This window comes from Paenibacillus sp. JJ-223 (genome assembly GCF_927798175.1).
In the GTDB taxonomy this organism is placed as follows: Bacteria; Bacillota; Bacilli; order Paenibacillales; family Paenibacillaceae; genus Paenibacillus; species Paenibacillus hubeiensis.
Genome location: NZ_CAKMMP010000017.1, coordinates 115,343 through 173,013 on the forward strand (window position 1 = coordinate 115,343; position 57,671 = coordinate 173,013).

Sequence of the window (57,671 nt, forward strand, 5' to 3'; positions counted from 1 at the left end):
GTTGACAACGACAACCGAAGTGGAGAACTTCCCGGGCTTCCCTGAAGGCATCATGGGACCTGAACTGATGGACAACATGCGTAAACAAGCAGAGCGCTTCGGTGCGGAATTCCGCACAGGCTGGGTAAACAGCATCGACCTGAGCGAGCGTCCATTCAAACTGACCGTTGAAGGCATGGGCGAACTGGTATCCGAAACAGTCGTGTTGTCCACAGGCGCTTCCGCGAAATATCTCGGCATTCCTGGCGAGGAAAACAACGTGGGCCGCGGCGTCAGCACATGTGCCACTTGCGATGGATTCTTCTTCCGCAACAAAGAAATCATCGTTGTCGGCGGCGGGGACTCTGCGCTGGAGGAAGCGAACTTCCTGACACGTTTTGCGTCCAAAGTAACGTTGGTACACCGTCGTGACGAACTGCGCGCTTCCAAAATCATGCAGGATCGTGCACGCAGCAACGAAAAAGTGGACTGGGCATTGAACCGCACGCCACTGGAGGTCATTGCCGGAGACGCGGGTGTGACCGGATTGAAAGTCCGCAACAACGAAACAGGCGAAGAGGAAATCATTACGGCGAGCGGCGTGTTCGTGGCTATCGGCCATACGCCTAACACCGGTTTCCTTAATGGACAAGTAACTACGGATGATCATGGATACATCCTGACGACTCCAGGCACTTCCGAAACGAACATTCCGGGTGTATTCGCTTGCGGAGACGTGCAGGATACTCGTTACAAACAAGCGATCACCGCAGCAGGCAGCGGATGTATGGCAGCCATGGACGTGGAGAAATTTATTGAAAGTCTGGAGCACGCTGCAGTAACCAAATAATGATAAAACCCCTCGGAGGCCGGTAACACCGGTCTCCAATGGGATACACATTGAAAACCCAAAAAACAATATGAGGTGACGAGAACATGGAAAACGTAATTGTATATACATCGACCAACTGCCCGAACTGCAAATCGGTTAAAACGTTTTTGGCTGAGAAAGGCATCTCTTACGAAGAGCGCAACATCGAAACAAACGATGAATTCGCGCAACAAGTATGGGATATGGGCGTGCGTGCAGTACCTCTGACAGTGATCGGCGAGCACCGCATCCTGGGCATGAACAAAACGCAATTCGCAAAAGTGCTGGACGCTTAATCCTCCCCATAACGGGATTGGATCGACAAGCGAACCATGAAACTTTCCGGCCCGCGCGAGCCGTTTGTATATGGAAGAACCGTACCATCGATGGTACGGTTCTTTGTGTATATTACGGGATGTTCACTTGCAAAGGCTAAAATACAACGCTCATAAAGGTCTGAAACACAACGTATACCGCTACGCCTGACAGCATGTACATGAAACCAGCCTTCTTTTTGCTCTGGAACAGGCGCAGGATGCCAAGGCTGAACAGAGGCGCGATGACGATCAGGAACAGGAGTACGGTGACAAACATTTGCGCCGAGATATCTGATGTATCCACGTAGGTCACAGGTGTTCAACTCCGTTTCGTTAGGGGTATAACACAGCAACGATGATGTTGCCATGACAAAAATCACATATTCCCATTATACTCGTCTAATTCTCTGGCAAAAAGGGAGAAAATGGGGCGAAATGTTGTCAATTTTCATCCTGTATTACACAGACACTTTTATTTTTCCTAAAAATTGGGATATCGCCGAATACGCGGCTCCGATCCGGGTCGAACGGCTGCCAAGCCCGGCCCATTCGATTTGCAGGCTGCGGCGGTGGTACGGCAGCGTGCGCTCCTCCACCACCTGTTTCAAGGAAGATTCGATCCAGGGACCGGCTTCGGACAACGGGCCGCCGATGATGATCCGTTCCGGGTTGAAACTGTTGACGATGTTGGTAATGCCGACGCCAAGCTTGCGTCCGATTCCTTCATAGAGAGCCAGCACGGAGCTGTTCCCCAGTTTGGCGTACTCGATCAGTTCTCGCGTCGTATGGGCAGGCAGGTTAAGTTTCTGCTCGGGGTGATCGTAGGCTTTTTCCGAAGCATATAGCTCCCAGCAACCGCGATTTCCGCAAGAGCAGGCACGGCCTTCCGCTTCGATGGACATGTGGCCGGTTTCGCCAGCATATCCCCAAGCGCCTTTGTATAGTTCGCCATCGACCATAATGCCTGACCCGATCCCGATGCCTGCGCTGATATAGATCAGGTGGCGCACACCGACGCCCGCTCCGAAATTCAGTTCGCCATGAGCGCCGGCATTGGCTTCGTTGTCGATCGTGACCGGCACGTTGAACGCTTCTTCCAGCATGGAACGGAGCGGAACGCCTTCCCAACCAAGGTTGGGCGCGAACAGAACGGTGCCGTCCTCGTCGACCATACCCGGCACGCCGATTCCGATCCCGATGACGCCGTGGGGCGAGGCGGGAGCAGCTTGAATCAGCTCCGATGCAGCCAGCTTCAGCTGACCGAAGACGGCAGGCACATCATGGGCTTCCAGCTTCGCCGTAGATTCGGCGACGACGTTTCCTTCCAGATCGGTAAGCACACCCTTCAAATGCGAGACGCTCAATTCTAGGCCCACGGCATATCCGGCGGTAGCCCGAAATAACAGCATTAATGGTTTGCGGCCTCCGCTGGACTCGCCGGGACCGATTTCCTGCACCAGTTCATCCTGAATCAGTTCAGCGACGAGGTTGGATACCGTTGCTTTGTTAAGGCCTGTCACTTCGGATACCCGGGCGCGGGAGAGAGGGGCATTGCGCCGAATCGTGTCCAGCACGATGGACTTGTTTATTTTTTTGACCAGCATCTGGTCTCCGGTAATTTTCATATGTAAAGGCACTCCTATTCTTTGGATAAAGGGGTTAACATAACATCCGAGCGCAAGCTATTCGACTATTATAGCGCAAACTTCCAACGAAAAAACATTTTTATTTTTACTTTGTTTAACCAATAGACAAAGTGAATACGATGTGGTAGGATATCGGTGTAAACGATTTCTTTAAAACTACCGAGGAGGCATTTTACATGGCCTATTTTGAATCCGTTAATAAAATTGCATTTGAAGGCAAAGATTCCACGAACCCGTTTGCGTTTAAACACTATAACCCTCAAGAAGTTGTAGCCGGCAAAACGATGGAAGAGCATTTCCGTTTCGGCATGGCATATTGGCATACATTGACTGCAGGCGGCAGCGACCCGTTCGGCGCAGAAACAGCTGTACGTTCCTGGGATAGCTATTCCGGTCTGGACAAAGCGAAAGTTCGCGTAGAAGCGGCTTTCGAATTCATGGAAAAAATGAACCTGCCTTACTACTGCTTCCATGATGTGGATATCGCTCCGGAAGGCGCAACGCTGCGCGAATTCTACAGCAACATCGACACCATCGTTGATTTGCTCGAAGAGCACATGAAGTCCAGCGGCAAGAAACTGCTCTGGAACACGGCGAACATGTTCTCCAACCCACGTTTCATGTTCGGCGCGGCTTCCACATGCAACGCTGACGTGTACGCTCACGCGGCGGCACAAATCAAAAAAGGCCTTGAAGTCGGTAAACGCCTTGGCGCGGAAAACTACGTATTCTGGGGCGGTCGTGAAGGATACGACACATTGCTCAATACAGACATGCAGCTGGAGCAAGACAACATCGCCCGCATGTTCCACATGGCTGTAGATTACGCGAAGGAAATCGGCTTTGACGCCCAATTCCTGATCGAGCCTAAACCAAAAGAGCCAACGAAACACCAATACGACTTTGATGCGGCAACATCCATTGCGTTCCTGCAAAAATACGGTTTGGACAAACATTTCAAACTGAACCTTGAAGCGAACCATGCTACACTGGCAGGCCATACGTTCGATCATGAAATCCGCGTTGCACGCATCAACGGCATGCTCGGTTCCCTGGACGCGAACCAAGGCGACCTGTTGATCGGTTGGGATACAGACGAGTTCCCGGTTGATATGTACGATGCTACACTGACCATGTATGAAGTGCTGAAAAACGGCGGTCTTGGCCGTGGCGGCGTCAACTTCGATGCAAAAGTTCGCCGTGGTTCCTTCGAGCCTGAAGATCTGTTCCTGGCACATATCGCTGGTATGGACACGTATGCCAAAGGTCTGAAAGTCGCTGCAAAATTGATCGAGGATCGTGTATTCGACGACTTCATCGAGCAGCGTTACAGCAGCTTCAAAGAAGGCATCGGTGCTGACGTTGTCGCAGGTAAAGCTACGCTTGCTTCCCTGGCTGAATATGCATTGAACAACGAAAGCCCACGCAAAAACCAATCCGGACGTCAAGAATTGCTGAGAGCAAAACTGAACCAGTACATCTTGGCTGACTAATTACAGGACATTCGGACCGTCCCCGACTTTCCCCTGGGAAGGCGGGGACGGTTTTTGGATTAGAGAGGAGCATATCGTAATGAGTTATGTAATTGGTGTCGATCTGGGGACAAGTGCAGTCAAAACCGTGCTGGTCAACCGCGAAGGAAAAGTGGCGTTTGAAGCTTCCGAGGCTTATCCGCTGTACCAGCCAAAAGCCGGATACAGTGAGCAAAATCCGGAGGATTGGGTAGAGCAAACCATTGTGTCCCTGCGTAAGCTGCTTGAAGTCTCCGGTGTTCACCCATCCGAAATCGAAGGACTGAGCTTTTCCGGACAGATGCATGGCCTCGTCTTGGTGGATCGCGAAGGCAAACCGCTGCGCAATGCCATCCTGTGGAACGATACGCGCACGACGGCGCAATGCCGCCGCATCGAAAAGGTGCTGGGCGGACAATTGTTAAGCATTGCACGCAACCGTGCCTTGGAAGGTTTTACGCTGCCGAAAATTTTGTGGGTGCAAGAGAATGAGCCGGAGCTGCTGAAGCAGGCAGCGCTGTTCCTGCTGCCAAAGGATTACGTTCGTTATCGCCTCACCGGCGATTACGCCATGGATTACTCGGATGCAGCAGGTACGCTTTTGCTGGACGTTGCGGGCAAACAGTGGAGCAAAGAGATTGCGGACGCTTTTGATTTGCCGTTCTCGCTCTGTCCGCGACTGGTTGAGTCGTTCGAGGAAGTGGGCACATTGCTGCCGGAAATCGCCGACCAGACGGGTCTGCAAGCGAGCACGAAAGTGTTCGGCGGCGGCGCGGACAACGCATGCGGTGCCATTGGCGCAGGCATTCTGAGCGAAGGACAGACCATGTGCAGCATCGGTACGTCCGGGGTAGTGCTTTCCTACGAGGAGCGCAAGGATCTCGATTTCGAGGGCAAAGTCCACTTTTTCAATCACGGCGAGAAAGATGCCTTCTATATTATGGGCGTGACGCTGGCTGCAGGTTACAGCCTTTCTTGGTTTAAAGATACATTTGCTGCGGATAAGTCCTTTGATCTGTTGCTGCAGGGCATTGATGCCATTCCGGCCGGAAGCAACGGGCTGTTGTTCACGCCGTACATTGTCGGAGAGCGCACGCCGCATCCGGATGCCAACATTCGCGGCAGCTTCATCGGCATGGACGCAGGACACAAGCTGGAGCATTTCGGACGCGCGGTGCTGGAGGGCATTACGTTCTCGCTGCGCGAGTCGATCGACATTTTGCGTGGCGCAGGCAAAGACGTCAAAGAAGTCATCTCCATCGGCGGCGGCGCGAAGAACGAAGCTTGGCTGCAAATGCAGGCTGACGTATTCAACGCCAAAGTGGTGAAGCTGGAAAGCGAGCAGGGCCCGGCAATGGGTGCAGCGATGCTTGCGGCTTACGGCTGCGGCTGGTTCCCATCGTTGCAGGAATGCGCGGCAGCATTTATCCGTCCTGCGAAGTCGTATGAGCCGAATCCGGAGACGGTTGCGGTATACGATGAATTGTTTGCGCTGTATCAGGAAGTATACGGCCAAACCCGCAGTCTGAATGATCGTTTGGCGCAATATCGTTGATTCGTGGCTTCGCTATTATACTAAATGAAGAGATTCATGCAGCAGGCTTCCGCCTTGGCGGATGCCTTTTTGCATTTTGCCAATGCCGCGGTTTGACGAAAAATTTCCAATAGGGCAAGCAGATGCTTTACAATGAATCTATACAAGCCGTAATGAACAAATACATGTTAACGGAGAGGCAGAACCAATCTGAAGAAGCGAAGTGTTCGCTAAAAGCTTTTCTGAAAGAAAGCGGCGTCGGAAGCAATAACTTATCACCGGATTTTCGAAGCATGCATGAATTCTGGTGCCAAATTTACATACTAAGGGGTAGATATGATGAATTTATCAGAGGTATTGATTGAATCCAGGCTTGTAGCGATCGTGCGCGGCATCAGCCGTGAAGAAGCGGTAACCGCTGGAAAAGGAATGGCCGATGGCGGAATCCGCTTGATGGAGGTTACCTTGAACACGCCAGGTGCGCAGCACATCATTGCCGACTGGCGAGCACGCCATGAAGGACAGGCTTACATCGGCGCCGGCACGGTGCTTAATGTGCAGATGGCCAAAGAGGCAGTGGCGGCGGGAGCGCAATTTCTGGTGTCTCCCAATGTCGATCTCTCCGTCATTGAATATGCTGTAGAACAAGGGATAGACATTTGGCCTGGCGCCATGACGCCCACCGAAATCGTCGCGGCGCACGAAGCAGGAGCCCGGGTCGTGAAACTGTTTCCGATGGCCAGTTTGGGGCTCTCTTACCTGAAAGAGGTCAAAGCTCCTTTGAATCATATTCCACTGTTAGCGACAGGCGGAGCCAATCTGGACAATATCGCCCAGTATTATGAAGCAGGTGCGGCCGCGGTTGGACTTGGCAGTGCATTGCTTCCCAAGCAGGCTTTGACCGCCGGGAACAGCGAGCAGATCGCGAAACAGGCCAAAGTCTTTGTTCGGGCAGCGGCGGGCGATCGAGAGGATTGACATAAAATGATGCTTTGCTTTAAAGAGCGATGATGATACTTTCGTATGCTGAACGTAAGCAATAGCCGGAGAGGAGTGTGCCCATGAAGGCCAAAACGATGATTGGCGGAATGATCGCGGTTGCTGCGGTCACTGCCGGAGGGTTATGGAGAGCAGCGGTGAAAAGCCAGACGCCGAAGAAAATACCCATTACGCTGAAACCACCCATGCCGTTCGAAGACGTCACCTTTAAGAGCGGCGACGGCAACGTGCATGGATGGTTTATACCGGCAGATGCTTCGGTGCCTCGACCTTGGCCATTGGTTATTATTGCTCATGGCTGGGGTTCCAACAGATCGCGGGTGCTGCGCTACGCCCGGCCGATTTGGGAAGCGGGGTATGCGCTGCTCATGTACGATGTGAGAAGCCATGGTGCAAGCGATCCGGTCAAGGCCGCGTCGGCTTATTTGTTCAGGGATGATCTGCTGGCTGCAGTGCGGTATGCCTGCGCCAGAACGGAAATTGATCCCCAAGCCATCGGAGTGCTGGGACATTCGCTCGGAGGCCTTGGAACGATCATGGCCCTCACGGAAGGAATTCCGGTGGCGGCAGTCATTACGGATTCCATGCCTGCCCAGTTCGAGGTCATCGTCAGCTCAGAGCTGCGCAGGCGGAGGTTGCCCCAGTTTCCGCTCGCTCAGGTGATTCCCCGAATCTGGTTTTGGCGGCTCGGCGAATCTCTCAAAACCTACCGTCAGCACGATCCGATTTTGTTGCTGAACGAACGGCGCAGAATGATGCAGCTGCCGATCCTTATGGTGCATTCCAAGGGGGACCGTTTTATTCCGCCAAGCGAGCTGGAATACTTTCTTTCCAAGGCCGATCCACCCGTCGAGCATCTCTGGGTTAACAGTGACGGGCACAGTTGCTCTGAAGAAGATCCCGCATTTTGGGCAGCGGTAATACCGTTTATTCAAAGCCATGTCCGGGTTCAAAAGGAGTCTGCTTCAGATCCAGTTAACCCACAGGAGATGGAATGTGGGGCTTCGGAACGGCCTGCATTTACATAGTATGAGGCCGAGCGATAGACGCCAACCTGGCTGGTTGGCGTTTTTTTTGTTGTGCAGAGCGTTCTCAGAAAATGAACATTTGTAAACTTTTTGGGAAAACGACCTTCTAAAAGGAAGCTTATGGTATCATAGAGTAGACTGTCAATATTCGTGCGAGTTTTTAGGGAGGCATGTCCTGTACTTGCCTGAAATTGAAGGGAGAGGTCCAGCATTGTTTTTGAACGACCGTTTGAGAAGGGGGACGGCCAAAGCAGCTGCCGCAACGATGGCGGCATGGCTATTGGCGACGCAAGCTCCGGGATTTGCCGGCAGCGTGTCTGCAGCTAAAGCGGAACCAGTTACAGACGTTGCCGTACAGGCGACGGTAGGTTCCGATTCAACGAGCAATGAAGTGCCTGAAGGAGCCAAGATTTCCTCGGAACAGGCCAGAAACCATATACTTGAGCTATTCCCTGTGTTGAAAAGGGCAACCATTGCATCCGTGCAATTCGGTTCAAGCCACGTATACCCCCAGCCGGAGTACAAGACATGGGAAATCGGCTTTTCGGTTACGGAGGGTAATCATACGCTGGGCTTCAGTGCTACCGTGCACGCCGTGACAGGCGAAGTACTCAGCGCCCATCTGCCTTCGGAGCTGTTAAGCAGACAGCATGGCGAACCGGGGAACGACCTGACTTCGGACGAGGCGGACAAGTTGGCTGAACAGTTTCTGTACAAAGCCATTCCAGGGCTGAAAGAAACAGATTACGTCCCCGTTCAGGAGAGCTACGTTTCTGTCTCGCCGCAAGCGCTGTTCGGTAGAACCGAATATCATTACAGTTACCAGTTGAAACGCGACGGTTTGCTGTCCGATGCCGAGACGGCCAACGTCAGCGTGGACAGTCGGGGCAGCGTTACCGGATTTTCCAGATCAACGCTCGGCAAGGAATACCCGTCTTCGAAACCGGGAGCAACCGCCGAAGAAGCGAGACGGCAGTTTGAGAAACAATTTGACGTACAGCTTGCATACATTCCGAAAGAACGGTATTCTTCCCGCGCAGGGCAAAAATACGTTCTGGGCTATGTTCCCGCAGGGATGACCCTTACTCCGATGGATGCGAGTACGCTCGAGCACATCAATGCTATGACAGGCAAGGCATCGACCAAGGAATCGACCCGTAAAGACCGGCCTTTGAAAGGCAGCGCCAATGCTTTTGCCGCCCACAGCGGGGAAAAATTGACTGCCAAGCAGGCGGAGGAACGGGTTAGAGAACATTTTGATATTCCTGAAAACTACCAGCTGGAGTACAGCCAACTAAATAAAAGCCAATATATGAATCCAAACGGTCAGGTGTGGAGCTTGAGCTGGAGCAATCGTAATGCGAGTGCGTCTTATATGTTCATGCGGGACATTTCTGCACAGGTGGATGCTGCAACGGGACAGATTTATAGCTACAACGTATACCAGCGTAACATGACGGGCATCAAGGAAGAACAGCAGGCAGAGGAAGCGGCGGGCAAGACGATGGATCAGGAGGCAGCCGAGCAGCTGGCGATGAATAAGGTCATCGAGCTTGTTCCGAATGCCGCAAAAGAATTCAAGTTGTCCCAGGTGCTTGAACTGGAGGGAGCGACAATCTTCGTTTTCCAGCGCTACGTAGGAGACATTGTCGTGCAGGATGATATGGTCCAATTGCAGGTTCTGGAGGATGGGACGATCAGTGAATTCTACACCAGAGCGCTGGCTGCTCCGGAGCAATTGCCGACAGACACGAAGCCGGCCATTTCTTATGAAAAGGCCAAGGCAAGCTACCTTGAGCAACTCCATTTAGTTCTGGCTTTCTCCCGATATGGAGGATACTCTTTGGGAGGAGCAGAGTCCGTACCTTTCGGGGTCAAACTTGCTTATGTTCCTTCCAGCAGTGAAACATCCATCTCCCCTCTGATGGATGTTTTGGATGCCAATACGGGTGAGTGGAAGAAACAGTACGGCAGCGATGCTTCCACAGGGAAGGCAGAAGCGAGTGATATCGAGGGACACGCGGCAGAGGCTTCGATCCGGAATATGCTGCAGCATGGAGTGATCATTCCGGATGATCAGGGCCGGGTGATGCCGGACCGTGTGATTACGCGCGGGGAATGGTTCACGGTTTTGGCGCGAGCGCTTCAGCCGAATCTCGATATTTATCATAGCGGAGATGGAAGCAATCTATTTGCGGATGTCACGCCGGAAAGTCCATATTATCAAGCCATACGTGTACTGATCGACCAACGCTGGATTGCGGGTTCAGATCCGGAAATCAGCTTGAAACCCGACGAGGAGCTGACGCGGGAGGAACTGGCTGTTCTGCTCGTACGCATTTTGCGCTATGAGAAGCTGGCCGGATTTTATACCTTGCCGTCAGACCTTCCGAACATTGCCGATGCGGGATCCATTACCAATAAGGGGGCAGCGTCCCTCAGTCTGAAATTAGGGCTGTTGCCTTCCATCGAGGGCCGTTTCATGCCTGCTCGCAAGGTTACGGTGGCCGAAGCTGCTCAGGTGCTGGAGCGGTTGGCCAAGCTTCAAGGTAAGACGGATACGTTTATGGACGGCAGCCGCCTGTACTGAATTTTGCTGTAATCTTAAATATGGTTATGGGACCTTCCGGGGGAGGTCCCTTTCCTGTTTTTCGACAAAACTAGAACCCGGCAATGGACGGCTTTTATGATACAATGAGTCAATAGATATTGGCGAAGAGAGGTGGTACCTTTCATGGGCAAAAATGGAGGACGCATCATTACCATTCTGCTGGCAGGCTGCCTGATTGCCGTAGCCCTTCCGCGCACGGTTGATTTAAACCAGTTGGTTGCCGCATCGGAAACGTCAATCACGACCACGAATTCGAATTTGCAGCAGACGTTGCTTGACGCGATGGCTGAGCGAACGGAAGAGCTTGATTTTACGTACCGGGGCAATGTGAAGGACCTCAAACAGCAGTTGCAGATCTCCATCGATGCAGCCATGAAAAGCGATCCCTACATCCAATATACCGTCAAAAGCTATGCATTTAACTACAAAGGCTCAAACATCACAGCAAACGTTCATGTCAAACTGACGTATCGGGAGACGAAGGAGCAAACCGAATACGTTAACAGGAAAGCGACCGAGGTGCTGGATCGGATCATTGAACCGGGCATGACGGACCATGAGAAAGTAAAGGCCATTCACGACTGGATCGTGCTCCACCTTTCGTACGATACAACGCTGCAAAAATATACGGCATATGACGGACTCGTTACCGGCAGTACGGTATGTCAGGGATATACGCTGTTGGCTTATCGGATGCTTGAACAAGCGGGCATTGAAAATCGGATCGTGGAAGGCACGGCCGGTGAGCAGCTTCATGCCTGGAATCTGGTGAATTTGGACGGGAAGTGGTACCATCTGGACACGACTTGGGACGATCCCACGCCGGATCGCAAAGGGAAGGTGAGCCATCGATACTATTTGCTTAGCGATGATGAGATGGCGCGGGATCATATTTGGACGAACAACAACAATTACCCGGCTGCGCCCGAACCCTATCGCCAAGCCTTGTTTAATCTGGCGCAATCGGACGGGGGGAAAGCGGAAACATACCGGAAGCTGTACCACTCCCTGGAGTACTCCTTGTATGATGAGAAGGACGCCATCAGCAGCGATAAGGCTTTATTGGAGAAAGTTCAAAACGTGTTGAAAGAGGGCAGTACTACGCTGACGTTCAGGTATAAGGGAACCGAGGAAGGGTTAGTGGAGGATTTGCAGGATCTGTACCAGCTCGGGATGAAGACGATCTCCTATTATATTTCCAAGATGGAGGATACGGCCGATCTGCGCGTCAGAATCAATTGGACTTTATAAGCAAAATAAACAGGCAGCATTCTCTCCAGTCAGAGAGGATGCTGCCTGTATTTTATTAGAGCAGCCGTTCAAGCTGCGCTACGATGATCTTAATCGTTGGAAGTGAAGTCGCATTCCTGAAGCGGAACCACTTTGGTTTTCTTGATCCATTTATACCCCAGCCATAGGATCAGGAAAAGCGGCAAGCTCAGGTAAGCCACGAGTGCTCCGTTCCAGTCGATCCGATCACCCGTAAAGGCCTGGTAGTTCTGTCCCAGAATGACGATGATGCACAGCACAAACGCAAAAATCGGACCGAACGGGAACCAGCGCGCACGATATGGCAGGTCATTCAAGTCTCTGCCTTGAGCCACATAAGCCCGCCGGAAGCGGTAATGGCTGATGGCGATACCCAGCCACGTTATGAACCCGCACATGCCCGATGCGTTAAGCAGCCAAGTGTACACGATGCCGTCTCCGAACAGCGAAGCGAGAAAAGCGAGCATTCCGACCGCGGTCGTAACCAGGAGCGCATTCATCGGAATGCCTCTTTTGTTCAACCGGCCTAGAAACTTCGGGGCTTTGCCATCCCGTGCCAAGGCATAAAGCACTCGACTCGAAGCATACATGCCCGAGTTGCCTGCGGACAACACGGAGGTCAATATAACGGCGTTCATCACCGAAGCGGCGATGGCAAGGCCTGCTTTTTCGAACACAAGCGTGAACGGGCTAACTCCGATGTTTTCCAGATCGCTTTTGAGCAGATTGGGATGTGTGTACGGAATGATCAGGCTGATCACGGTGATTGCCAAAATATAAAATATCAAGATGCGCCAGAATACCTGGCGAATGGCGCGGGGCACGTTTTGGCGCGGATTGTCGCTCTCTCCGGCGGCAACCCCGATCAGTTCCGTGCCTTGGAAGGAAAAGCCGGCAGCCATGAACACCCCCAAAACGGCAAAGAAACCGCCGCTAAATGGAGCATCTCCTACGGTGAAGTTGGAAAATCCGACCGCTTCTCCGCCCAGAATGCCGAAAATCATAAGCACGCCTACCGTTAGGAAAATGATAACCGTGGCAACCTTGATGATGGCAAACCAGTACTCGGATTCTCCGTAACCTTTGACCGATAAAACGTTAAGTGCGAAGATCAGGACGAGAAACAACAGGCTCCACAGCATGGAATTGCTGTCAGGGAACCAATATTTAATGAGCACCGTCGCCGCTGCGAGCTCCGCAGCGATCGTGACCGCCCAGTTGTACCAGAAGTTCCATCCCATGGCAAAGCCGAGGGCGGGATCGACGAACTTGGCAGCATACGTATTGAATGAGCCGGAATCCGGCATAAACGTGGCGAGTTCTCCCAGACTGGTCATCAGGAAATACACCATGATGCCCACAGCCGCGTACGCGACTAACGCTCCGCCAGGTCCTGCAGTTGAGATCGCCGTACCGCTGGCCAGGAACAGCCCCGTACCGATAGAGCCCCCAAGGGCGATCATGGTCATATGTCTTGCGCGCAACCCTTTCTTCAAGGAAGAACCGGCCGCACCTTGTTTGTCGCGGTCTTGCAATGAAAACACTCCTTCATTTCGCGTACTGATAATGAACTGAATCAATGGCGCAAATACATGAAAAAAGACCACAGGCTCTGAGCCGGCGGTCTTATATCGTCCAAAATCCACCTTGTCCCTGATGTTTAAGATAGCTCAACACGGAACAATTCATGCCAATGCGGCATAATAATCGTTCCGTGACAGTTCTGTGCCTTTCGGCGACAGCCCCAGCTCTGCCGGATCTCGAACGGAAACGTCCGGCAAGCTTCGGCGGATGCACCTTTCGGCTGAGTTCATCGGCGGTTTCCTGACGCCTCGCTCAGCTTACTGATTGCATCCGCGACCTCTACCTCACCATTCATGGATGAGGCGTATCTACATGTGTATGCAATTATTGACAACAGAACATGACAGACGATGTTCTATAATCCAAACAGACATTCAGTATAACGCTCATCGATTTCGAGCGCAATAACAAAAGTTGGAATGGGCACAAACTATTCGGTTTTCCGTTGGCGTCCGGCCATTTGCTGCCATACGGTGCCTGCGGCCTGTTCTCCCGATTCGATGCGCTCCAGTGCCATTTTGGCTTGCAGGCTGACTTCGAATTCCGGATCATCGGCAGCTTTGCGCAGTGCCTCTTCCGCTTCCTCCGTACCCACTTCATACAGGAAACGGGCGGCGCGCCATCGGACCAGCTTGCTGCTGTCGGTAAGGGTGGCCGTCATGGCCGGAGTCGCCGCAGGGTCGCCGATATCGGATAACGTGTCTCCCGCCGTGCGGCGAACTGCCGGGGAGCTGTCTTTAAGCGCCTTGTACAGCAGTTCCATGGCTTCAGGGGTGCGAATATCGCCGAGATATACGACAGCCAGGCGGCGAATCTGCATTTTGCTGTCCTCAAGTGCCTGTGCGATGAGTGGAAGCCGCTCCGGTGTAGGTTCCATGCCGTCCAATGCGGCATAACGAACGTTCCAGTTTTCGTCGCGCAGCGCTTGTTCAAGTTCTGCGCCCTCGAGCTGCCGGCGACGTTCAACGAACTCCTCCGTTTTGGTGCCATGCTCGATCGCTTGTTTAATGACTTGGTTCAGCCGTTCCGGCGGATATGCCGCTTCAATCTCCTGTTCCACTTCACGGGCAATATCCGGCAGCTCGCCGTAACGAACGCCATAGTCCGTCAACTTGCGTTCTTTGATCAGTGTGGCACTGGCTACTTCGGTCACCGCTTGCACGAATCGGTCAGAGAGCGAGATGCGCTCCTCCTTCGCACCGGCTTTTACGCGGATTTGCATAGGGACTCCCCGGAAAAACTGTACAAATACCTGGGCCTCGCCATAATGTTCGCCGGTTGCGTCTTCGGATTCGATCCATTCCAGATCAAGCCCTTCCTGGCCAAGACGGCTCTGCACTTCGCCCAGAATGGCGGCCCAATCGGCATTGCCTTTACGGTCCAGGGCCACGAAATCGGTTGTATGAAAAACGCTTTTCACGCCGGGAATGTGAAGCATTTGCCGGATGAAGGCAGGCGCCGAGCGCTCATTATCCAGCGTGTACGTTCGGCGGATACCGTCCTCCAGACGTTCGTCCAGACGAAGCATCATTGTATTCGGACTTGGTGTCGGTTCAACAGACACAATATTCATAGGGTATAAACCTCCTGTACCGTGTGGTAATGATTTAAAAATGCCTGTCCCAAAAAAGGGATATCTCTATTTTACATGAATGGGTGCAAACTGCGAAATATGTGAAGATTGCGAATTTTGTTAACACTTCTTTCATGATCATGCACAAACATTTTTAAACCAACCATGACACAATAGTGTAATATCTTTACGGGAGGTTATGAATCGATGGGATCCATTACAGTGCTCTCCGACGAAAGTCGCGGTATTGCGTTTGACGACATCATGGAACAGCTTGAGAACTGGATGGAAGGAGAGGACTCGCATGAGAGCCCTAAATCCGGGTGGGACACGACTCGTTATTGTATCATTGATTATCAGGAGTCGGGTCAGGCCGTTTCGGCATCCAATGCGATCAGGGCTTTCATGCCGGACGTTCCATTGTTGATCGTTACGGATTTTCAATCCATGATTCGCAAGCGCCATCTTCAGCAAATCACGGGTGCGGGACCGATGAAAATGTTTCTTTGGGACGTGCAACATCCTCAGCAAATGGCGTCAGAGATGCGGAAATGGCTTGAATCCGTAAACAGACAGAACCTTTCGCAAGAACATGGGAATGCCAGAGCGAAATGAATCAAACAGGCTCTTTCAACAAACGGGCTATATGACATATTTGTATCCCGTGCCCCACACCGTTTTGATGTAACGGGGCTTTTTGGGATCAGGCTCGATTTTTTTGCGCAGGCTTGAAATGTGGACGTCAATGGTTCGGTCCAGATATGCCCGTTCCGAACCTTTGATCCGGTCCATCAGCTCGTTGCGGGTAAATACTTTGCCAGGATTTTTATACAGCTCTTTCATGATTTCAAACTCGATGTGCGTAACCTCGATTTCTTCTCCGTCCACAAACAGCGTTCGGCTATACTCGTTCACACTGACATGACCGGCATTCGTTGGCGTGTCTTCCTTGCTGTCTTGAACCGTTTTCCCCGAATAAGAGAGAGCAGACCTGCGCAAGAGTGCCTTGATCCGCGCATCCAGCTCTTTAAGGCTGAACGGTTTGCACAGGAAGTCATCGGCACCGTTATGAAGCGCCTTGAGACGGTCATTCAGCATCGTGCTGGCCGAAATCATGAGAATCGGAACGGTCGAATGCTGACGAAACGCATCCACCAGCGCATTTCCGTCCGTTTCGGGCAGCATCAGATCCGTCACGACGATATCCGGCTGGAATCGGGGGAAAAGCTGAAGTGCCTCGCGGGCATGATGAACCCGTTCTGTAATGTATCCTTCCTCCTCAAGAAAGAAAGCAATCATGTCGGCAAGATTTTTTTCATCTTCTATAAGAAGTACTTTGATAGACATAGAGGTCACACTCCTGGTGGAAATTTATAAAGAAACACGGAATCCAATGGATGTAGTTTGTTAGAGATTGCCGAAGCATGGAGTACGGATCGGTTTTGGTCATCCCATGTACATGTATATATGATGACTTGTCCCAATTCCACGCACCGCAAATTCAACATTTTATCATGTATGAAGTTTTTGCAAATCCATCAACATTTACCAAAACTATGCCATGTCATATTTACAGTATAATGGATCAGAACGATTTGGAGAAGAAAAGGGAACTCCGAAAAACACTCGACAAATCAAGCGCAATTCGGAAGCCTAACGTATTTTCGTCAAATAGGGCGTTAATGAAACAGTTTGTTTGCATGGGGAGGAAACGAAGTTGCTAAAAAATAGACGTAAAATGATAGGTTGGGCCAAACATTGCCTATGATTCGTACAAAAATCGGAAAAACGGTGCTGGATTGGACGCTGTCGCGGCTGCGCATTCCTTGGATCGCCACGATGGTGCTCGTTGTGCTGGGTACATTGGGCAGCGTATACGCCATCACGATGTTCTACGGCGTTCAATTGATGCTCGGCGGTGCGGCAGTGCTTGTTGCCTTGCGCCTGCATGGCGGAAAGTATGGCGGCATGGCTTTGGTGGGCATTTTCGGTTTAAAATGTCTCCTCTTAGACATGCCTTACAGCATTTGGGTCGGTGCAGCGATCCATGCTTTGGAATTCATCTGGATGCTGGGGTGGCAAAAGCGTTGGAAAAACGGCAGCATGATGACGGCCAACGCCACGTTTTGGCTAGTGTTGTTTTTGCCGATTGTCGGTCTCGGCCACTTTGTCTTTGGTATGGAAATGGATGAGTTGAGATTTGCGTATATGCATGCCGCTCTGGTCGGTATGGTGAATGCGCTATTGGCGGGAATCGTCGTCGACTTCTGGATTACGCACAGCGAGCATCCAATGAAGCGTGCGGGCGCGATCCCTCTTCACAGAATCGCGTTTAAATACGTGGTTGCCTTTGTTGTATCCGTTTCACTTGTACTGCTGTCGGCGGATAGCCGCAGACAGCTGGATCAAATTCGGGATGCCATTGTGACCAGCCTAAGACATGCTACCGATCTGATTGACAAGAAAGTGGGGGTTCCAGTGGTTCCCTCGGGACAATTGCAATCAACCCTGAGGCAATATAGCGAATTTATGGATGTCGGCATCATCATTTTGGGATCAGACGATCGTGTGGTGGGTTCGTCCTCCGAGCTTTACCCGGTTGGTGCAGCATTGCCAGCGAAGCAGGAACGCGTTTTGCAGGCAGGGGGCGACCCCTTGTTACTCTCGGATGCCGTGGCATCCAGCGATATTTTGGATTACTGGAGGCAGGCGGTTTTCATCAATGAGAAATGGCAGGCGCCGGCCGAGGGCTATCGTCTTATCGTACTGTCAAGCCCTTCCAAGTTTTATCCTCATATTGCATCAATCTATCTGACCACGATCCAATCCCTGTTGGTCATTATTTTGATATCCATGATCATTGCCGCGCCGATCAGCAAAAAAGTCGTAAGCCCATTGAAACGGATTACGCTTATGACGAGTGCACTCTCCAGACTGCTGATTCGACAAGGGGAAATGAAATGGCCGATAAGCCATGTAACGGAAGTCCAGATTTTGATCGGCAACTTGCGCAAAATGTCCGACGTGCTGCTTGAGCAGTTCGAGCAGATTCGCCAGGACAAGATAACGCTGGAGGACCGTGTAAGGGAGCGTACCAAGGAACTGAGAAACAGCGAAGAAATCAAGCGGGCCATCGTAGATTCATCCATCGAGGCCATCATTGCTGTCGATGCATGCGGAAAAATCATTGAGTTCAATCCCGAGGCCGAGCGCATGTTCGGGCTGCGGAGGGAAGACGTGGTATATCAGAAAAATGCCCCTTCCCTGTTTCAGGGAGCCACTTGCGATGAAATCAAGCAAAAGCTTGAACGTCGCGAGTTTAATACAGGCAAGCGGCATACCCACATCGAGGAAATTTACGGCATCAGGCGCGACGGATCCGTTTTTCCGATCGAATACAAAATTGTCGAGATTCGCTTAGGCAACAAAGAGTCATTATACAATCTGTTTATCAAGGATATTACCGAGCGAACAAGAGCTGAAGAGGACCGCGTGCGCGATGCGCTTGCGCTGGAACAGCTGAACGCCGAATTGGTGCGCGAGAAACAGGCCATTCAGGAACAGCGCGACATCAGCGAGCAGTTCATTGAATCGGTCCGCGAAGGCTTGGTCATGTCCGACCGGTCTGGAACGATCACGATCGTCAATCGCCGTATTGAGGAGATGTTCGGTTTGGGGGATTTCCTTGGACGCTCCATCGAAGATCTGGCCCTGTCCATTGAGCGGTCCGTGCTCACGGATAATTTCAACCTGCTCGATCAGACGCGCGCGTTTCTGAAAGGCGAGCAGGCTTTTGCGGAAACCGAATTTGTTCTGGATAATGCGTCCAAAAGTGTTTTTTCTCTATATATGAAACAGATTGACGTACCCGGCAGAAACCATGGCTTCCTGCTGGTGTTCCGGGACAGGACGGAAGAAGAACATCTTAACCGCATGAAGCACGAGCTGATCAGCGTTGTTTCACATGAGCTTCGCACGCCAGTCGCCACTATTATGGGGTATGTGGAACTGATGATGCTGTATGATCTTCCCGCCTCGCAGCGCCTTGAATTTTTAGGGAAAATTACGTCCGAGGGGGCCCGGCTCAGCAGTTTGCTGGATGACGTGCTGGATATCCAACGATTGGATAACGGAAGCTTGACCTATCACATGACCTATGTTCCTATGCTGGAACTGGTGGAGGGCGTGGCCGAACAGTGGAACATCAAATCAGTACAACGCATATATGTGCATGCCTTTAACGGGGACTTCTTCGCTTATGCCGATCAGAACCGGATGGCACAGGTGCTGCACAACCTCGTTGGCAATGCGGTCAAATACTCGCCTGGTGCCGATCGCATCGATATTACGTTATGGGAAGAGAAGAAGTGGTTATGCATCGATGTAAGGGATTACGGCATCGGCATTGCCGAAGAGGTGCAGGACATGCTGTTTACGAAGTTTTACCGGGTGGACAATTCGGACCATCGCCAGATTGGCGGAACGGGTCTGGGGTTATATATTTCGCGTAAAATCGTGGAAGATCACCATGGGAAGCTGACGGTGATGTCTGCGCCAGGCAAGGGGAGCACGTTCAAGGTCCGGCTTCCCAAACAAGAGGCGCTCGTATGAATAATTGACGGCTGACGGGATAATAAAGCCTTAACCCTACTGGATGCATCGCATTCAAGTAGCGGTTAAGGCTTCTTTGTGTCAGTTTTCACATTCGCGGATAAAAGCGGATAAAAAAGGAATCTTTTGCAAACGGTATAGGTAAACGACATTCGCATCCGTTAAAGGGAGGAGGCGTGATATGTTTCGCAAAGAAGAGAAAACGCTTGTGATCGTTTGTCTGGTTGCCGCGGTCGTCGTACTTTACGCCGTGGTGAAGAGCATCATTCGCATCATGAATTATTAGTTGTTCGAAGGAAGAAGGGCGATGCCCGGAACCTATCATTGACTAACAGTGAGGAGTGTCACCCTGATGACAACGCTGGACCCTGTTCTGCTAAGCCGGATATTGACCGGATTAACCCTGTTTGTACATATTATCTTTGCATCGATCGGCGTTGGCGTGCCGCTCATGATCGCTCTTGCGGAGTGGCGCGGATTGCGCAAGAACGACGTGCACTACACCCTGCTTGCCCGCAGGTGGGCGCGAGGCTTTGTCATCACCGTAGCGGTCGGCGTAGTAACCGGCACCTCGATTGGATTGCAGCTCAGCTTGTTATGGCCCATGTTCATGCGGGTGGCGGGACAGGCGATTGCCCTGCCGCTGTTCATGGAGACGTTCGCCTTTTTCATAGAGGCGATATTCCTTGGCATATACCTGTACACCTGGGATCGTTTCAAAAATAAATACACGCACATGCTGCTGCTCATCCCGGTTGCGCTCGGTTCGTCGGCATCGGCCATTTTTATCACTACCGTCAATTCGTTCATGAACCAGCCGCAGGGCTTCACCCTGATCGATGGCATCATGAAGGACATTCATCCTATAGCGGCCATGCTGAATCCCGCTACGCCAACCAAGGTAACCCATGTGCTTGCATCCTCCTATACGCTCAGCGCGGGTTTGCTTGCAGGCATTGCCGCTTTCAGCATGCTGCGGGGCAGGGGCCATGTTTATTATAAAAAGGCATTGAAACTGACGACCGTCAGCGCACTTGTATTTGCCGTCAGCACTATTATGCTCGGGGATTCCTCCGGCAAATTTCTGGCCAAATACCAACCGGAGAAGCTGGCCGCGGCCGAATGGCATTTCAAAACGATGAAAGAAGCGCCGCTCGTATATGGAGGCATATTGGACGAGAACAATGAAGTCAAGTATGCGCTTGAAATTCCCTACGCGCTAAGCATCCTTGCCGGAAATCGGCCGGATACCGAAGTGAAGGGGCTTGAGGAGTATCCGGCCGATCTGAGGCCGCCGCTCTCGATTCACTATATGTTCGATTTGAAGGTGACGACAGGAGTGATCATTTTCCTGATTCCTGTCCTGTACGTGTTTCGGCGCTGGCTTCCGGGACGCAAACCGTATCCGAAATGGCTGCTCATGGGCATCGTGTTTCTGGGACCGCTAGCGATGATTGCGATCGAGCTCGGCTGGATGTTCGCGGAGGTTGGACGCCAACCGTGGATTTTGCGCGGATACATGAAGGTATCCGAGGCTGCCACGACGTCCACTTCCGTAGGCTGGATGCTTGTTCTGTTCATTTTGCTGTATCTGGTCCTTTGTTTCTCTTGCATCCGTGTCCTCAGCAAGCTGTTTCGCAACAAGGAAGCGGAGAAGGAGCTGGAGTCGCTCGGGCTTGAGGGAGGGATCGTGCATTGAGCTTTGAAATTGCGGGCATTGCGATTTTGTGGACATTTCTGTTCGGATACCTGATCGTTGCGTCGATCGATTTTGGCGCAGGGTTCTTCAGCTTTTACAGTGTGCTCTCCGGGCATGAGAATAAAATCCACAACATCATACAGCGCTATCTCTCGCCGGTGTGGGAAGTGACGAACGTCTTTCTCATCTTTTTCGTGGTCGGATTGGTCGGATTTTATCCGGACAGCGCGTTTTACTATGGAACTGCGCTGCTGGTGCCCGGCTCGCTTGCCATCGTGCTGCTTGCGATTCGCGGCGTATATTACGCCTATAACACCTATGGAAACAACGGCCAGAACAGCCGGATATACATGGCCTTGTATGGGGCGACAGGGCTGCTGATTCCCGCCGTGTTCTCCACCATTTTGGCGATCTCCGAAGGGGGCATTATCGAGCAGTCGGGAGAGAGGGTTTTGTTTAGCTGGGGCGAATTTTTGACCAATCCTTACACATGGTCTGTCGTGCTGTTGGCATTGGTGAGCGTGCTTTATATTTCCGCCATGTTCCTGTCCTACTACGCCAAGAGGGCGGAAGATGAGACAGCGTTTGAAGTATTGAGGGAATATGCCTTACTATGGAGCCTGCCTACCATCTTTGCCAGCTTTCTGGCGTTTTTGCAAATCAACAAGCAGAACCCGCAGCATTTTCAGAACATGCTGGGCATTTCATGGATGTTTATTGCCTCCTTCGTCTGCTTCGTCATTGCGGTATCACTCGTATGGAAACGCAAGTACATGGGGTGGTGCTTCGTAGCTGTCATGCTGCAGTTTGCTTTTGCCTGGTACGGGTATGGCCGCTCGCATTTGCCCTACATCCTGTATCCGTACGTTAACATTTACGACAGCTTCACGAACCGCACGATGGGAATCGCGCTGATTACCGCGTTCAGTCTGGGGCTGTTGGTGCTGATTCCGTCGCTGGTGCTGATCATGAGACTGTTCCTGTTCGATGCCGATTACGTGCGAGGCCGAGCGGGGAAAAAGAAAGGATGAATACGATGTATGCAGAAGGCGTATCCGGCATTCCGGGCGTAACGGGATTAAGTTTTTTCGAAACGTTCACGATCATGTACGCTCCGCCGCTTATTATCGTCGCAGCGATCGCTTTTTTGTTCATCTATATGGCGGCAAGCGGCAATCCGAAGGACTAGCCTTTTTTCAATTCGGCGAAATATGGGTTAAAATAGGTGAAGGGAGGAGGTCCTTTCATGCCTAAAATCCGCTATAACAATCTGGATAATGTAAGCACAGACAAAACGTTGAAGGAATTCAGGCAGTGGAGGGAGGAACGGCGCAGAAAGTCGAAGGATTATACGTTCAAGGTGCCGCATCACCCGCCTGACCTGGATTTCCTGCATGCCAACCGGGAAGAGACAACGGTGACGTGGGTGGGGCATTCCACCTTTTTCATTCAATATAACGGTCTGAACATCGTCACCGATCCGGTTTGGGCCGAAAAGATGGGGTTCCAGCGTCGGCTTGGACCTCCGGGCATTCCGATCCGGGACATTCCGCCGCTGGATGTGGTGCTGATCTCCCATTCTCATTATGATCACCTGCATTTGGCATCCTTGCGCAAACTGGTGTCCGCCAAAACGCTGCTGATCGTGCCGGACGGACTCAAAAGAAAAATGGTGCGCAAGGGGTTTCACCGCTGCCACGAACTGAAATGGTGGGAGCATCTGTCCGTCGGCGGCGTGAAAATTACGTTTGTGCCTGCCCAGCACTGGACGCGCCGCACGTTGTTCGACACGAATACTTCCCATTGGGGCGGGTATGTTCTGGAGAGCGCTGCGACGGTTTCGCCTGCAGCAGCGGAAAGCGCGATTGCTAAAGCTTCGAATGAGGGGAGCCCTCGAACGTCAGCGGGATCGGGTTCAAGAGAGCACCGGAATAAAGGCGGCATTCGCAAACCGGAAGGCGGAGCAGCCCACCACTTTTCCGTATCTCCGCCCACCGTTTATTTCGTCGGGGATACCGGATATTTCCCCGGTTTTCGAACGATCGGAGAACGTTTCGACATCGACATCACTCTTATGCCGATCGGGGCCTATGAACCCGAATGGTTCATGACGTCCCAGCACGTGACGCCGGAAGAAGCGCTGCAGGGGTTCGTTGAAACGGGTTCCGAACTGATGGTGCCGATGCATTACGGCACGTTCAGGCTGGCAGACGATACGCCGCGGGAGGCGCTGGATCGCCTGGAAGCCGAACGGCAGCGCCTTGGCATCGCCGCCGAGCGCATTCAGGTTCTCGGTCACGGCGAGACGCTGCGCATTCGCCATGGCGAGGACGAGCAAACCTGATTTTCTTTCCACATCAACATGGATTTATGGTTCATCTGAACCGGAAACAGTCCCATGCCAAATATTTAATGCGTAAAAAAGCGGCCAATCTTCGAATTAGCCGTTTTTTTGTGTTATAATATGGTGCCGGAATAGGCTTAGGGTCATTGAATCCATAAGTATACGAGCTGCTATTCATGCAATATGCAGATTAACAAATAAAAAGGATGGTAATGCTTAATGATCAGTACAAGCGGCATCACGCTCCGCTACGGAAAACGTGCACTTTTTGAAGACGTGAACATCAAATTCACGCCAGGCAACTGCTATGGCCTGATCGGCGCCAACGGGGCCGGCAAATCAACGTTCCTCAAAATTTTGTCAGGCGAAATCGAAGCAAACCAGGGAGAGGTGCACATCACCCCAGGCGAGCGCATGGCCGTATTGAAGCAAAACCACTTCGAATACGATGAGTACCCGGTTCTTGAAACGGTAATCATGGGTCATAGCCGTCTGTACTCCATCATGAAGGAAAAAGATGCGCTTTACGCCAAAGCGGACTTCACTGAGGAAGACGGCTTGCGTGCGGGTGAACTGGAAGGTGAATTCGCGGAATTGAACGGCTGGGATGCCGAGCCGGATGCGGCTGCACTCCTGATTGGCCTTGGCATTGACCGCGACATGCATGACAAAAAAATGGCAGAGCTGAGCGGTAACGAAAAAGTCCGTGTCCTGCTGGCTCAGGCGCTGTTCGGCCGTCCGAACAACCTGTTGCTCGATGAGCCTACCAACCACTTGGATCTGGAGTCCATCCAATGGCTCGAGAACTTCCTGATGGATTATGAAGGCACCGTTATCGTCGTATCCCACGATCGTCACTTCCTGAACAAAGTGTGTACGCATATCGCGGATATCGATTTCGGCAAAATCCAGTTGTACGTAGGAAACTATGACTTCTGGTACGAGTCCAGCCAGTTGGCGATCGCCCTGCAACGCGACGCGAACAAGAAGAAAGAAGAAAAAATCAAGGAATTGCAGGCATTCATCCAGCGTTTCTCCGCGAACGCTTCGAAATCGAAGCAGGCAACTTCCCGGAAGAAACAGCTCGATAAAATTACGCTGGACGACATCCGTCCGTCGAACCGTAAATATCCGTTCATCAACTTCAAGCCGGAACGCGAAGCCGGGAAGCAGCTGCTCACCGTCGATCGCATCAGCAAAGCGGTGGAAGGCGAGCCATTGTTGAACGATGTAAGCTTTGTAGTGAACAAAGGCGACAAAATTGCGTTTGTTGGACCCAACGGCCTTCCGAAGTCCCTTCTTTTCGATGTCTTGATGGGCGAAACGGAAGCGGACAGCGGCGAGTATACATGGGGCGTTACGACTTCCCAAGCCTATTTCCCGAAAGACAACTCCAAGTATTTCGATGGCGTGGAATTGAGCTTGGTGGACTGGCTGCGTCAGTATTCGAAGGATCAGGATGAAACGTATCTGCGCGGTTTCCTTGGTCGCATGCTGTTCTCCGGCGAAGAGGCGCTGAAAAAAGCAAACGTATTGTCCGGGGGCGAGAAAGTTCGCTGCATGTTGGCGAAAATGATGCAAACCGGCGCAAACGTGCTGATTCTTGATGAGCCTACGAACCACTTGGATCTCGAATCGATCACGGCATTGAACAACGGATTGATCGATTTCGACGGCACGATGCTGTTTACGTCCCATGACCATCAGTTCATTCAGACGATCGCGAACCGCATTATCGAAATTACGCCGAATGGCATTATTGACCGTCAAATGAGCTATGACGAGTATCTGGAAAGCGATGAAATCAAAGAGCTTCGTCAAAAGCTGTACCCTGCCGAAGCGTAAACAATCGGTCTTTCAACGGAATTGATTTCTGTTCTGCCTTATAATAAAAGAAGCGCCAAATCTCCGAAAGGAGAATGGCGCTTCTTTTTGTTTGCCATAAAAGCAACGTTCATTGTGAATTTTGAGGCTAGGACCCGCCTGTCCGGCGGCGCTGATTGTTCGGCTTTTTGTTGTTTTGGCTTTTCAATGTTTTGGTTCCGCCCTCGAAGTAAGCTCCGGCCTGATTGCCGTTCTTGGCCTGCTCCTTTTTTTGTGCCAGCTTTTGGCGTATGGCATCCTGCAAACTGATCTTGCGCGGTTCGTTCGTATTGTCGCTCATGTGAATCCCTCCCGGTCTTGCAATAAGCCGTCCGAATAAGGACGGGATGCTCCCATTTTATACGTTTTGCGAAGCCTGTACAAGGGCAACCTGTTAAAATGCGTGATCATTCGGAACGTGTCCATTTTTCCTTAATGAAACTTTGTTTCTCAAAGCTTACAGCCATGACGCTTTGCAACTTTTTTTCGGTATCCCTACAGCACTGCGGCTTGGCAACACTGTTTCTGTAGACCCACACGAGTTTCGTTTGATAACATGGAACAACGTATTATGAAAGTTAAAGGAGTGTCGTTGAAGTTGAACGCTTATGACGAAATACGCAAGGGAGAGCGGGGAGCCTGGGTTAGCATCGCTGCTTATCTCGTGCTGTCCACTTTCAAGCTGATCTGTGGATATATATTTGCTTCCAGCGCCTTGCTCGCGGACGGTTTCAACAACCTTACCGATATCGTGGCCTCCGTGGCTGTATTGATCGGATTGCGCATATCCCAAAAGCCGCCGGATTCCGACCATGCTTACGGTCATTTTCGCGCAGAAACGGTTGCCGCACTGATTGCTTCCTTCATCATGGCCATGGTCGGCCTGCAAGTACTCTTCGAAGCGGTTCGATCCTGGTATCAGGGGGAGTTCACCGCGCCTAATCTGTGGGCCGCCGGAGTGGCGGCAGTGTGTGCGCTGGTGATGATGGGCGTGTATCGCTACAACTACCGGTTATCCCGGCAAATCAACAGCCAGGCGCTCTTGGCTGCCGCCCAGGATAATCGCTCGGACGCCCTAGTCAGCATCGGGGCTGCCGTGGGCATCGTCGGCGCGCAATTCGGCTTGCCTTGGCTCGATAAGGTCGCCGCCATCGTGGTTGGTTTAATGATATGCAAAACCGCATGGGATATTTTCCGGGATGCGACGCATAGCCTGACCGACGGATTCGATCAAGACCAGCTCACAGACCTTCGCACGACGGTATCGCGCGTGCCGGGCGTGGAATTGATCAAGGACGTCAAGGCGCGCGTTCATGGAAGCCATGTGCTCGTGGATGTCGTCATTGAAGTGGACGGCGGGCTCAGTTTGATCGAAGGCCATCAAATCTGTGACCGGGTCGAGGAACGTCTGAAACACAAGCATAATATCATGCATGTTCACGTGCATGTAGAACCCAAAATGGACAATCTTCCCCAGGGAACCTAACCGGCATTCCAAAGCGATGTTTACTATAACTGAAACCCCTTTTTCATGGGGTGCGCATACATGATGAAAAAGAGGATAGCCGCGAATGCGGCTATCCTCTTTTTGACTTATCGTTCCAACGATAATACGATACTATTGAATGGAGACGTGAATCCAGCCTTTTCCTTTCCATGTGTAAATCTGAACCCATTCGCCGCCGTCGAACCCATTCACGACTTCGCCTGTGGTGTCGACAATTTGGGTGCCCAACGCTCCAATCGGCTTGCCATTAGGGGCGTCATAGAACCATGTGCGCTCCAGAAGCTTCAGCAGCATCGTAGGCGCTTGAACCTCGTCGCCGGGTTTAACAAGTGGTTCGTCGAACATTTTGTCTGTCGTAGACGTGGATGCTTCCGTTGTTGTACCCTCCGCAGTTTGGCCGGTTACACCCTCGCTTTCTTCGGAAGCGGTTTGTGAGCCCGGAGCCGTTTCGACGGTGCCTTGGATCGTTTCCACGACAGGGGCATTCACCTCAATCGCAGGGGAAGTCGTTGCTTCGGAACTTGTCGGAGTCGTTGTGCCGGTAACCGCTTCCTCGGCACCCGCAGCGGCAGCCATGGAACCCATCAGCGTCAGGGCAGCAGCGAAACTTACGATTTTTTTCATTTGTTACTCCTCCTCGGTTAGATATGTAGTATGTTGTCTGTGATAAAAGTAACCAAGCAAGGTCACCTGTGAATCACAATTTTAGCAATACTTTCTTTTATTCTCTAGAGTCATTTTGGTCAAATTTGGGTAGAAGTGGGTCCGAATCTTTATCGTACCAGAGAGGCATAAAACCGGGATGGCTATGACAAAAAGGTCCTATTTGCAAATGGGGTCAGCGGCAGCGGAATAGAGCGAAAAGGAGGGAAATACATATGAAGCAGCACAGCAAAAGCCTGCCGCTTTTCCAAGCATGGCAGGCCTTGTGCGTACAATGAACAGCGAGTGAAACGGGTATTCCGTTTAGCTTCGTCGCATGCCGCTTCGTCCCGTAATCAGGGAAATGATGAACAATACCACGAAAACGAAGAACAGGACCTTGGCAATGGAAGCTGCAGCTTCAACGATGCCGAAGAAACCGAAAATGCCTGCAATCAGAGCAATAATCAGAAAAACGACCGACCATTTCAGCATAAGTCATCATCCTTTCATTTTGGAATGGGAAGGGCCGTTTAGTCTCTCCCTGCCCTTGTGTAGTTGTCTTTAACCGGGCCCAGAGCGCTTGAATCACACGACGCGAGCAGCGGCAGGTGTGATAAGAAACGGCCGTATGCCATTGTTTCGCCGCAGAAACGGCCGGGTAACTAAAGCATTAACAAATCGATTTGCAATTAGGAAAGAGAGGTTGGATTATGATCTACCAAATTAGCGTGGCGATCATTGCCGTGGCATTTGCTGTGCTTGTGTTTTTTCTGATTCGTACATTGAAGTCCGCTCAGGCTTCGCTTGACAATGTCTCGCAAACGCTGCAAGAGGTACGAACAACGATTGATGAGTTGAGCTACGAGGTAAAACAAACGGTAAGGCATGCCAATGACATCACTGCGGACGTACAGCACAAAATGAAGCAGATCGATCCGGTCATGGAGTCGGTGCAAAACCTGGGAGACGTATTGAATGAAGTCAGTGCTGCGGCAAAGCAGGTGTCGACCACGATGATTTCGCGGTTTCAAACCAAGCGCGCAGAGAAGGAACGGGAACAAAAGTCCGTCGTGCATCCCGCCCAGCAGCCATCAACGCCTGTCGACCGGACGGTGAACAGTTATGATGCTACATATAACCAAGGGGCAAAGGGCGGTAAGGAGTGGCTCAAATACGTCGACCTTGCAGCAAACATATGGCAGCGCATAAGAAAATAAATTTTTGATTTCGGGTAACTCGTCAGGACGGTGAACCAGCGAAACCGATGGAGGGTGAGAATAATGATGAAACTGATGCTTCTGATGTTTGGCGTGATTTCTCCCTTTTCCGTTCAGGTGGCAGCTCTTCCGGTTGCCCCCGAAACGTCATGGACGGCAGTGGAGCCGCAGGTGACAGAGGTTGTTACCGTTGCGGATGAAAGGTCCGGGCAGTTCGGGTCGTTCAGGACGTTGAACGGCATCTCGCTGGATCACGGACTGGCCGACGTCATGGCCCGAAAGGGACAACCGCTGAAACGCTTGGACGATCCTTATCTGGGTTGCCCGGAATTTGATTTTGAGGATGCCCGCATCGGGGTGTGCCAGGACGAGGATGTCATTCAATACATCCATGTCGAAGGCCGCATGAAGCGCTTCATGCTAAATCAACAATGGATTGACATGGATATCGACTCCATTCGGAATGCTCTGGGGCAGCCCTATTCCAAGGCGCAGGACGGCGAGGTGTTTGTGCGGGGAGACCGGGCGTTAAAAGTGTATATGGCTCCCGGAACAGAACGCATCCTGGGCATTGATTTATTTGATGAATCCGTTACCTGATTTTTTTGGAATCGAATGATATGTTTCAATACAAGATGGCATGTTTATATACTATATATGTTGAACTAGACATTTACACGTTAACGGAGAGGGCAGAAAGAATCTGAAGAAGCAAAGCGTTCGCATTTATCACCGGATTTTCCCCTTAAATAAAGGGATTCAAAAAATCTGGGGATAACAGCGATCGGAAGATGGTTCTGACCACGTAGTACTCCGTGTAAAAATCATTGGTTCAACTTAGAGGCCGAAAATGAAGATGTTCAGAGGAGAGTGGAAACGATGAATTCAACCAACGCAAAAGCATATGCCAAAGTGGTGGAAAACGGAGTTCAAGCGGTAGAAGCAGTGAAAGAACTGCAGCGCGCCGGCTACCTTGCTGATCAAATCTTCGTTCTCGCCCATGAAGAGGACCGCACGGACCGCATTGCCGATACGGCGGACGCCAAAGAAATCGGAATGAAGCAAGAAGGACTGTTTGACTCTATTGCCAATCTGTTCAGATCCCGGGGCGATGAACTTCGAGCGAAAATCGAGTCGATGGGCTTCACCCAAGCAGAGGCCGACTTCTACGAGAGCGAGCTGGACAAAGGCAAGGTGCTCGTCATCGCTAAAAAGGAAGAGTAGGATCGCTCTGCCGCATCGATACGTAAACATAAGTTTGCTAGCGGTATTGCAGCGGACTTTATCAAAAACATAGCTAAGGAATGGGGGTATCCTCATTCCTTAGCTATGTTTTTGCGAGTATATGGGTTGCGGCCCATGATAGCGCAAAATATCATTAATAGAGAGAGAAGAGCTGCTCCATAGAAGCACTCTTTTGACTGGAAAATGTTGATTGGCAACGTTTCACTCCATGCACTTTCCTTCATTTTGGCTTATGGTTATAGTAGGAAATGTTATGTTGACCATCCCGAAAAATGTGGAATCATGCATGTTTTGGACCTTTGCATAACCTGATTCGAAACGACAAATACGGAACGCCACAGATAAGGAGATCCTAATGAGCATACTTATTGTTGACGACAATCCGACAAATATCATCATCATTCGAGAGATTTTGAAAAAAGAGAATTATCGTGACGTCGTTGCCGCAAGTTCCGCCATGGAAATGTTCGACGTGCTGGGAATTGGCGAAGAGAGAGGCGAGATTCGTTCCAAACCATCGGATATCGACCTGATTTTGCTGGATATGATGATGCCTGAGATCGATGGCATCGAGGCATGCCGGATCATGCAAAAATACGATAATCTGAAAGATATTCCGATTATTATGGTCACCGCGATCGGCGATTCCAAAAAGCTGGCCGAAGCGCTTGACGCCGGGGCGTCCGACTATGTAACCAAGCCTATTAACAAAGTCGAATTGATGGCCCGCATCCGGCTTGCGCTGCGGTTGAAGCAGGAGAAGGACTGGCACAAGGAGCGCGATCAGCGAATTCAGGATGAGCTGAAGCTGGCAGCGATGGTCCAGAATGCTGTTTTGAGCCCTGCCATCGAAGATCCTTTATTTCACGTCAATGCGATCTACAAACCTTCGTTCGAGCTGGCGGGAGATTTGTACTCCTGGTACCCGTTGGGAGAAGGACGTTACGGCGTGCTGCTTCTGGACATGATGGGGCACGGCATCTCATCGTCCCTGTTTACGATGTTTATCGCATCCGTGTTAAAAGATACCGTAACGACGTATGTGGATCCGGAAAAAGTCATTCAAGAGCTGAACCGAAGATTCAATCAACTGCATTTGGAAAAACAGCTTGTGCAGTACTATTTTACCGCGATCTATCTGGTCGTGGATACACGAATGAAGCGGATCGATTACGTGAATGCAGGGCATCCGCCGGCGCTTTTTTTCCGGGAAGACGGGACTGTGGATACGTTCGACAGCGTATGCTGCCCTGTGGGCTTGTTCGACAAGATGGAAATTGACCCGCAGACGGTCCATTACGAGGGGGAAGGGCATATCGCTTTATATACGGACGGGCTGCTGGAGACGGTACAGGGAGACCAGGACACACAGCTTGAGTTTCTCAAAACCCGCCTAAAGGGCGCGCACCAATGGGATGAGCCGGCAATGCAATCCTTGTTTTTCGAAACCGAAGCTCCGCCCGAGCGGGACGACGACAAATGCCTGGTATGGATCACATTGAAAAATAAAGGAGCGGAGACAGAATGAAAATCAGGAACAAATTGCTGATCGGATTCACCGCTCTGATGGCCATTTTGATCGTGTTGACGTTTGTCAGTTATGAACGGTTGCACAACAGCAACCAGCAGTTGGACCAGATGTACCAAGAGCGTTATCTGAAAGTAAGGTATTCGACCGGGATAAGAGGCGAAGTGAACGAAGTGGCCAAAGTGCTGGCGAATTTGCTGCTCAACCCTAGCAATTCGGTTAGTACGGCCAACAATCAGCTGGGTGGAATGGTGGAGGACGCCGAACGGTTTCTTGCGCAAGTGCGTGAACGGGCAGGCAGTGCGTATGAGCACCAACTGGTCGACCGGGTGGAGGAGGCTTGGAACGCGTTCGAGAAGTACGCCGAAAGGCAGATCAACCTGTTGTCCCAAGGACGCGTGGAGGAAGCGAACCAATATCGCAATACGACCGGGCTGCAGGTCCAGCAAGAAGCAATGGACAGCATGAATGCCCTCTCCCGGTACCAGGATCAGGAGATTGATACGCAAATTACCCAGGCCAATGAACAGTATACCCGCGCGGTCCAGATCACGTCGGGGATTACGATTGCCGGTTTGCTGCTGGCTCTGGGAGTTATCCTTTGGGTGCTGCCCAGCATAACCAAAGGCCTCAATACCGTTAATATGATGATCGCCAGTTTGGGCAAGGGGCATTACCGGACGGTCCGGCGCATTCGGGTGAAATCCAGCGACGAGATCGGCCAGGTCGCCGAAGTGCTCAAGGCCGTATCCGGCGATCTGGAAGAGAAGCTGGAAGTGGAGAAAGCCTATTTACAGGCCCAGAAGGATTTGAATTGGACGAACTCAAACATCGCGAGGGTTCCCGAGCTGCTGCGCGGCATCGGATCCATCCGCCAGATCTCGCAGATGTTTATCAGCGAATTCGCCCCGGTTCTCGGTGCCCAGGTAGGTGCCGTTTATTTGATAGACGAGGAGAAACATCCCGACGAAATCCGGCGTTACGGAGTCTATGCGCTTGAAGAAACGAGCGAAGCAGGCAAAAAAGCGTACCGGATCGGCGAAGGGCTCATTGGTCAGGTAGCTTTGGACGAACGGCCGATCCAGCTTGAAGAAGCCCCGGGGGATTACGTGCGCATCACGTCGGCAACCGGCCATTCCCAGGCAACAAGCATCATGATCCATCCCATCGTGTTTGAGGATGAATTGATCGGGGTGGTGGAACTGGCTTCCTTTAACGGTTTTAGCGACCTTCAAAAAAATCTGTTCACGCAGCTCGTTTCCAATCTGGGAGTTATCCTGAATAACGTTCGCAGAAGGCTGCGGGTCGAAGAACTGCTGCGCGAGTCCCAGGCGTTGACCGAGGAACTGCAGGTGCAATCCGAGGAATTGCAGACCCAGCAAGAGGAATTGCGCCGATCGAACGAAAACCTGGAGGAACAGGCGGCCGCGCTGAAACGTTCGGAGGAGCTGCTGCAGCGGCAGCAGGAAGAGCTGGAGCACTTTAATACCGAACTGATTGCCAAGACGCGCGCGCTGGAAGAGCAGGTTCGGGAAGTCGAAGAGAAGAACGACGAGATCGAACAGACCAAGGTGCAGCTGGAGCAGCAAGCGATGCAATTGTCGATGACAAGCAAGTACAAATCCGAGTTTTTGGCAAACATGTCGCACGAGCTTCGCACCCCGTTAAACAGTTTGCTCATCTTGTCGCAGTTGTTGTCCGAGAACAAGGACGGCAATCTGACCGAAAAGCAGCGGGAATATGCACATACGATATACATGTCCGGTGCGGACTTGCTCAAGATGATCGATGAAATACTGGATCTGTCCAAAGTGGATGCCGGCAAAATGGATATCAACTACGAGACCGTCCACATGGAGGATTTGGCCCTGTTCACCAAACAAAATTTCGGGCCGGTCGCGAGCAAAAAGGAACTCGGATTGAACGTCGAATTCGACGCCAATCTGCCGGATTGGATTTATACGGACGGCCATCGCGTGAAACAAATTTTGCGGAATCTGCTGTCGAATGCCTTCAAGTTCACCAATCGCGGCCAAGTCAGTCTGATCGCCAAAAAACTGAAAGCCGGAGAAATTCCGGAATATTTGAACGCGAACCAAGATTACGTCAGCTTCACCGTGCAGGATACAGGGATCGGCATCGCGCCGGACAAGACCGATCTGATCTTCGAGGCTTTCCAGCAAGTGGACGGCACTACAAGCCGCAAATACGGCGGCACGGGACTTGGGTTATCCATCAGCCGGGAACTGGCGCGTTTGCTGGGCGGAGCCATCAAGGTGGAATCTGCGGAAGGCGTTGGCAGCGCCTTTACGCTGTATCTTCCCGACAACAATGCAGAGTCGATTGATCATCGGGCATTGGCTGAGGCAGCGCCTTCCGCCGAGAGTGCGTTACAGGAGGCGGGGGAAAGCGAAACAAGGCTTTTCGAGCACCGGACCTCCGCGATGAACAACGTGGACAACCGCCTGATGGGGACACAAGGAAGCCCTGTCATCAGCAGGAACGTTCCACACCCGCCAGCCGAGGCGGCCATCGACGATGATCAACAGCATATCACGGCAGGCGACAAGGTATTGCTGATCATCGAGGATGATGTGAAATTTGCTCATATTTTGATGGATATGGCGAGAGGACGCGGATTCAAGGCGATCGTCGCGCTGCAGGGGGACAAAGGGCTCGAAATGGCCCGTCACTATTTGCCGGACGCCATCATTCTGGACATTCAATTGCCGATTATGGACGGCTGGTCCATTCTGGGAGAGCTGAAAAGCAATTCCGCAACAAGACATATTCCGGTACATGTCATTTCCGTCATCGATGATGTCAAACAAGGTTTAATGATGGGAGCCATTGCTTACCTGCGAAAACCTTCGAGCAAGGAAGCGCTGGATAAAGCTTTTTCCCATATTGAATCCTATACGGAACAACAATTGAAACGATTGCTGATCGTTGAGGACGACGAGGTGCAGCGGAAGTCAATCATCGAGCTGATCGGTCATGACGATGTAGCGATCACGGCCGTTTCCACCGGGCAGGATGCGTTGAATGAACTCCATGGTCAACGGTACGACTGCATGGTGCTTGATTTGATGCTGACCGACATGACCGGCTTTGAGCTGCTGGATCGAATTCGGGACGATGAAGGTCTGAATGACCTGCCGATCATTATTTATACGGGAAAAGATCTGGATACCAAAGAAGAGACGAGACTTCGCAAATACGCCGAATCGATTATTATCAAGGACGTGAAATCGCCGGAACGGCTGTTGGATGAGACAACGCTGTTCTTGCATCGGGTCGAGGCCAATCTGCCGGAAGACAAACGCAAGATTCTGCAGAAGCTGCATAACAAGGAGACATTGTTCGAAGGCAAAAAAATATTGCTGGTCGATGACGATATCCGCAATGTGTTCGCGCTTTCCAGCGTTCTCGAAGGCTATCGGATGGAGGTCATTTTCGCCGAAAACGGACGGGAGGCCTTGGACATTCTGGAAGCCAATCCAGACATCGACCTGGTCCTGATGGACATGATGATGCCGGAAATGGACGGCTATGAAGCGATGACGCGAATCCGCCAGATGCCGAGATTCGAGAAGCTGCCGATCATTGCCCTTACGGCCAAAGCCATGAAGGACGACCGCGGCAAATGCATCGAGGCAGGGGCTTCCGATTATGTGAAAAAACCGATCCAGACCGATCAATTATTGTCATTAATGCGGGTATGGTTGTATTCGTAGGCCTCAGGACGGGGTAATGAAGAAACAACAGTACCATGACGTGCAACCATAAACATAGAAGTGGAGAAAAATTATGACATCGTGGGAATCAAGGGAGAAGGAAACGGGCCCTTCAAATATGCCTCAGGAAGAAGAGCGGGAACTGATCGAAATCCAGCTGCTGCTGGAAGGGATGCACCGATTGTACGGATACGATTTCAGAAATTACGCGCTGCCATCCCTCAAACGAAGAATATGGCATTATGCCCATGCCGAGGGCGTCGGAACGATATCGGGGTTGCAGGAACGCATTCTCCATGACCGTTCCTCGTTCGATCGGTTCGTCCATACCCTGTCCATTCCTGTAACCGAAATGTTTCGAGATCCGTCATTGTTCCGGCTGTTCCGCGAACAGATCATTCCCGTGCTGCGCACGTATCCATATATCCGGATATGGCATGCGGGGTGTTCGACGGGAGAAGAAGTATATTCCATGGCCATCATGCTGCATGAGGAAGGACTGTACGACAAGGCCAGAATTTATGCCACGGACATGAACGACCGCTCTTTGCAGCAGGCTAAGGAAGGAGTATACGGGATTGAAAAAATGAAGCTGTATACGACGAATTATTTGGAGGCCGGCGGGACAGGGGTTTTCTCCGAGTATTATACGGCCAAATACAATTCGGTCATGTTCCACCCGTTCTTGCGGAAAAACATCATATTCGCCGAACACAACTTGGCGACGGACCGCTCGTTTAACGAGTTTAACGTCATTTTTTGCCGGAACGTCATGATCTACTTCAACGATGAATTGCGGAATCGCGTGCACGGGTTGTTTCACGAAAGCCTGAGCCATTTCGGCATTCTTGTTTTGGGTTCCAAGGAGTCCGTGCATTTCACGGAATTCAGCGAGGCCTACGAGCCGTTGGACCGAACAGAAAAAATATATCGGAAGATAAAATAGGGGGTTAGGTTTTGACGATGGGGCTCAAAGAACCAATCCATATCTTATTGGTAGATGACCGCCCCGAGAATTTGCTCGCGCTGGAGGCGGTTCTGGAGTCGGAGCGGTATAGCCTGGTTAAGGCAACTTCCGGAGAAGAAGCCCTTCGCTGCTTGCTAAAGGACGAATTCGCGGTCATCGTGCTCGATGTGCAGATGCCTGGGATGGACGGGATCGAGACGGCCCGGCTGATTAAAGCCAGGGATAAATCCAAGGATGTGCCGATTATTTTCATTTCCGCCAACAGCAGGGAAGCCGAGCATCTGTTTGCAGGGTACTCTGCCGGAGCGATCGATTACATGGTGAAGCCGTTCATCCCGCAAATTTTGAAGTCCAAAATTGACGGATTCGTAGAAATGTTCATTTCGAACAAAAGGTTGAAAACACAGACGATGCTGCTGCACCAGAAAACGATGGAACTCGAACAAATGAACCAAGAGCTGGTTCGCGCCAAAGAGGAGGCTGAAATCGCCGCGAAAGCCAAAACGGAATTCCTCGCGATGATGAGCCATGAAATTCGCACCCCCATGAACGGAGTCATTGGCATGGTGGATCTGTTGATGGAAACCGAGTTGAAGGAAGATCAGAAGGAATATGCGGGGATTATACGGCGCAGCGCCGACACCCTCGTCACCGTCATCAATGACATTCTTGATTTTACGAAAATGGATTCCGGCAAAATGGAGCTGGAGGAGCACCCGTTCGAGCTGCTTTCCTGCGTGCGCGAAGTGTTTGAATTTTTCACTGCGGAAGCCGGCAAAAAAAATCTGGAGCTGGATTACTTCATAGACGACGCCGTACCCAAACTGATTCAAGGCGATATGGCCCGGCTTCGCCAGGTGTTGATGAATCTCATCGCCAATGCGGTCAAATTCACCGATCAAGGCGGCATTTACCTCATCGTGTCAGTCAATGAAGAGTCAGACCAAGGGATTACGCTGGAGTTTGCGGTGAAGGATACTGGAATCGGCATAGCACCGAATAAGGCCGAGCTGCTCTTCCAACCTTTTTCGCAGCTGGATACATCTATGACGCGGAAATATGGGGGGACGGGACTTGGCCTTGCCATTTGCAAAACGCTGGTAGAAATGATGGGCGGCAGCATCCGCTATCTGGACACGGCTGAGAAACGGGGAGCTACGTTCGTATTCACGATTAGCGCGCGTCGTTATGAAGAAGACGAATCGTTCGTGGCAGGCGGCGAAGACCGGATGGAAGATGTACGAAAGGATGAGATGCATCCTGCTGTGCTCATCGTCGACGACCATCCGATCAATTTGAAGTTGATGTCCGTTATGCTCAGTAAAATAGGCCTGCGATCCGAAGTGGCCGAGAATGGGCAAAAGGCGCTGGACATGATTCAGGCTTCTCCCCGATACGACTACGTATTCATGGATCTGCAGATGCCTGTTATGGACGGGCTGGAATGCACCCGAAGGATCCGGGAAACGGTGCCACGGGATAAACAGCCGATCATCATTGCCATGACGGCCAACGTGATGGAAGGAGTTCAGCAGCGCTGTTTCAATGCCGGCATGGACGATTATATCAGCAAGCCTGTCAAACTAGGGAGCGTGAGAACGAAGCTGTCCCGATTTCAGGAACAACGTTTGAAGATCGAAACAGCCGCATCGGCGATGAACCAAGCGAATTGAATTGTTTTCCATTGGACAGGTTGTTTCATCCGGCCGCAATTCGGTTATTAGGTAAGGAAACCATTAATCAGGAGAGAGATGTCTAATGAATACAAATAAAAACGAGAAATTTAATGCAAGAACCGAGATACAGGATGGCGTATGCACCGTTTATTTGACGGGTGAACTGGATTTGTCGGTTGCTCCTGAATTTCGCCTGGTGATGGAACCGCTGGTCGTGAACCAGGATCAGGACTTGATCATCAACATGAAAGATTTGAACTACATCGACAGTACGGGGATCGGTATCCTGTTATCGGTATTGAAGGCACGGCACGGCAAAGGTTGTTTCGAGGTACGGGACGTTCCGACGCAGATTCAGAAGCTGTTCGATATGACGGGCATTGCCAAGTTCTTTGTTTCCCAGAAGAATCTCCAATAGGAAAGGATCGAAAAAGGAATGAATGCAGAAGTTCAGAGAATTACTTTAAATTTGCCTGCGACGGCTGAGTATGTTGATATCGTAAGGTTGAATCTTTATGGCGTGGCGTCCAAAATGGGTTTCTCTTACGAGGATATTGAAGATATGAAGGTAGCCGTATCCGAGGCGTGCAACAATTCCGTATTGTATGCCTACGCGCATGAGGGCGGCATGGTCGAAGTTGTGTTTGAAGTGGATCAGGAAAAGCTGGCCATCACGGTCAAAGACGAAGGAGAAAGCTTTACTCACGTAAACCCGGCTGTTTCGCGCGCAGGCCTTCACAACACGCATCTGGAGGATGCTCAGGTAGGGGGCCTCGGCTTTTATTTGATGCAGGCCCTAATGGATGACGTAAGCGTGGAAAGCGAAGCGGGGAAAGGCACCAAGGTCATCCTTGTCAAACGCCTTGCAAGAAGTGAGGAGAAAGTATGAGCGAAAAAGTGACTCCTCCAGAGTCCATGTCTGAATCCGTCGGTTTGATCTGGGAATATCAGCAGACCAAGGATAACGAGATCGCAACCGTCCTTGTCCGCAAATACGAACCGATGGTCAAAATGGCGGCCGGAAAAATCGCGCGAAACCGCCCTGATCTGTATGAGGATCTGTATCAGACGGGACAAATGGCTTTAATTCGGTTGCTGCAGCAATACGATATCAATTTGGGCGTGCCTTTCGAACCGTATGCCATGAAGAGCATGATCGGGCACATGAAAAACTATTTGCGGGACAAGTCGTGGTACATCCAGGTTCCAAGGCGGATTAAGGAGAAAGGTGCCTTGGTCCAACATGCGATCGATGAGTTGACCGTCAAGATGGAGCGATCGCCAAGCGTGGAGGAAATTGCGGAGTATCTCGATTTGTCTCCCGAGGAAACCATCGAAGTGTTGGCAGGCCGGGAATGTTACCACTATGTATCTCTCGATTCCCCGTTGTCCCAAGACGAGAGCGCGGCAACGTTGGGCGAGCTGATCAGCACGGATGCCAATGACTTCGATTCCGTGGAGAAACGCATGGACCTGCAGCAGGCACTGGGACAACTGAAAGAGCAGGAGCAGAAAGTATTGATATTGGCATTCCAGGATGGACAGTCGCAGCGGGCCATTGCGCAGAAGCTGGGTGTATCCCAGATGAGCGTCTCTCGGATCCAGAAGAGGGCGACCGAAAAATTAAAACAAATCATGTCCAACACACCGCTGTGACCAGAGCGTTTGCACAGTTGGCGAGATGGAGGGTATAAGAAAGGACACGTCATTCCGCATCATGGAAGCGTGTCCTTTTTGGAGCTGCAAACCGATGAACGAACAGGAATGCGATACGGGAGTGATTGTATGAACAAGGAGAAGGCAAAGCCGGAATTCAGGCGGGACAGGCAATTTTTTTCGAACAACTGGGAGTGGTGGGATTGGGTTGCTACAGACGAGGACGGCTTGCGGGATGCATTGGACGATCTCATTGAAATATATCCCGAGATGCAGCACTGGCTGCGCAAAATTCCCGAAGTAAAATCCAACTATTTGTCCGTCCGTTTCATGAATGGAACAGTACCGGTCATTTTCGGATCGTTGTTGTATGCGGTCAAGAATGAGAGAGCCAGCGAGCGTCAGGAGTACCAAATGTATTTTTATATGGATCGGGGCAGGCTGTTTACGCTCAATTTGGACGATAACACCAGGGGAATCATGTGCACCGGCGAACGTGCAGCGATGCTGCAGCAAGCCAAGGATGCACGGGAAGGCATGTTCATTTTGTTCAGGGCGATCCTGCATTATTACCATGTCGGGATGGATCAATTCGAAATGAACCTGCGCGGGTTGGAACGCAAAATGGAATCGCGCAACAACCGAACTTTAATGGACCAGATCCTTGCTGCACGTTTTGAACTGCTATATTGGAGCAACCATTTTATCCCTTTTGCAGAGTTGATCGCTGCATCCAGGGAGGCCTTTCTGGAGGAGCTGGAAGAGAGTCGATTCTTTCGCCAATTGGCATACCGGGTCGAACGAATGGATGGCCTGTTCAAGCATTACGAAAAGGAGATAGACACCTTGATTTCCATCGACAATGCGGCTTCAGGCATACGCGGAAATGAAATTATGAAAACGCTGACGATCGTGACTTCGGTTTGCACGCCGGCAACCGTAGCGGGAGCTGTGTGGGGCATGAACTTTGAAAATTTGCCTTTCATCGATAAAACTTGGGGAGTCGTTTTGATCATTGCGCTCATTTTGGCCAGCATGGCAGGGATGTACGGATGGATGATGATGAGAGGATGGACGGGAGATTTGCTGAAAGGGGAATCCTCCCGACCCACGGCGGAGGATACCGATAAACGCCGTTAAGGTCGGGAGGAGCAGGAGGTTTGCAATTACTTTTTGTAATCGTCGATGTAACTGAGAAGATCGGCAATGTATTGCCCGATAATCGGCATGTTCACAAACTGGCTCAGGATCAAGCCAAGCAGACCCAGAAACACAAACGTGCCGAGCGTAAGCCCGAGCCCCCGGGATAAACCGGCGGTAAAATTGGTGATGATGCGTTTTTTCGGATTGGAGTAGTTTTCAATGATATCTTTGATCTGGGACTTTTCGAGACTGTCCGCAATTTGGTCCAACCGTGTGTTCAGCTTCTTGACTTCATGTCTCAGCTCAAAGGGGTGATCTGCCGTGTCATACAGCCGTGGCGCGTTGCCTGGCTCCTGATGGCGAGGAGCCTTTCCGTTAATCGTAACTTTGTTCATCGCTAATCCTCCTCATCCTACAACGAATCGTTTCTTCGCATTCCGCAACGGAAATAAGCCAGCTGGAGTCCAGCTGGCTGAGGTAGCTTTCGTTCCAGGATTATTACATGCTGGTCGAATTAAGCTCCTTGCGCGTATCTTCCTTCGCATCCTCCGCAGCGGCTGCCACCTGGCTGGTAGCTTTGGTTGCTTCCTCGGCAACGTCTGCAGAAGCCTTGCGAACGGAGTCCATGACCTCGTCGCGTCCTTGGCTGACCGTTTTGGCCAAGTCCGACGTTTTGGAAGAAACGGTTTTGGCCAGCTCGGTTGCCTTGTCGCTGACAACCGCGGCAACTTCCTTCGTACGGTCGGTCACGATGCCGACTTTTTCGCTGAGTTCGCCGCGCAGCTCGCGTCCTGGTTTTGGCGCGAACAGGAGCGCAGCCGCCGCGCCCAACAGGCCCCCGATGAACAAACCTTTGGCAAAGGTCGAACCGCTCTGTACAGGATATTGTTCTTCAGCTTTATTCATGTCAATCACTCCTTCTTCGAAATTGAACGATAACGTTAAAGGGACGAACCAATCTTGTCTGACATTGCAACGAATCGTCTATCAACGTTGGCTTACTCGTATATAAACACGGGGAAGGCGGGATGAAACAGCCGGAGGGAGTCTCCTTTACCTGAAATAGGCTTCCTCCGCGAAATGGATTAGGACAGTGACCGCTTGATCCCTTGCGTCATGCACAACATCCATGCCAGTCCGGCAGCATAACCGGCCATGATGTCTGTCGGAAAATGAACACCCAGCATAATCCGGCTACATCCAAGCAATGCAATGAAGGTCGTTCCGCAGGCGATGGGCAGGAGGATGCTTTTGGACTGCCTCTGGCGTTCAATGGCCCAGATGATGAACAGCATGCCGTAAAATCCCATGGCGATCATGGCATGTCCGCTCGGAAAGCTGAATCCGGTTACGGTCGACAGATGTTCAAGCTCCGGCCTGTCTTTCCGAAATATGGACTTGAGCCCCGTATTTAAAATCCACATCATCGCAAAGCTGCCTAACACCGCATATCCATAAATGAGGAACCGGGCTGTGCGTTTTCCAAAGAACAGCAGAAATAACACGATTGCGATCACGGTCGTGATCTTGAATGAACCTAGGGAACTGATCAACGAAATCGTTGGAAGCAGCCGCAGGCGGGATTCCGAATGCAAGTACAAAAGCTGCTGGATGCGATTGTCCCAGCTCATAATGGTTTCGGTTCCCAACAAGGCTCCGATCGCGGCGATCAAGATGACGGACAGCGAGCTGGCAGCAATGGCGTAAACGCCCCATAGAAGCAGCGGAAACGAAGAGCCTGACGGAAATGCATACATTTTGCGGAGCATGGTGACGCCTCCTTTGATGTCGAATGGAGAAATGTTACCCGGCACCGGGGTGCGGTATCGCAAAAAAACTGTAAAAACGGCGCATTTGTACTATACTATCTAAAGATATCCCATGCGGCGTTTAGACGCAAAGCAGAGATGAAACGAAAGCATAAAGGAGAGACTCGCATGGAGAGTGCTTTGTTGATTAAAGAATATCGGGCCGGCGTCATGGAATGCGCCCATTATGGACACATAAGCATCACGGATGAGAATGGCCGGGTCGTTTACTCGGCGGGCGATCCTCATTTCAGAGCATTTACCCGTTCGTCGGCGAAGCCGTTTCAGGCGATTCCGGGAATCCGGGCGGGAATGGCCGAACACTATGGGCTGACTGCCCGCGAGATCGCCATCATGGCATCTTCCCATCGCTCAGAGCCTGAACACATCCAGGTGTTGGGGCAATTGTCGCACAAAATCGGTCTGGGCGAGGAGTGCCTGATTTGCGCCCCAAGCTATCCATTGAATGAAGAGAGCCGGAATCAATGGTTGCGGGATCAGGGAGAAAAACGGCGGATTTTGCATAATTGCTCAGGCAAGCATTTGGGAATTCTGGGGTACAGCCAGATGAAACAAGTGGATCTGGGCACCTATGCAGAGCCCGAACATCCTGTGCAGCGCGAAATTTTGCAGACGCTGTCCGAGTTGGCCGGCATTGAACAGCATGACATCAAATTGGGGACGGATGGCTGCGGCTTTCCGGTATTTTCGCTGCCGCTGTCGGCACTCGGCCAAGCATACTTGAAGCTGGCCTGTCCCGACCTGATCAAGGATGAAGCGACCCGGCGCGCCGTGGAAACCATCACGTCGGCCATGCACCAGCATCCATTGATGGTGGGTGGAACCGATCGCGTGGATTCGGTACTGCTGGAAGACGAGAACATCGTAGCCAAGGGCGGATTCAAAGGCGTATTTGGCTTTGCGCTTAAGAAGGAGAGACTGGGCATCACGTTTAAGGTGCTGGACGGCTCCGAGGAAGAATGGGCATGGATTGTCCAGTCCATCCTGCGGCAAATCGGCTATGCCAACACAAAGCTGCTCGACCGTCTGTCAGAAGCATACCCATTAGACATCCGCAATGACGCCGGGACTATCGTTGGCAGAGCGGAAGCCGAGTTTGTGCTGACTGGCCTGAAATAAGGCAAGAATCGAAAGCTGGCTTGGCGGGGAGGGTTGAAACACCGGACGAACGTTCAAATTTTTGCTGATCGCAGCAGCATGCTCCTGCTTTTGAGCACCCCGCTGCATGCCAAGAGGACCTGTTTGCCCATAAAAGGGGCGAACAGGTCCTCATTTTGTGATCGTGTGAGAAAATGGTGCGGTATGATCAGGCTTTGCGGAGTTTTCCGAGCTCGGACGCAACGGCCTCCACTTCGGAGATGCTCAAATGCTCCTTGCCCATGACCATTTCGTACAGGTCAAACAAATCCTCATACTTGTCCAGCGGGAAGGCAGAGGCCTGCATGGCAGCTCCGCTGGCCATCCGCAGTTTGTTTTTGATCGCTTCAATCATATATTCGATATTTTCCGCACTCGCTTGCGTCAGATCCATCGTTATTGTTCATCCCTTCCGTATCGAAAGCTCTTGTCATTGTATCATGACGTGCTGACGGAGGCCAATGCTTTTGCGGCGAATCTGGGCTTCGGTTACAATGGATGGCAGAACAAACATCGCGGAACATGCATGTGCAAAGGAGAGAAGCGTAGTGCCTACGTATAAAAGGGAATGGATTCGCGGACAGGGCCGGAATCCCCGCAAGGGAGTGCCCGGGAACGAGCTGTTCTTCTTTTTCAGCGATATTTATAAGCAGCATCCACCGGATGAGGTCACTTTTGCGTGCATCGGAACCGATCGTTCCACAGGGGATGCTCTCGGGCCGTTGACCGGAACCTATCTCGTCGAACGCGGGATGGCTCATGTCGTGGGAACGTTGGCATCTCCTTGTGATGCCGATACGCTGGAAAAAAGACTGGCTCTGATTCCGGCCAATCATGCCATCGTTGCGATTGACGCCTGCTTGGGACCAAGAGAGGCGATAAATACCTATTTTCTTTCGGATCAACCGCTGCTTCCGGCCGAGTCGGTTGGCGGAAAGCTGCCACCGGTTGGGCAATACAGCATTGCGGCCGTCGTCAATGCGAATGGTCCCAGGCCCTATTCAATTCTGCAGATGACTTCGCTTCACCTGGTCATGGGCATGGCCCAAACGATTGCCGAAGCGGCAGCCGATGCTGCGAGACGGCGTTAGCTGTTTCATCCGTTCCTTCAGGGGCTTAATGATTAACAGCTTGAATACATGGAAATGGGTTATAATGGATGTCATAAACGATACGCGCAGAAGGAGAGGAACGAACATTGGAACAAGTGATATGTCATGGGACGAAGATAAGTTATGCCGATCAGGGAGAAGGCGAGGCTCTTATTTTGCTGCACGGCTTCTGCGGCAGCTCATCCTATTGGGAAGAAGTGGTGCCCGAGCTGGCACGCCAATATCGTTGTATTGTACCCGATCTTCGTGGACATGGCGCAACCGATGCTCCCGAAGGGCCCTATACGATTGAACAAATGGGTAACGATGTACTTGGCCTGATGGACGAGCTGCATATTGAGAAAGCGGTCCTGCTTGGCCATTCCATGGGCGGTTATGTCACCTTGGCCATTGCCGAGCAGCATCCGGAGAGGCTGCAAGCCTTCGGGCTGGTTCATTCCACCGCATATCCGGACGGGGAAGAGGCCAAAGAGAAGCGGCTGCGCGCCGTCTCGACGATTCGGAACGACGGGATTGTAAGCTTCGTGGACGGGCTTGTTCCCGGGCTCTTTGCGCCAGAGCACGTCAAGTCGTTTGCGGAGAAAGTTCAGCGCGTTAAAGAAATCGGTTATCGAACCCCTCCCCAAGGCGCAGCCGGAGCCGCGATGGCGATGAGGGAGCGTCCGGACCGAAGGGATGTGCTGTCGGCTGCGTCGCTTCCGGTATTGCTGGTCGCCGGCGAGAAGGATGCCGTCGTTCCGCCCGAGCGGATGTTTACGAGCGATAAGCCTAATATCGTTCAGCACGTCATTGCCGAAGCCGGGCACATGAGCATGTACGAAGCCCCCGAATCATTGATTCAGGTCATTAAACAATTTATGTCAGGGCTTTCCCGATAAAATAGCAACTATTTGCTTGACTTAGCCCCCGCAGCCCCTTGAAGGGTTTGCGGGGGCTTTGGCTTTTTGGCAAATCATGAATTACAATAATGACCAAGGACCGATCCTGTCGGGTTCGGATTATGAACAAGGGATGGACGAGGGGGCTGCGCGATGTTCAGGAAAGACTATCTGCTCCGTATGATGGAGGAAATGACCGAGGCAATCGGCAAAGCATTTACGCTTAGACAACAGCGCAAACATACGGAGGCATTGACCGAACTGGATGAATTGCTGCGGAGGCAGTTTGGCATGAACTCTTCGCTGCTGAACTCCCTTCCGGTGGATGACGTGATCGAAATGTTCCGCTTTCGCGGTGTCATAGAAGTCGATAATTTGCAACAAGCGGCACGGCTGATCGAAGAAGAAGCCCATATTTTCGGGGAAAAGGCCAAAGTGGAGGGCATCGATGATCAGGAGCGGCGGGATGCGGAGGATGAACAATGGATCCGTTTCATGAAAGTTCTCCATTTTTATCTGTATGCCTTGAATCATGGTGCGGACAAAAAGCTGCTGGACGCACCTGAACGGGTTGAGGCCATTCTGGAGCAAACGAAGGAATATGCACTTCCGCCAAAGACAGAAAAACAGTTGGCATTATATCGGGAACATCAGGGAAAGTTTGATCTGGCCGAGAACAGCTGGTATCGCATTCTTCGTTCCCAGGAACAACTGCCGCAGGATTATCGTGGCGACGTGATCGCATTTTATGAGCGCTTGATTCAGCTTGAGGATGAACAATTGGCGAACGGAGGTTTGCCGCGGGACGAAGTGGAAGAGGGACTCGCCGAGCTGCACAAGTAAGGAAGGTTATGCGGGAGAAATGAACGACTGCCCAAGTTGGATCAAGCGAGCTTGAAACGGGCCGACCCGAGCTATACAACCGTTCATGGCGCCCTGAGCATCCTTGATGAAACGGAATGCTTTGCCATGGCGGGCTGTTAGCGGTCTTCACTTGGAGAGGAAACGGAATTATGGTATGGTAACGGTTGACCAAACCAAACCGAAAGTGAGATGTACCCCGTGGATTCGTTGCGAAATCTAATACATGACATCTTTGAGCAGAATTCGCTGATCACGGCGACCTGGAGCCAGCTGCGCAGACGAGACAACGTGTCGTTTACCAAAGTGCAGGTCAAGCCGGTGTCGATTAAAAATCAGCTGCATTATCAATTCGCATTTCATCATAGCAATAAAGTGCTGCATGAAAATTTGACGCCGGACGAGGCGGAGGAACGCATGATTCAACTGTGCGAGGAGACGTTCCGCCAAGGGATGCTCTGCACGGTGGAGGCGGACTATCAGATTTTGATCAGCAAAAAATATAAGGTATCCATTTTGACCAAATCCCCGTCCAAAACAGCGGCGAACCTGTCGCATAACCGAAAGAAACAGTATGTGCTGGAGGAAGGCATTCCCGTTTCGTTCCTGGTGGAGCTTGGCATCATGAACGAAGAAGGGCGCGTGCTGGCCCGCAAGTATGACAAGTTCCGGCAGATCAACCGTTTTCTCGAAATGGTGCAGGACGTGATCCAGCATCTGCCGGAAGGACGGCCGCTGACGATCGTCGATTTCGGCTGCGGCAAGTCGTACCTGACATTTGCGCTGTACCATTATCTGTCGATTCAGCAGCGCAGGTCGCTGCGCATCATCGGCCTTGACTTGAAAGCGGACGTAATCGAGCACTGCAATGATTTGGCCAAACGTCTGCATTACGGCGATTTGAAGTTTCTGGTGGGCGATATTGCCGACTATGACGAACTGCAGGAAGTCGATATGGTCGTCACGCTCCATGCCTGCGACACGGCTACGGATGCTGCGCTCGAAAAGGCGGTTCGCTGGGGCGCTTCAGTCATTCTGTCGGTGCCTTGCTGCCAGCATGAATTGTTTAACCAGATCGAAGCTCCCGTTATGGAGCCGCTGCTGTCGCATGGAATCCTGAAGGAACGTTTCTCGGCGCTGGCGACTGATGCCATTCGGGCCAAACTGCTCGACCTGCTTGGGTACAAAACGCAGCTGCTCGAATTCATCGATATGGAGCATACGCCGAAAAACATCTTGATTCGCGCCGTCCGCGGACAAGCCGGCCAGACGGAGGCGTTGTGGAGCGAGTATACGGCATTCCGCGATTTCATTCATGCAGACCCGTATTTGGAGCGTGCCTGCGCCGATTTGTTGCCCGGTGACGGTGGGAATAAACCGGGAAAGATTACGGACGACGCGGAATCCGGCAAGCGCAAACCCGAGGCGGGAAGCTGCGACCACTGTTAGACCATCAAGGCATTCGGCCGATTGGAATCTCATTGGAATGAGCCGGGGCGAGGATGGAGAAGCGGTGAATCTTATCGGTCATCGTCTATCGCGGCGATAATGCGGGCATACTTGGGAAAAGGGTCCTGCATCGCGAAAAATGAGCATCGTTTGTTGGCCATCTGGCATGTTAAAGCAGACGCGTCTTATGGACGCAGCAAAATCTTATCGACATAAGGCGGGAGACCCTGTATCAGGGCTTCCGCCTTTTTGGTTTTGGAGCAGGCGTTGGATGAGGGCAGAAAAGGAGGTGACGGGGATGCGGCCGGGGGCTGATGAGAGAAGAAGGCTCTTTATGGGACGGGATCGGGGAGTGCTGCAGCATTTTAACCTATGGTTGCTGGGAGGGATGACCTGCGCAATATTGGTGGCTGCTTGCCTGAAGCATGGATTGTTTTTTTCGGCAGATGTGAATGAGCTGTTGATCGTTATACTTGCCGGCACGATCATTTGCATGGCTGCCACTTCGGTGAACGAAGGCATGATAAAAATGCGACGCTGCGGACAGCGGACTGGACGCAAGCTGAAATGGACTGCATTTGCTCAGCAGTGCATGGCGTGGATGTATTCTGCGGAACTGCGCACTTCTCTCTGGCCGCTGGCGTTGGCGATGCTGTTCGGGCTGCACGCATGGTTAGGCCCCGGAAACAGGCAGGGGAGCGTGGAAGAGATGTTCCGTTGGAGCCTGCTGGCCGCCTTTGCGCTGCTGGCCGCCATGTTGGCCAGACAGCCGCACGGCGCGCGCTGGTTTGCCTGCGGCTGGCAGCTGGCAGGCGGCGTGCTTGTGCTAAGCGGCCTGTTGGCCGTGTGCGGCATGCTGCCGCTGCCCGGCGGGGTCATGCGCACCGCTGACCCCGAACTAAGCTTCGCCGGCGCCCGGCTCGGCGGATTGCTGCAGTACCCGAACGCGTACGGTGCCGTCGTCGGCATGTACGCGCTTGAGCGGCTGGCTGCCGCCGCTGCGGTGCTCGCCCGGCCTGTCCGGGCCGGGCGGCTTCTCGCGGCAGCGCTGCCGCTTATGCCCGCGCTGCTCGCGCTCCTGCTGAGCGAGTCGCGCGGCGCCTGGCTGGCGACCGGCTGCGCCGCGGTCGCCGCCTGGGGGCTGCAGCGGCGCGGTGCCCGCCTGCCGCTGCTGCTGGCCGCAGCCGCGCCCTTCGCGTGCGCGGCCTGGCTGTACCGCCAGCTGGCTGCCGCGCAGCTGGCGCCTGCGCCTTTGCCCGGCCTGCTCGCGCTGGCCGGGGCGTGGGCGGCAGCGCTGCTGGGCACGCTGCTGCTGCACCGCCTGCGGCATAGCGGCGCACGGGCGCGCGCTGCCGCCTTGGCGGCCACGGCGCTGGCGTGCGCATCCGCCGCAGCGCTGGCCGCAGGCTCCGTCGCCGGGCGATTCGCCGCCGGCGCGGGCACGGGCTTGTCCCGCCTGGAAATGTGGCGGGATGCCCTGAAACACTGGGCCGCGGCCCCTTGGGCCGGCCACGGCGGAGAGACGTGGCGCTACGGATATCGCGCCATCCAGACCTCGCCGTACGTGGGCGGCGAGGTGCATAGCGGTCCCCTGGATCTTGCCCTCGACACGGGCTTGATCGGACTGCTGCTCGTGTTCGGCTGGATATGCCTTACCCTGCGCAGCGTTCGGGGCAGCGCGGCCCGTTGGGTGCCGCCCTTCATGGTCTTTATCCTGCATGGAGCCATGGACTTCGACTGGAGTTATGCGCTGCCCTGGATGCTGTTTATTTGGCTTGGGGCTTGGGCGAGTGCAGCTGAACGCAAGAGCGCAGCGCCAGATATGAGAAACGGGCAGTCTCGGAGCGTTAGCGGACGACCAGGCACAGGCCAGCCGTTGTTGCCGGCGGTCGCGTCCTTGCTCGCCTTGCTGCTGTGGCTTGGCGGTACGGGCATGCTTGTCGGTCGGCATATCTCGGCCGGGCAGCAGTATCGTCAAGCATGGTCTTCACTGGACCAAGACGATGCGGGGATGCGCCGGGAGGCGCTGCTCTCGGCATTGCGCCTTAACCCGTTCATGCCGGATCTTGCCCTGGAGCTGGCCAGAAGCGTTCCAGTCCGCCAGGCAGAAGATATACTGCAATACAGCCTGTCCCATGCTTCGGGCGACTGGCGGCTGCTTTACGAGTTAGGGAGATGCGCCGCTGTTTCCGGGGAGGGGGAAAGGGCAGCTTCGTTTTTCGCCCGGGCCATTGCAAACAACCGGTACGATTCCGTGCTTCGGACATCCGCTTTGCGTTGGATGGATCAGGCCGCAAAGCAGGAACGTGCACTGGGTCTGGAGGATCGTTCAAGGCACAGTGCGGCCATGGGGGTTCGAATGTACGAGCATTATCTATGGCAGGTCGAGAAGGTGAAGGAAAAAGGAGGACGAAACGATCGCTCGTTCGCAGTGACACCAGTCGCGCGGATGTATGGAGAGCAGCTGCGGCAGCTGGCAGCGAATCAATATTCGACTTGGAAAATGGCAGACATGCGCTAGGTATTATCGTCGTTGCCATAAAGAGCATCAGAACGCTGGATCGAACGTTTCCAAATTAGCGAGAGTGGGGCAGTTACTTCTTCCTGAGCCCCTATGGATAGAAATTGAAAGCTTATGTAAGTGTACTCTATCAACGATGCAAGTTTTGTTTTTGACGGCAAAGACATGATCACGAAGTGCTCTCTTTAACTGACTTGCGGGAATGCGAAGTGCGGTTCGCAACACCCGCAAGTTTTTTTGGCTGTGTGTATCGCTTATAGGCGATATCCTCCGAATGCCTGGCGAAAGGCTTCCTGCAGCGGCGCCTCCTCCGTTTCCCATAGGGCGGCGATATCGGGGCAGACGTTTTCATTCCACCACTCGCATAACAATTTGCGGTTATCCTTGTTTTCTCCGATCCACAGCAAATTCTCGATGACCTTTTTGTAGTAGAGTTCTTCGGCCTGCTGCATCAGATCGGGAGAGATATATGTTTTCAACCGTTTGGCGGTCCGGTACAGCTCTTTGCTGCATGCTCTGCGGATTCCTCTTGCGGAAGGCAGCTGCTTGCCGGGTGTACGATGTTTGACAGGCGGATGTCCGGGTTTCGTTCTGGCTTGCATCGCTCCACGCTCCTTTCACGATACCATATGCGGATCGTTCCTCATGGGACACAACCGGCAGCCGGCAATATGGCAAGAGGACACGACCCTGTGATAAGATAGGAACGAGTCGTTCATGGTGTCTGAGGCACCGCCATACTGAATAAAGAAAGAGGGTCGAGATGGACGTAATTCATAACATTGTCGGTCAATTATTCGACTGGATTCAAGGTCTTGGATATTTCGGAATCATGCTGGGGCTGATGCTGGAAGTCATCCCGAGCGAAATCGTTCTGGCCTACGGGGGATTCCTCGTGTCGCAGGGGCAAATCAATTTCCTGGGAGCCGTCATTTTTGGCACGGTTGGCGGCGTGGTGGCACAGCTGTTTATCTACTGGATCGGTCGTTATGGCGGTAGACCCGTACTTGAACGCTATGGCAAATACATACTGATTCAGAAAAAACACATCGACCATTCCGAGGAATGGTTCCGCAAGTACGGCACGGGCGTGATCTTTACGGCAAGGTTTGTGCCTGTCGTACGACATGCGATCTCCATTCCGGCAGGCATATCGAAAATGCCGGTCGGCAAATTTATCCTGCTCACCACGCTGGCTGTTATACCTTGGTCCGTACTGTTTATATATTTGGGAATGGTCCTTGGCGACAAATGGAAGGATATCGATGAAACGGCAGCGCCTTATGTGACTCCAATTCTGCTCGTTGCCCTGGGTCTTATGATTGTTTATTTCCTGATCAAATGGATGAATACACGCAAAAAGAAAGGAAGTGTCTAACATGGCAAAACCTAACCTGTCTCACAAGTTTGGCAAAGGCCTGTCACCTCAGGAGTTCATTGACGCAATGACCAAGAATCAAAGCGAATTCCAGGCGAATTACGACCATTTTGCATGGCCGAGCGAGGAGGACCGCGAGTTTTTTGAAAGTCTCAACCATCGGGACGATCTTCGTGTATTGATTTTGGCCGCGGATTGGTGCGGTGACGTCGTTCGCAACATTCCGGTCGTTTTCAGGGCGCTCGAAATTTCCGGCGTGCCGACCGAGGTGCTGATTATGGAAAACCATCCGGAAGTGATGGACGAATTTCTGACGATGGGCGGCCGATCCGTGCCTGTGGTCATTTTTGCCGATACCGGTGGGCATGTGCTCGGACAGTGGGGTCCCCGCCCGCAGCATGTTCAAGAAGTGATGGTGGAGTTCAAACGCAACAATCCGGATCGCGAAGCGGCGGATTACCAGGAGAAGATGGCCGTGGCCCGTCAGGAAATGGTCAAACGTTACGGGGAAGGATCGGAGTCGCACCCAGCCATTTTGCGTGAGCTGCGTGAACTGATTTCGGGTTTCTGAGCCGATATGTTAAACATCCGTACATTTAACCTTGGTCCGCTCCAGACCAATGCCTATTTGTTGCAGGGAGAAGATCCGCAGAAGGCGGTCATCATTGATCCCGGCATGAATCCTGCTCCCTTGGTCAAAGCGATCAAGGATCTTGAAATTGAAGCCATTTTGCTGACGCATGCACATTTCGACCATATCGGCGGCGTGGAAGAGATTCGCCAAGCGAAGGGCTGCCCGGTTTATTTGCACGACTTGGAGAGCGAGTGGCTGACGACTCCGAAATTAAACGGATCACTGAATTGGCCGCAGGTCACGCCGCCCATTTCTGCAGAGCCTGCTGAATACGCACTGGCTGAGGGCCAGCAATTGAAACTGATTGGCCATACGTTCCGGGTGTATCACACGCCTGGCCATTCGCCCGGCAGTGTCAGCCTGTTGTGCGGTAATGACCTGTTTGCCGGAGACGCGCTCTTCCGAATGGGCGTTGGCAGAACCGACCTGACCGGCGGGCGTGAGAGGGACCTGATCGATTCCATCCAGAACAAGCTGTACACCCTTCCCGATGAGGTTGTCGTATTTCCCGGCCATGGTCCCAAAACGACGATCGGATACGAGAAACAGCTTAATCCTTACGTGTCCGCAAGATGAAAGGATTGTTTTGTACCGTTTGAAAAAAATCGGACAAAATAGGCAAGAAAGTCTGGACAAACGACATGTTTTTCATTAGAATAGCTATTAGTTGTTACAAGCGTTAAGGCATCACTTCACTGAAGTATTTGAATATGCAGCACCCTAACTCGCGAAGCACGCAGACTGTGGTTTTTACCCGGTTTGCGTTCTTTTTTTGTTTATGGCGATTTTTGGGGAGACTTAGAGTCGGTATCCGGGGCAGCAATCATTTGCATTCATTCAAAAATGAGCAAGGGGAGGGAGCGGGAGGTGGAGATCATACGTTTCATTCCGTCGTCCAATGGAGAAGAACGGTTGGAGTTCAAGGGCAAGCGGCAGACCGTCGATCAAAGGCGTATGGAAAATATCGAGAGACAGGCATATTTAGAAACAACATCCTTACATAACCTTGAGCGTATTCAGAAAGAGAATGAGCATTTTGAATTCAGACATAATATTTGGAAAAGTCGATTGCTGCATAAAGGAGCGCACGGTCAGCCGTGGTTCGACAGGCTGCAGCAGCACAGGAGATAGCCGTCTGATTGCCCGGGAAATTGTCGCATGATGACCTTCTTCCGCTTTATTTTGATGCGGCATGGAGTTTTTTTCATTTGAACGTTTGGAGTACGTCCATCGTATTATCTTTCAGATTGAACGGGAAGCAGGTGAAATGCCGGATGAAAACAGCGGAACTGGAGGAAGCGCTCCGAGCCGCACAAGGCGATGACGCTGCCCTTGCGTCACTATTGCAGCGCCACTATGCATTTGTGTACAAATATATCATCAAAGTGACGATGGATCCGCATGCGGCAGAAGAAGTGGTTCAGGATACGATGATTCGTTGCATGGAAAACATTCATCGTTATGATGGTACGTCAGCCTTTTCATCCTGGATGATTACGATTGCCACCCGGATTTATATCGACAAGGCGAGGCGCAGGGAAAGGGAGAAGAACTGGCTGAAATTGGCCAAAGACCAGGTTGCGAGACAATTGCGATGGCAGTTCGAGAGTCGTAACGAGACGTGGACGGATGTCATGGAAGCGATGACCCGGTTATCGCCGGAGCATCGGATCGCCGTGCTGTTGAAGCACTATTACGGGTACGGATACGATGAAATCGGGGATATGCTGGGTATTCCGTCTGGGACGGCCAAGTCGCGTACAGCTTACGGACTTCGTCAATTGAGGAAGGAGATGGAGGGATCATGAGCAGTGGATCGAGTGAAAAGGAAGAGCTCGAACTGGTGCAGCAGCTGCAGCAGCAGTTGAAAATATTGGATGATGCATATGAGCCTACGAATATTCCCTCAATCGCCTCGTTGGCAGCTCAGGTCAAGGAACGGCGACAAATGAGAAAACGGGCAAACCGGCTGGAGTTGATCATGTTCTGGATCTTGGCATTGCTTGTACTTGCTGCCGGGGTCATGTTGTTCCAATCCGCACCGATTTTCTATCTGGGCATTCAGGCTGTCGGAACGGGTTTGGCTATCGGGATCGTCATCATCTGGGCTGTGCGCCGACAACGGAAGGAGATGCGTCATGAATGATCTGCATTATTCATTGAACGAAGTGCCGCCAATATGGCTTGGCCTGATTGGTTTGGTTTTGCTGCTTCAGGGCACGTGGATGTTCACCGATGCAAGGAAACGGGGACGTTTCCCGTGGCTGTGGGGATTGTGGGGGATTACGGGGGTTCCGACCCCGCTTGTTGTTTACTGGTTTGTGGTTGTCCGGAAAGAGAAAACACGTAAAAGATGACATGGTTATGGTTTGCACGGTAACAAAGGAAGCATATTGATTTTACACAAATGATTTGTTTCATGCCGTTAATCGTAGACATCGCTATTCTTTTCTAGTAGACTAGACAGACCACAATATATAAAGATAGACTACCAGGAGGTTAGACGATGCTGCGATTGGGAGAAAAGGTAATCATTGTCGCGGATACGTTTGAGCAAAATCTTCCTGTGGGGGAATATGGATTCATCATCGCTTATGACCGGAACCCGGACAATGCGTTTGACTACGTGCTTCGCGTGCCTCAGGTGAACCGGAACTTTTTCGTTCCTTCCGGCGACGTAGATCTGGAAGAAGTTCTGCTGAAACAGGAAGCGGAGAAGGTTGAGCGTGAAGCGTTGATCGATTACGCCCTTGCGACACACAACGAGAAGCTGTTCCGTTATTTGATGAACGGAGACGTTCAAGCTGTGGAAGAGGAAGAAGAAACCGCGAAGGAAACGATGTCACAGGCGGATTTTATAAAGCAGGTTAACCTGCGTGCATGGATTTAAGGAGCCGGCGAAAGCTGGCTCTTTTTTGATTAGCTCCAAAGTCCGGGCATTTGCATTGAATTGTCGAACCAACTCACCTATAATGAAAAAAGTTATCACGGGACTTTAGCCCGTTAAACGGGCGAGCCGCATCGGCGGTTCCGGAAAGTTGAGCGAATGAAGGAGGCATCCGAAACATGAGTATCTCGAATAACGACGTTCAGCATGTGGCCAGATTGGCCCGGCTTAACTTGACGGCAGAAGAAGAACAGCTGCTGACAGGACAGCTGAATGCCATCTTGAAATATGCGGAGAAGCTGAATGAGTTGGATACGGACAACATTGAACCAACAACCCACGTTCTGCATGTCAGCAATGTGATGCGCGAAGATGAGGTGCAGGGTAGCTTGCCGATCGAGAAGGTTATGCACAACGCACCTGAGGAAGAAGACGGGCAATTCAAAGTGCCTGCCGTGATGGAATAGCGGATAAACCGGAAGGAGGAAAAATGACGTGAGTTTATTTCAACAATCGTTGCCTGAAATACATAACAAGCTGAACGCGAAAGAGTTGTCCGTCAGCGATCTGGTAGAACAGGCTTATCAAAACATCGGTGCCCATGACGAAAAGGTCAAGGCATACCTGACGCTGGACGAAGAGCGCGCTCGCTCCCGTGCACGCCAGCTGGACGATCAACTCGTCAGCGGCGGGGAAAGAGGTCTGCTGTTTGGCTTGCCTGTGGGCATCAAGGACAACATCGTGACGAACGGACTGCGCACGACGTGTGCCAGCCAATTCCTGCGCAATTTCGACCCGGTATATGACGCGACCGTTGTCGAAAAATTGAGAGCGGCCGACACCGTAACGCTCGGAAAATTGAACATGGACGAATTCGCCATGGGAGGTTCCAACGAAAACTCCAGCTTCGCTCCTGTGCGCAATCCGTGGGCGCTGGATCGCGTGCCCGGCGGTTCCAGCGGCGGATCGGCTGCTGCCGTGGCTGCGGGAGAAGCCTACTTTACGCTGGGGTCGGACACCGGCGGCTCCATCCGTCAGCCTGCATCGTATTGCGGCGTGGTCGGATTGAAGCCTACCTATGGGCTGGTATCCCGTTTCGGGCTGGTGGCGTTTGCTTCATCGCTGGACCAGATCGGACCGATCACCAAAAACGTCGAGGATTCCGCTTATGTGCTCCAAGCGATTGCGGGGTATGACCCGAAAGATTCAACCTCCGCGAACGTGGACATTCCCGACTATTTGAGCGCCTTGACCGGCGACGTTAAAGGTTTGCGCATCGCGGTGCCGAAAGAATACATCGGGGAAGGCGTAAGCCCTGACGTCAAGGAACGCGTGCTTGAGGCGTTGAAGGTGCTGGAAGGGCTCGGCGCAACTTGGGAAGAGGTATCGCTGCCTCATACCGAATATGCGGTAGCCACGTATTATTTGCTGGCTTCCTCCGAGGCTTCCTCCAACCTGGCGCGGTTCGACGGCGTTCGCTATGGCGTTCGCGCCGACAATCCGGACAACCTGCTGGACCTGTACCACCAATCCCGCAGCCAAGGCTTCGGTCCGGAAGTGAAGCGCCGGATTATGTTGGGCACGTATGCGCTCAGCTCCGGCTATTACGATGCGTATTATTTGAAGGCGCAAAAGGTGCGTACCCTGATCAAACAGGATTTCGACAACGTGTTCGAAAAATACGACGTCGTGATCGGACCTACGGCTCCTACGCCGGCGTTCAAACTGGGTACCCAGGTGGACGACCCGTTGACCATGTACCTCAACGACATTTTGACCATTCCTGTCAGCCTGGCTGGCGTGCCTGCCGTCAGCATCCCATGCGGCTTCTCCGAGGGGCTGCCTGTTGGATTGCAGATCATCGGCAAAGCGTTTGACGAAACGACCGTTTTGCGCGTTGCACATGCGTTTGAACAACATACGGAATATCACAAACAGCGTCCGCAGCTGTAGACTGACCGGAACGGAGGAATAGAGAAATGCCCGCATCAAAATACGAAACCGTCATTGGACTTGAAGTCCACGTAGAATTGCACACGCAATCCAAAATTTTTTGCGGCTGCTCCACGGAATTCGGGGCTCCGCCGAATACGCACACCTGTCCGGTGTGTCTCGGACATCCAGGCGTATTGCCTGTGCTGAACCGCCAGGCGGTCGACTATGCGATGAAAGCAGCGATGGCGCTGAACTGCACCATTGCCGATGTCAGCAAATTCGACCGCAAA

57 protein-coding genes and 1 riboswitch (2 of these 58 running past the window's edge) are annotated in these 57,671 nt (G+C 52.1%); of the genes, 44 read left to right on the plus strand and 13 right to left on the minus strand.

Going from position 1 to position 57,671, the window contains the following annotated elements:
- A protein-coding gene (gene trxB / locus L6H98_RS25640) for a thioredoxin-disulfide reductase (protein ID WP_236420520.1) crosses the window boundary here: on the plus strand, positions 1–829 show its 3' portion. The gene continues 113 nt to the left of window position 1, outside the view; only the last 829 of its 942 coding nucleotides appear in the window; its start codon lies beyond the left edge, outside the window; it ends in the stop codon at positions 827–829.
- Positions 830–915: 86 nt separating this feature from the next.
- Complete coding sequence (locus L6H98_RS25645) at positions 916–1,146, plus strand: glutaredoxin family protein (protein ID WP_236420521.1); 231 nt, start codon at positions 916–918, stop codon at positions 1,144–1,146.
- 136 nt (positions 1,147–1,282) lie between these two features.
- Here the strand turns inward: L6H98_RS25645 and L6H98_RS25650 are convergent, their stop codons facing one another.
- The gene (locus L6H98_RS25650) at positions 1,283–1,480 is read right to left on the minus strand and encodes a hypothetical protein (RefSeq protein ID WP_236420522.1); all 198 of its coding nucleotides are present in this window, start codon (positions 1,478–1,480) and stop codon (positions 1,283–1,285) included.
- Between the two features lie 145 nt (positions 1,481–1,625).
- Positions 1,626–2,792 (minus strand): ROK family protein, encoded by a 1,167-nt coding sequence (locus L6H98_RS25655; RefSeq protein WP_236420523.1) that lies wholly within the window; start codon positions 2,790–2,792, stop codon positions 1,626–1,628.
- A 197-nt stretch (positions 2,793–2,989) separates the two neighbouring features.
- On the opposite strand from L6H98_RS25655, the gene xylA reads away from it, so the two are divergent.
- From xylA to L6H98_RS25685, 6 genes are all read left to right on the plus strand, one after another.
- A complete protein-coding gene (gene xylA / locus L6H98_RS25660) occupies positions 2,990–4,306 on the plus strand; it encodes a xylose isomerase (RefSeq protein WP_236420524.1) in 1,317 nt (438 codons plus the stop codon).
- A 79-nt stretch (positions 4,307–4,385) separates the two neighbouring features.
- Entirely contained in the window at positions 4,386–5,879 is a 1,494-nt protein-coding gene (gene xylB / locus L6H98_RS25665) for a xylulokinase (RefSeq protein WP_236420525.1), read from the plus strand.
- A gap of 318 nt (positions 5,880–6,197) precedes the next feature.
- Positions 6,198–6,836, plus strand: a complete 639-nt coding sequence (locus tag L6H98_RS25670) for a bifunctional 4-hydroxy-2-oxoglutarate aldolase/2-dehydro-3-deoxy-phosphogluconate aldolase (protein WP_236420588.1) — start codon at positions 6,198–6,200, stop codon at positions 6,834–6,836.
- A gap of 83 nt (positions 6,837–6,919) precedes the next feature.
- Positions 6,920–7,885, plus strand: coding sequence for an alpha/beta fold hydrolase (locus tag L6H98_RS25675; protein WP_236420526.1), 966 nt, complete (start codon positions 6,920–6,922; stop codon positions 7,883–7,885).
- 181 nt (positions 7,886–8,066) lie between these two features.
- Positions 8,067–10,475: a YcdB/YcdC domain-containing protein gene (locus tag L6H98_RS25680; RefSeq protein WP_236420527.1), complete on the plus strand. Its 2,409-nt coding sequence runs from the start codon at positions 8,067–8,069 to the stop codon at positions 10,473–10,475.
- A gap of 144 nt (positions 10,476–10,619) precedes the next feature.
- Positions 10,620–11,747, plus strand: coding sequence for a transglutaminase domain-containing protein (locus L6H98_RS25685; RefSeq protein WP_236420528.1), 1,128 nt, complete (start codon positions 10,620–10,622; stop codon positions 11,745–11,747).
- Positions 11,748–11,836: 89 nt separating this feature from the next.
- Here L6H98_RS25685 and L6H98_RS25690 read toward each other — a convergent pair whose 3' ends face one another.
- Positions 11,837–13,234, minus strand: coding sequence for an amino acid permease (locus tag L6H98_RS25690; protein WP_236420589.1), 1,398 nt, complete (start codon positions 13,232–13,234; stop codon positions 11,837–11,839).
- 189 nt (positions 13,235–13,423) lie between these two features.
- Positions 13,424–13,639: riboswitch (Lysine riboswitch) on the minus strand.
- A gap of 140 nt (positions 13,640–13,779) precedes the next feature.
- Positions 13,780–14,922 (minus strand): virulence factor, encoded by a 1,143-nt coding sequence (locus L6H98_RS25695; RefSeq protein WP_236420529.1) that lies wholly within the window; start codon positions 14,920–14,922, stop codon positions 13,780–13,782.
- A gap of 207 nt (positions 14,923–15,129) precedes the next feature.
- Here L6H98_RS25695 and L6H98_RS25700 point away from each other — a divergent pair, with 207 nt between their 5' ends.
- Positions 15,130–15,537 carry a hypothetical protein gene (locus tag L6H98_RS25700; protein WP_236420530.1) on the plus strand — a complete coding sequence of 136 codons (408 nt, stop codon included), beginning with the start codon at positions 15,130–15,132 and terminating at the stop codon, positions 15,535–15,537.
- 27 nt (positions 15,538–15,564) lie between these two features.
- Here the strand turns inward: L6H98_RS25700 and L6H98_RS25705 are convergent, their stop codons facing one another.
- Positions 15,565–16,269: a response regulator transcription factor gene (locus L6H98_RS25705; RefSeq protein ID WP_236420531.1), complete on the minus strand. Its 705-nt coding sequence runs from the start codon at positions 16,267–16,269 to the stop codon at positions 15,565–15,567.
- Between the two features lie 417 nt (positions 16,270–16,686).
- Here L6H98_RS25705 and L6H98_RS25710 point away from each other — a divergent pair, with 417 nt between their 5' ends.
- From L6H98_RS25710 to L6H98_RS25735, 6 genes are all read left to right on the plus strand, one after another.
- Positions 16,687–19,533, plus strand: a complete 2,847-nt coding sequence (locus L6H98_RS25710) for a PAS domain-containing sensor histidine kinase (RefSeq protein ID WP_236420590.1) — start codon at positions 16,687–16,689, stop codon at positions 19,531–19,533.
- A gap of 352 nt (positions 19,534–19,885) precedes the next feature.
- Positions 19,886–21,232 carry a cytochrome ubiquinol oxidase subunit I gene (locus L6H98_RS25715; protein WP_236420532.1) on the plus strand — a complete coding sequence of 449 codons (1,347 nt, stop codon included), beginning with the start codon at positions 19,886–19,888 and terminating at the stop codon, positions 21,230–21,232.
- Positions 21,229–22,263 (plus strand): cytochrome d ubiquinol oxidase subunit II, encoded by a 1,035-nt coding sequence (locus tag L6H98_RS25720; protein ID WP_236420533.1) that lies wholly within the window; start codon positions 21,229–21,231, stop codon positions 22,261–22,263. The genes L6H98_RS25715 and L6H98_RS25720 overlap by 4 nt, the downstream gene beginning before the upstream one ends.
- Positions 22,260–22,421, plus strand: coding sequence for a hypothetical protein (locus L6H98_RS25725; RefSeq protein ID WP_236420534.1), 162 nt, complete (start codon positions 22,260–22,262; stop codon positions 22,419–22,421). The genes L6H98_RS25720 and L6H98_RS25725 overlap by 4 nt, the downstream gene beginning before the upstream one ends.
- A 57-nt stretch (positions 22,422–22,478) precedes the next feature.
- Positions 22,479–23,576, plus strand: a complete 1,098-nt coding sequence (locus L6H98_RS25730; protein ID WP_236420535.1) for an MBL fold metallo-hydrolase — start codon at positions 22,479–22,481, stop codon at positions 23,574–23,576.
- Between the two features lie 219 nt (positions 23,577–23,795).
- Positions 23,796–25,421, plus strand: coding sequence for an ATP-binding cassette domain-containing protein (locus tag L6H98_RS25735; RefSeq protein ID WP_236420536.1), 1,626 nt, complete (start codon positions 23,796–23,798; stop codon positions 25,419–25,421).
- A gap of 127 nt (positions 25,422–25,548) precedes the next feature.
- On the opposite strand, the gene L6H98_RS25740 is transcribed toward L6H98_RS25735, so the two are convergent.
- The gene (locus L6H98_RS25740; protein WP_236420537.1) at positions 25,549–25,740 is read right to left on the minus strand and encodes a hypothetical protein; all 192 of its coding nucleotides are present in this window, start codon (positions 25,738–25,740) and stop codon (positions 25,549–25,551) included.
- Between the two features lie 270 nt (positions 25,741–26,010).
- On the opposite strand from L6H98_RS25740, the gene L6H98_RS25745 reads away from it, so the two are divergent.
- Positions 26,011–26,925: a cation diffusion facilitator family transporter gene (locus L6H98_RS25745; protein WP_290371494.1), complete on the plus strand. Its 915-nt coding sequence runs from the start codon at positions 26,011–26,013 to the stop codon at positions 26,923–26,925.
- A 132-nt stretch (positions 26,926–27,057) separates the two neighbouring features.
- Here the strand turns inward: L6H98_RS25745 and L6H98_RS25750 are convergent, their stop codons facing one another.
- Positions 27,058–27,570, minus strand: a complete 513-nt coding sequence (locus tag L6H98_RS25750) for a hypothetical protein (RefSeq protein WP_236420538.1) — start codon at positions 27,568–27,570, stop codon at positions 27,058–27,060.
- 342 nt (positions 27,571–27,912) lie between these two features.
- The gene (locus L6H98_RS25755; RefSeq protein WP_236420539.1) at positions 27,913–28,083 is read right to left on the minus strand and encodes a DUF1328 domain-containing protein; all 171 of its coding nucleotides are present in this window, start codon (positions 28,081–28,083) and stop codon (positions 27,913–27,915) included.
- A gap of 218 nt (positions 28,084–28,301) precedes the next feature.
- Here L6H98_RS25755 and L6H98_RS25760 point away from each other — a divergent pair, with 218 nt between their 5' ends.
- The 11 genes from L6H98_RS25760 to L6H98_RS25810 all read left to right on the plus strand — a co-directional run bounded on the left by L6H98_RS25760 (position 28,302) and on the right by L6H98_RS25810 (position 40,757).
- Positions 28,302–28,808, plus strand: a complete 507-nt coding sequence (locus L6H98_RS25760) for a DUF948 domain-containing protein (protein ID WP_236420540.1) — start codon at positions 28,302–28,304, stop codon at positions 28,806–28,808.
- Positions 28,809–28,871: 63 nt separating this feature from the next.
- On the plus strand, positions 28,872–29,408 hold the full coding sequence (locus tag L6H98_RS25765) for a hypothetical protein (RefSeq protein ID WP_236420541.1): 537 nt from the start codon (positions 28,872–28,874) through the stop codon (positions 29,406–29,408).
- Between the two features lie 279 nt (positions 29,409–29,687).
- Positions 29,688–30,032, plus strand: a complete 345-nt coding sequence (locus tag L6H98_RS25770) for a general stress protein (protein WP_236420542.1) — start codon at positions 29,688–29,690, stop codon at positions 30,030–30,032.
- Between the two features lie 376 nt (positions 30,033–30,408).
- On the plus strand, positions 30,409–31,581 hold the full coding sequence (locus L6H98_RS25775; protein WP_236420543.1) for a fused response regulator/phosphatase: 1,173 nt from the start codon (positions 30,409–30,411) through the stop codon (positions 31,579–31,581).
- Positions 31,578–35,318, plus strand: a complete 3,741-nt coding sequence (locus L6H98_RS25780) for a response regulator (RefSeq protein WP_236420544.1) — start codon at positions 31,578–31,580, stop codon at positions 35,316–35,318. The genes L6H98_RS25775 and L6H98_RS25780 overlap by 4 nt, the downstream gene beginning before the upstream one ends.
- A gap of 73 nt (positions 35,319–35,391) precedes the next feature.
- Positions 35,392–36,264 carry a protein-glutamate O-methyltransferase CheR gene (locus L6H98_RS25785; RefSeq protein WP_236420545.1) on the plus strand — a complete coding sequence of 291 codons (873 nt, stop codon included), beginning with the start codon at positions 35,392–35,394 and terminating at the stop codon, positions 36,262–36,264.
- Positions 36,265–36,281: 17 nt separating this feature from the next.
- Positions 36,282–37,958 carry a response regulator gene (locus L6H98_RS25790; RefSeq protein ID WP_236420592.1) on the plus strand — a complete coding sequence of 559 codons (1,677 nt, stop codon included), beginning with the start codon at positions 36,282–36,284 and terminating at the stop codon, positions 37,956–37,958.
- Positions 37,959–38,043: 85 nt separating this feature from the next.
- A complete protein-coding gene (locus tag L6H98_RS25795; protein WP_236420546.1) occupies positions 38,044–38,379 on the plus strand; it encodes an STAS domain-containing protein in 336 nt (111 codons plus the stop codon).
- 18 nt (positions 38,380–38,397) lie between these two features.
- Positions 38,398–38,850 carry an anti-sigma B factor RsbW gene (gene rsbW, locus L6H98_RS25800; protein WP_236420547.1) on the plus strand — a complete coding sequence of 151 codons (453 nt, stop codon included), beginning with the start codon at positions 38,398–38,400 and terminating at the stop codon, positions 38,848–38,850.
- Positions 38,847–39,617 (plus strand): sigma-70 family RNA polymerase sigma factor, encoded by a 771-nt coding sequence (locus tag L6H98_RS25805; protein ID WP_236420548.1) that lies wholly within the window; start codon positions 38,847–38,849, stop codon positions 39,615–39,617. Before rsbW ends, L6H98_RS25805 begins: the two co-directional genes overlap by 4 nt.
- A 129-nt stretch (positions 39,618–39,746) precedes the next feature.
- A complete protein-coding gene (locus L6H98_RS25810; protein ID WP_236420549.1) occupies positions 39,747–40,757 on the plus strand; it encodes a magnesium transporter CorA family protein in 1,011 nt (336 codons plus the stop codon).
- A gap of 26 nt (positions 40,758–40,783) precedes the next feature.
- Here the strand turns inward: L6H98_RS25810 and L6H98_RS25815 are convergent, their stop codons facing one another.
- From L6H98_RS25815 to L6H98_RS25825, 3 genes are all read right to left on the minus strand, one after another.
- Entirely contained in the window at positions 40,784–41,155 is a 372-nt protein-coding gene (locus L6H98_RS25815; protein WP_236420550.1) for a DUF5665 domain-containing protein, read from the minus strand.
- Between the two features lie 103 nt (positions 41,156–41,258).
- Positions 41,259–41,666: a YtxH domain-containing protein gene (locus tag L6H98_RS25820; RefSeq protein ID WP_236420551.1), complete on the minus strand. Its 408-nt coding sequence runs from the start codon at positions 41,664–41,666 to the stop codon at positions 41,259–41,261.
- A gap of 179 nt (positions 41,667–41,845) precedes the next feature.
- The gene (locus L6H98_RS25825; RefSeq protein WP_236420552.1) at positions 41,846–42,529 is read right to left on the minus strand and encodes a phosphatase PAP2 family protein; all 684 of its coding nucleotides are present in this window, start codon (positions 42,527–42,529) and stop codon (positions 41,846–41,848) included.
- A 168-nt stretch (positions 42,530–42,697) separates the two neighbouring features.
- On the opposite strand from L6H98_RS25825, the gene L6H98_RS25830 reads away from it, so the two are divergent.
- Entirely contained in the window at positions 42,698–43,708 is a 1,011-nt protein-coding gene (locus tag L6H98_RS25830) for an asparaginase (RefSeq protein ID WP_236420553.1), read from the plus strand.
- A gap of 187 nt (positions 43,709–43,895) precedes the next feature.
- On the opposite strand, the gene L6H98_RS25835 is transcribed toward L6H98_RS25830, so the two are convergent.
- A complete protein-coding gene (locus tag L6H98_RS25835) occupies positions 43,896–44,120 on the minus strand; it encodes a DUF1128 domain-containing protein (protein WP_236420554.1) in 225 nt (74 codons plus the stop codon).
- Between the two features lie 154 nt (positions 44,121–44,274).
- Between L6H98_RS25835 and yyaC the strand changes: the two genes are divergently transcribed.
- From yyaC to L6H98_RS25860, 5 genes are all read left to right on the plus strand, one after another.
- Complete coding sequence (gene yyaC, locus L6H98_RS25840; RefSeq protein ID WP_236420555.1) at positions 44,275–44,817, plus strand: spore protease YyaC; 543 nt, start codon at positions 44,275–44,277, stop codon at positions 44,815–44,817.
- A 107-nt stretch (positions 44,818–44,924) separates the two neighbouring features.
- Positions 44,925–45,716 carry an alpha/beta hydrolase gene (locus L6H98_RS25845; protein ID WP_236420556.1) on the plus strand — a complete coding sequence of 264 codons (792 nt, stop codon included), beginning with the start codon at positions 44,925–44,927 and terminating at the stop codon, positions 45,714–45,716.
- A gap of 153 nt (positions 45,717–45,869) precedes the next feature.
- Complete coding sequence (locus L6H98_RS25850) at positions 45,870–46,559, plus strand: DUF6483 family protein (protein WP_236420557.1); 690 nt, start codon at positions 45,870–45,872, stop codon at positions 46,557–46,559.
- Positions 46,560–46,769: 210 nt separating this feature from the next.
- Positions 46,770–48,026: an SAM-dependent methyltransferase gene (locus tag L6H98_RS25855; protein WP_236420558.1), complete on the plus strand. Its 1,257-nt coding sequence runs from the start codon at positions 46,770–46,772 to the stop codon at positions 48,024–48,026.
- A 187-nt stretch (positions 48,027–48,213) separates the two neighbouring features.
- Positions 48,214–50,547, plus strand: a complete 2,334-nt coding sequence (locus L6H98_RS25860) for an O-antigen ligase family protein (RefSeq protein ID WP_236420559.1) — start codon at positions 48,214–48,216, stop codon at positions 50,545–50,547.
- A gap of 254 nt (positions 50,548–50,801) precedes the next feature.
- On the opposite strand, the gene L6H98_RS25865 is transcribed toward L6H98_RS25860, so the two are convergent.
- Positions 50,802–51,149 (minus strand): dehydrogenase, encoded by a 348-nt coding sequence (locus tag L6H98_RS25865; RefSeq protein WP_236420560.1) that lies wholly within the window; start codon positions 51,147–51,149, stop codon positions 50,802–50,804.
- Positions 51,150–51,310: 161 nt separating this feature from the next.
- Here L6H98_RS25865 and L6H98_RS25870 point away from each other — a divergent pair, with 161 nt between their 5' ends.
- The 11 genes from L6H98_RS25870 to gatB form a co-directional block, all read left to right on the plus strand.
- A complete protein-coding gene (locus tag L6H98_RS25870; protein ID WP_236420561.1) occupies positions 51,311–51,925 on the plus strand; it encodes a DedA family protein in 615 nt (204 codons plus the stop codon).
- A gap of 1 nt (position 51,926) precedes the next feature.
- Positions 51,927–52,496, plus strand: coding sequence for a thioredoxin family protein (locus tag L6H98_RS25875; RefSeq protein WP_236420562.1), 570 nt, complete (start codon positions 51,927–51,929; stop codon positions 52,494–52,496).
- 6 nt (positions 52,497–52,502) lie between these two features.
- Positions 52,503–53,135, plus strand: a complete 633-nt coding sequence (locus tag L6H98_RS25880; RefSeq protein ID WP_236420563.1) for an MBL fold metallo-hydrolase — start codon at positions 52,503–52,505, stop codon at positions 53,133–53,135.
- 291 nt (positions 53,136–53,426) lie between these two features.
- Positions 53,427–53,690 (plus strand): hypothetical protein, encoded by a 264-nt coding sequence (locus L6H98_RS25885; protein ID WP_236420564.1) that lies wholly within the window; start codon positions 53,427–53,429, stop codon positions 53,688–53,690.
- A 143-nt stretch (positions 53,691–53,833) separates the two neighbouring features.
- Entirely contained in the window at positions 53,834–54,367 is a 534-nt protein-coding gene (gene sigY, locus L6H98_RS25890) for an RNA polymerase sigma factor SigY (RefSeq protein WP_236420565.1), read from the plus strand.
- Positions 54,364–54,705, plus strand: a complete 342-nt coding sequence (locus tag L6H98_RS25895; RefSeq protein ID WP_236420566.1) for a YxlC family protein — start codon at positions 54,364–54,366, stop codon at positions 54,703–54,705. Before sigY ends, L6H98_RS25895 begins: the two co-directional genes overlap by 4 nt.
- Entirely contained in the window at positions 54,698–54,916 is a 219-nt protein-coding gene (locus tag L6H98_RS25900) for a sigmaY antisigma factor component (protein ID WP_236420567.1), read from the plus strand. The genes L6H98_RS25895 and L6H98_RS25900 overlap by 8 nt, the downstream gene beginning before the upstream one ends.
- A 149-nt stretch (positions 54,917–55,065) precedes the next feature.
- Positions 55,066–55,449, plus strand: coding sequence for an ATPase (locus L6H98_RS25905; RefSeq protein WP_236420568.1), 384 nt, complete (start codon positions 55,066–55,068; stop codon positions 55,447–55,449).
- Between the two features lie 176 nt (positions 55,450–55,625).
- A complete protein-coding gene (gene gatC, locus L6H98_RS25910; protein ID WP_236420569.1) occupies positions 55,626–55,913 on the plus strand; it encodes an Asp-tRNA(Asn)/Glu-tRNA(Gln) amidotransferase subunit GatC in 288 nt (95 codons plus the stop codon).
- Between the two features lie 28 nt (positions 55,914–55,941).
- On the plus strand, positions 55,942–57,399 hold the full coding sequence (gatA, locus tag L6H98_RS25915; protein WP_236420570.1) for an Asp-tRNA(Asn)/Glu-tRNA(Gln) amidotransferase subunit GatA: 1,458 nt from the start codon (positions 55,942–55,944) through the stop codon (positions 57,397–57,399).
- 26 nt (positions 57,400–57,425) lie between these two features.
- On the plus strand, positions 57,426–57,671 hold the beginning of the coding sequence (gene gatB / locus L6H98_RS25920; RefSeq protein ID WP_236420571.1) for an Asp-tRNA(Asn)/Glu-tRNA(Gln) amidotransferase subunit GatB. It continues 1,194 nt past the right edge of the window; the window shows 246 of its 1,440 coding nt (coding positions 1–246); the start codon lies at positions 57,426–57,428; its stop codon lies beyond the right edge, outside the window.

What these genes read in the sequence shown, in the direction of transcription:
- L6H98_RS25810 (WP_236420549.1), top strand. Translation starts at nt 39,747, where the DNA reads ATGAACAAGGAGAAGGCAAAGCCGGAATTCAGGCGGGACAGGCAATTT.
- L6H98_RS25700 (WP_236420530.1), top strand. Translation starts at nt 15,130, where the DNA reads ATGGGATCCATTACAGTGCTCTCCGACGAAAGTCGCGGTATTGCGTTT.
- L6H98_RS25685 (WP_236420528.1), top strand. Translation starts at nt 10,620, where the DNA reads ATGGGCAAAAATGGAGGACGCATCATTACCATTCTGCTGGCAGGCTGC.
- L6H98_RS25735 (WP_236420536.1), top strand. Translation starts at nt 23,796, where the DNA reads ATGATCAGTACAAGCGGCATCACGCTCCGCTACGGAAAACGTGCACTT.
- L6H98_RS25725 (WP_236420534.1), top strand. Translation starts at nt 22,260, where the DNA reads ATGAATACGATGTATGCAGAAGGCGTATCCGGCATTCCGGGCGTAACG.
- xylA (WP_236420524.1), top strand. Translation starts at nt 2,990, where the DNA reads ATGGCCTATTTTGAATCCGTTAATAAAATTGCATTTGAAGGCAAAGAT.
- L6H98_RS25760 (WP_236420540.1), top strand. Translation starts at nt 28,302, where the DNA reads ATGATCTACCAAATTAGCGTGGCGATCATTGCCGTGGCATTTGCTGTG.
- L6H98_RS25690 (WP_236420589.1), bottom strand. Translation starts at nt 13,234, where the DNA reads ATGACCATGATCGCCCTTGGGGGCTCTATCGGTACGGGGCTGTTCCTG.
- L6H98_RS25740 (WP_236420537.1), bottom strand. Translation starts at nt 25,740, where the DNA reads ATGAGCGACAATACGAACGAACCGCGCAAGATCAGTTTGCAGGATGCC.
- L6H98_RS25865 (WP_236420560.1), bottom strand. Translation starts at nt 51,149, where the DNA reads ATGCAAGCCAGAACGAAACCCGGACATCCGCCTGTCAAACATCGTACA.
- L6H98_RS25770 (WP_236420542.1), top strand. Translation starts at nt 29,688, where the DNA reads ATGAATTCAACCAACGCAAAAGCATATGCCAAAGTGGTGGAAAACGGA.
- L6H98_RS25755 (WP_236420539.1), bottom strand. Translation starts at nt 28,083, where the DNA reads ATGCTGAAATGGTCGGTCGTTTTTCTGATTATTGCTCTGATTGCAGGC.
- xylB (WP_236420525.1), top strand. Translation starts at nt 4,386, where the DNA reads ATGAGTTATGTAATTGGTGTCGATCTGGGGACAAGTGCAGTCAAAACC.
- L6H98_RS25835 (WP_236420554.1), bottom strand. Translation starts at nt 44,120, where the DNA reads ATGGATCTGACGCAAGCGAGTGCGGAAAATATCGAATATATGATTGAA.
- L6H98_RS25705 (WP_236420531.1), bottom strand. Translation starts at nt 16,269, where the DNA reads ATGTCTATCAAAGTACTTCTTATAGAAGATGAAAAAAATCTTGCCGAC.
- L6H98_RS25820 (WP_236420551.1), bottom strand. Translation starts at nt 41,666, where the DNA reads ATGAATAAAGCTGAAGAACAATATCCTGTACAGAGCGGTTCGACCTTT.
- L6H98_RS25790 (WP_236420592.1), top strand. Translation starts at nt 36,282, where the DNA reads ATGGGGCTCAAAGAACCAATCCATATCTTATTGGTAGATGACCGCCCC.
- L6H98_RS25795 (WP_236420546.1), top strand. Translation starts at nt 38,044, where the DNA reads ATGAATACAAATAAAAACGAGAAATTTAATGCAAGAACCGAGATACAG.
- L6H98_RS25805 (WP_236420548.1), top strand. Translation starts at nt 38,847, where the DNA reads ATGAGCGAAAAAGTGACTCCTCCAGAGTCCATGTCTGAATCCGTCGGT.
- L6H98_RS25815 (WP_236420550.1), bottom strand. Translation starts at nt 41,155, where the DNA reads ATGAACAAAGTTACGATTAACGGAAAGGCTCCTCGCCATCAGGAGCCA.
- L6H98_RS25745 (WP_290371494.1), top strand. Translation starts at nt 26,011, where the DNA reads ATGAAAGTTAAAGGAGTGTCGTTGAAGTTGAACGCTTATGACGAAATA.
- L6H98_RS25715 (WP_236420532.1), top strand. Translation starts at nt 19,886, where the DNA reads ATGACAACGCTGGACCCTGTTCTGCTAAGCCGGATATTGACCGGATTA.
- L6H98_RS25850 (WP_236420557.1), top strand. Translation starts at nt 45,870, where the DNA reads ATGTTCAGGAAAGACTATCTGCTCCGTATGATGGAGGAAATGACCGAG.
- rsbW (WP_236420547.1), top strand. Translation starts at nt 38,398, where the DNA reads ATGAATGCAGAAGTTCAGAGAATTACTTTAAATTTGCCTGCGACGGCT.
- L6H98_RS25730 (WP_236420535.1), top strand. Translation starts at nt 22,479, where the DNA reads ATGCCTAAAATCCGCTATAACAATCTGGATAATGTAAGCACAGACAAA.
- L6H98_RS25830 (WP_236420553.1), top strand. Translation starts at nt 42,698, where the DNA reads ATGGAGAGTGCTTTGTTGATTAAAGAATATCGGGCCGGCGTCATGGAA.
- L6H98_RS25785 (WP_236420545.1), top strand. Translation starts at nt 35,392, where the DNA reads ATGACATCGTGGGAATCAAGGGAGAAGGAAACGGGCCCTTCAAATATG.
- L6H98_RS25670 (WP_236420588.1), top strand. Translation starts at nt 6,198, where the DNA reads ATGAATTTATCAGAGGTATTGATTGAATCCAGGCTTGTAGCGATCGTG.
- L6H98_RS25710 (WP_236420590.1), top strand. Translation starts at nt 16,687, where the DNA reads ATGATTCGTACAAAAATCGGAAAAACGGTGCTGGATTGGACGCTGTCG.
- L6H98_RS25750 (WP_236420538.1), bottom strand. Translation starts at nt 27,570, where the DNA reads ATGAAAAAAATCGTAAGTTTCGCTGCTGCCCTGACGCTGATGGGTTCC.
- L6H98_RS25655 (WP_236420523.1), bottom strand. Translation starts at nt 2,792, where the DNA reads ATGAAAATTACCGGAGACCAGATGCTGGTCAAAAAAATAAACAAGTCC.
- L6H98_RS25645 (WP_236420521.1), top strand. Translation starts at nt 916, where the DNA reads ATGGAAAACGTAATTGTATATACATCGACCAACTGCCCGAACTGCAAA.
- L6H98_RS25875 (WP_236420562.1), top strand. Translation starts at nt 51,927, where the DNA reads ATGGCAAAACCTAACCTGTCTCACAAGTTTGGCAAAGGCCTGTCACCT.
- L6H98_RS25880 (WP_236420563.1), top strand. Translation starts at nt 52,503, where the DNA reads ATGTTAAACATCCGTACATTTAACCTTGGTCCGCTCCAGACCAATGCC.
- L6H98_RS25855 (WP_236420558.1), top strand. Translation starts at nt 46,770, where the DNA reads ATGTACCCCGTGGATTCGTTGCGAAATCTAATACATGACATCTTTGAG.
- L6H98_RS25825 (WP_236420552.1), bottom strand. Translation starts at nt 42,529, where the DNA reads ATGCTCCGCAAAATGTATGCATTTCCGTCAGGCTCTTCGTTTCCGCTG.
- L6H98_RS25695 (WP_236420529.1), bottom strand. Translation starts at nt 14,922, where the DNA reads ATGAATATTGTGTCTGTTGAACCGACACCAAGTCCGAATACAATGATG.
- L6H98_RS25900 (WP_236420567.1), top strand. Translation starts at nt 54,698, where the DNA reads ATGAATGATCTGCATTATTCATTGAACGAAGTGCCGCCAATATGGCTT.
- gatC (WP_236420569.1), top strand. Translation starts at nt 55,626, where the DNA reads ATGAGTATCTCGAATAACGACGTTCAGCATGTGGCCAGATTGGCCCGG.
- L6H98_RS25870 (WP_236420561.1), top strand. Translation starts at nt 51,311, where the DNA reads ATGGACGTAATTCATAACATTGTCGGTCAATTATTCGACTGGATTCAA.
- L6H98_RS25765 (WP_236420541.1), top strand. Translation starts at nt 28,872, where the DNA reads ATGATGAAACTGATGCTTCTGATGTTTGGCGTGATTTCTCCCTTTTCC.
- L6H98_RS25775 (WP_236420543.1), top strand. Translation starts at nt 30,409, where the DNA reads ATGAGCATACTTATTGTTGACGACAATCCGACAAATATCATCATCATT.
- L6H98_RS25860 (WP_236420559.1), top strand. Translation starts at nt 48,214, where the DNA reads ATGGACGCAGCAAAATCTTATCGACATAAGGCGGGAGACCCTGTATCA.
- L6H98_RS25675 (WP_236420526.1), top strand. Translation starts at nt 6,920, where the DNA reads ATGAAGGCCAAAACGATGATTGGCGGAATGATCGCGGTTGCTGCGGTC.
- L6H98_RS25905 (WP_236420568.1), top strand. Translation starts at nt 55,066, where the DNA reads ATGCTGCGATTGGGAGAAAAGGTAATCATTGTCGCGGATACGTTTGAG.
- L6H98_RS25780 (WP_236420544.1), top strand. Translation starts at nt 31,578, where the DNA reads ATGAAAATCAGGAACAAATTGCTGATCGGATTCACCGCTCTGATGGCC.
- sigY (WP_236420565.1), top strand. Translation starts at nt 53,834, where the DNA reads ATGAAAACAGCGGAACTGGAGGAAGCGCTCCGAGCCGCACAAGGCGAT.
- L6H98_RS25895 (WP_236420566.1), top strand. Translation starts at nt 54,364, where the DNA reads ATGAGCAGTGGATCGAGTGAAAAGGAAGAGCTCGAACTGGTGCAGCAG.